The sequence below is a fragment of the Pseudomonas sp. Eqa60 genome, assembly GCF_018326405.1.
In the GTDB taxonomy this organism is placed as follows: Bacteria; Pseudomonadota; Gammaproteobacteria; order Pseudomonadales; family Pseudomonadaceae; genus Aquipseudomonas; species Aquipseudomonas protegens.
In genome coordinates this window covers 811889-855000 of record NZ_AP024342.1, presented here as the reverse complement: position 1 = coordinate 855000, position 43112 = coordinate 811889, and the positions used below count along the sequence as shown (strand labels likewise).

Below are 43112 nucleotides of genomic sequence, written 5' to 3'. Positions count from 1 at the left end.
CCGTTGCCGTACTCGTGATCGTTGATCAGTTGCATGGCCTCCTCCAGGCTGTTGACCCGGACGATGCACAGCACTGGCCCGAAGATCTCTTCCTTATAGATGCGCATCTGCGGGGTAACGCGGTCGAACAGGCAGCCACCGAGGAAGAAGCCGTCTTCATGACCGGCCACGCTCAGGCCACGACCGTCCACCACCAGTTGCGCACCTGCGGCCACGCCGTCTTCTACATAACCACTGACCTTGTCACGCGCCTGGGCGGTAACCAGCGGCCCCATGTCCAGGCCACAGGAAGTACCGGCACCAATCTTCAGCGCCTTGATCTGTGGCACCAGCTTGGCCACCAGGGCATCGGCCACCTGGTCGCCCACGCACACGGCTACCGAGATCGCCATGCAACGCTCACCACATGAACCGTAGGCCGCGCCCATCAACGCGCTGACGGCGTTATCCAGATCGGCATCCGGCATCAACACCGCGTGGTTCTTCGCCCCACCCAGAGCCTGAACGCGCTTGCCGCGCTTGGTGCCTTCGGCATAGATGTACTCGGCAATCGGCGTCGAACCGACAAAACTCAGCGCCTTGACTTCCGATGCCTCGATCAGCGCGTCCACCGCAGTTTTGTCACCGTGCACCACGTTCAGCACGCCCTTGGGCAGGCCGGCCTCATGTAGCAGTTCGGCAATCAGCAGGGTCGAGCTTGGGTCACGCTCAGAAGGCTTGAGGATGAAGCAGTTGCCACAGGCGATCGCCAGCGGATACATCCACAGCGGCACCATGGCCGGGAAGTTGAACGGGGTAATGCCGGCCACTACGCCCAGCGGCTGGAAGTCGGACCAGGCGTCGATGTTCGGGCCCACGTTACGGCTGTACTCGCCCTTGAGGATTTCCGGTGCGGCGCAGGCGTATTCGACGTTCTCGATACCGCGCTTCAATTCGCCAGCAGCATCTTCCAGGGTCTTGCCGTGCTCTTCACTGATCAGCTTGGCAATACGGGCTTCGTTCTGCTCCAGCAATTGCTTGAAGCGGAACATCACCTGGGCGCGCTTGGCCGGTGGCGTATTGCGCCAGGCCGGGAATGCCGACTTGGCCGAGTCGATGGCTTGCTGGATGGTTTCACGGCTGGCCAGCGGCACTTTATGGATCGCCTGACCGGTGGATGGGTTGAACACGTCAGCGCTGCGACCGTTGTCGCTTACCAGCTCACCGTGGATCAGGTGTTGAATCAGACTCATGCGGGGACTCCTGAAAGAGGGAAAGCGCAGGCGCGAAACACTTCGCGCCTGCTTCTATATAAGAGGGATCGAATCAGTCGAGCTTGCTCAGCACTTCGCCAACCGCGTCGAACAGACGATCGAGGTCTTGCGGCTTACTGTTGAAGGTTGGGCCGAACTGCAGGGTGTCGCCGCCGAAGCGCACATAGAAACCGGCTTTCCACAACGCCATGCCAGCCTCGAACGGACGCACGATGGCATCGCCATCACGGGGTGCAATCTGGATCGCGCCAGCCAGGCCGAAGTTACGGATGTCGATCACGTTCTTCGTGCCCTTGATGCCGTGCAGTGCATTCTCGAAATGCGGGGCAACCTCGGCCACGCTCTGGACCAGGTTTTCCTTCTGCAGCAGGTCCAGTGCCGCCAGGCCCGCAGCGCACGCCACCGGGTGAGCCGAGTAGGTGTAGCCGTGGGGGAATTCCACTGCGTACTCGGGTGTCGCCTGGTTCATGAAGGTCTGATAGATCTCGGAGCTGGCAATCACCGCGCCCATGGGGATCGCGCCGTTGGTGACCTGCTTGGCCACGCACATCAGATCCGGCGTCACGCCGAAGCTGTCAGCGCCGAACATGGCACCGGTACGGCCGAAGCCAGTGATCACTTCGTCGAACACCAGCAGGATGTTGTGCTGGTCGCAGATTTCCCGCAGGCGCTTGAGGTAACCCTGTGGCGGCACCAGCACGCCAGCCGAGCCGGCCATCGGCTCGACGAAGACTGCAGCGATATTGGAAGCATCGTGCAACTCGATCAGCTTCAGCAGCTCATCGGCCAGGGCAATACCGCCCTGCTCCGGCATGCCACGGGAAAACGCGTTACTGGCCAGCAACGTATGCGGCAGGTGGTCCACATCCATCATTGCCTGGCCGAACAGCTTACGGTTGCCGTTGACACCGCCCAGGCTGGTGCCGGCGATGTTCACCCCGTGATAGCCACGGGCACGGCCGATCATCTTGGTCTTGGTCGACTGGCCTTTCAGGCGCCAGTAGGCACGCACCATCTTCACTGCGGTATCGGCGCACTCGGAGCCGGAGTCGGTGAAGAACACGTGGTTCAGGTTGCCCGGGGTCAGGTCGGTGATTTTCTCTGCCAGTTGAAACGACAGCGGGTGACCGTATTGGAAGCCAGGGGAGTAATCCAGGGTGCCCAACTGCTTGGCGACCGCTTCCTGGATCTCCTTGCGCGAGTGACCGGCGCCGCAGGTCCACAGACCCGACAGCGAGTCATAGATCTTGCGGCCCTTGTCATCCACCAGCCAGCTGCCTTCGGCGCCGACGATCAGGCGCGGGTCACGCTGGAAGTTACGGTTGGCGGTGTAGGGCATCCAGTGAGCGTCGAGCTTGAGCTGGCTGGCCAGGGACTGAGGGGCGGTTTCCGGCATGTTCATGAGCAAAACCTCGCAAGGCAATGAAGCGGCGTAGGAATAAAAAGCGTTGTTGCAGCTAAGTTGCCACGGCTATAAAGTCGGTGAAATCCAACTTTAATAACCTTCAGTCTGGCATCCACTAAACTATGAGCAGCCGTCGAGCCGACCCGCTGGCGCAAGTCAGCGACTTTGATATCCGCCTGCTGCGGATCTTTCGCAGCGTGGTGGAGTGCGGTGGTTTCTCCGCCGCGGAAACCGTGCTCGGCATCGGCCGCTCGGCCATCAGCCAGCAGATGAGCGACCTGGAACAACGGGTCGGCCTGCGCCTGTGCCAGCGCGGGCGCGCCGGGTTCTCCCTGACCGAGGAGGGCCGCGAGGTCTATCAGTCGACCCTGCAACTGCTCAGTGCCCTGGAAAGCTTCCGTACCGAGGTCAACGGCCTGCACCGCCACCTGCGCGGCGAATTGATCATCGGCCTCACCGACAACCTGGTGACCCTGCCCCACATGCGCATCACCCACGCCCTGGCGCAATTGAAGGAGCGTGGCCCGGACGTGCAGATCCAGATCCGCATGATCGCCCCCAACGAAGTCGAGCAAGGGGTGCTCGACGGCCGCCTGCATGTCGGCGTGGTGCCCCAGGCCAGTGCCCTGCCCGGCCTGGAATACCAGCCGCTGTATGACGAGCGCTCGCTGCTGTACTGCGCAGTGGGCCACCCGCTGTTCTATGTGGATGACCGGCAACTGGACGACCTGCGCCTCAACGACCAGGACGCCATCGCCCCGACCTTTCGCCTGCCGGCCGAGATCCAGGCCCACTACCAGGCGCTGAATTGCACCGCCAGCGCATCCGACCGGGAAGGCATGGCCTTCCTGATTCTCACCGGCCGCTACATCGGCTACCTGCCGGACCACTACGCCAGCCTCTGGGTGCAGCAGGGCCGGTTGCGTGCCCTCAAGCCCAAGTCACGCTTCTACGACCTGAGCCTGGCATCGGTCACGCGCAAGGGTCGGCGCCCTCATTTGGTGCTCGAAAGCTTTCTGGAGAGCCTGGCGGCAACCCGCTAGAGCGTCTCCACTCACCAGCAAGGCCCGGTATTCAAAGGCCCGCACCGCAAAACAGAAAAAATAACCTGAGCACCTGGACAGCTTTTTGCAAAGACCTCGGCACCTTGAACCCTAGCCCGAGCTCCACGCCATGCAGCCAGATGCTTCCCGCCCCAGCGAACTGATCTACGGCCTCGACGACCGCCCGCAACCGCTGCCCGCGCTGCTGGCGGCCCTGCAGCATGTGCTGGCCAGCTTTGTCGGCATCATCACCCCCCCACTGGTGATTGGTTCGGCCCTGGGCCTTTCGGCGTACCTGCCGTACCTGATCAGCATGGCGCTGATGGTCTCCGGGGTCGGCACCTTTATCCAGGCCCGGCGCCCCTGGGGCATCGGGGCCGGCATGATCTGCCTGCAAGGCACCAGCTTCGCCTTCCTCGGCGCCGTACTGTCGGCGGGGTTCCTGGTCAAGCAACGGGGCGGCAGCCCGGAAGACATCCTGGCGATGATCTTCGGCGTGTGTTTCTTCGGCGCGCTGGTGCAGATCGTCCTTAGCCGCTTTATCGGGCGACTGCGCCGGGTGATCACCCCGTTGGTGACCGGCATCGTCATTACCCTGATCGGCATCAGCCTGATCAAGGTCGGCATCACCGACCTGGGCGGCGGCTTCAATGCCGCGGACTTCGGCGCCCCGGGCAATCTCGGCCTGGGCCTGCTGGTGCTGCTGACCATCATTCTGCTCAACCGCAGCAACACCCCGTGGGTGCGCCTCAGCGCCATCATCATCGGCCTGGCCCTGGGCAGCCTGGCGGCCTGGTTCAGCGGCAAGCTGGTGCCCCAGCCGCTGCCGGACCTGCCGTTGATCAGCCTGCCCCAGCCCTTCAGGTACGGCTTCAGTTTCGACTGGAGCGCCTTTATCCCCGTAGCCCTGATCTACCTGATCAGCACCCTGGAAACCGTGGGAGATCTGACCGCCAACTGCATGCTGGCGCGCCAGCCCATCAGCGGCCCTTCCTATATAAGCCGGCTCAAGGGCGGGGTCCTGGGGGACGGCGTCAGTTGCATGATCGCCGCCACCTTCAGCGCCTTCCCCAACACCACCTTCGCCCAGAACAACGGGGTGATTCAGTTGACCGGTGTGGCCAGCCGCTTCGTCGGCCTGTACATCGGCCTGATCCTGTTCTGCCTGGGCCTGTTCCCGCTGATCGGCGCGCTGCTGCAACAGATCCCCAAGCCGGTACTCGGCGGTGCCACCCTGGTGATGTTTGGCAGCGTCGCCGCAGCCGGGGTACGGATCCTCGCCCAGGCCCCGCTGGACCGGCGCAGCATGCTGATCATCGCCACTTCGTTCGGCGTCGGCCTGGGCATCGCCGCGCAACCGAACCTGCTGCACCTGCTGCCCAAGGTGGTGCAGAACCTGTTCGATTCGGCGATCACCAGCGGCGGCCTCACCGCCTTGCTGATGAGCCTGCTGTTGCCGGAAAGCAAGGGCGCGGCGAATGACGCAAATCCGATTCCGGAAAACGACACCCTGAGGGCCCACTGAGGCTTTTGTAGCGCCAAGGCTTGTCTGATCCACGTGGGTGCGCTATCAACGCACAGGTTGCACCCACAGACTTGCTCGGAAACCTCCATGACCTTTGAAGTCCCCGCCCACAGCGCTCCTCACCCCGGCAAACCCGCCAGCCGCATTCGGCAGAAGAATGAAGAGGCCATCCTCCAGGCCGCCGAGGACGAGTTCGCCCGTCACGGTTTCAAAGGCACCAGCATGAACACCATCGCGCAGAAGGCCGGCCTGCCCAAAGCCAACCTGCACTACTACTTCACCAACAAGCTGGGGCTGTACATCGCGGTGCTGAGCAACATCCTCGAACTCTGGGACAGCACCTTCAACACCCTCACCGCCGAAGATGATCCGGCCGAAGCCCTGACCCGCTACATCCGCGCCAAGATGGAATTCTCCCGCCGCCAGCCGCAAGCCTCGCGGATCTTCGCCATGGAGATCATCAGCGGTGGCGAGTGCCTGAGCGAGTATTTCAGCCAGGACTACCGCGCCTGGTTCCAGGGCCGCGCCGCGGTGTTCCAGGCCTGGATCGACGCCGGCAAGATGGACCCGGTAGACCCGGTGCACCTGATCTTCCTGCTGTGGGGCAGCACCCAGCACTATGCCGATTTCGCCACCCAGATCTGCCGCGTCACCGGGCGCACCCGGCTGACCAAGCAGGACATGGAAGACGCCGGCAACAACCTGATCCGCATCATCCTCAAAGGCTGTGGCCTGACACCTGCACTGAAAGACTGACCCCCATGCCCTTTACCCTGGCCGGCCTCTGCGAATACCGCGAGGAAATTCGCAAAAGCCGCTTCATCACCTTTGCCGCGCCCATCTGCAGCGCGGCCGAGGCCCAAGCCTTCATCCAGCAGTACAGCGACCTCAACGCTTCGCATAACTGCTGGGCGTGGAAACTCGCCGACCAGTACCGCAGCAACGACGACGGTGAACCCGGCGGCACCGCCGGGCGACCGATCCTCGCGGCCATCGAGGCCCAGGACTGCGACCAGGTGGCGGTGCTGGTGATCCGCTGGTACGGCGGCATCCAGCTGGGCACCGGCGGCCTGGCCCGGGCCTATGGCGGCGGCGCCAACAAGTGCCTGCAAGGCGCCGAGCGCATCGCCCTGGTCAACCGCGTACCGCTGCGTTGCGCCTGCAGCTTCAGCGAACTGGCGCTGGTCAAGCTGCGGGTTGCCGAACTGGGCGGGCTGCTGGTCCAGGAAGACTTCACCGCCAACGGCGTAGAGCTGCAACTGGCCCTGGGCGAAGAGCAGATCGATACCCTGCAGCAACAGCTGGCGGACCTCAGCCGCGGGCGCATCCTTTTGCAGCGCTGAAGGCACCAACCCGGCCCGGACCACCCTGTGCATAACCCGCAAGGGCCCCGGGCACTTGCCCACATCTACTGTGCACCCGACTGTGGATAAGCTGAGCACATAGCGCTGTAACCCTTCTGCAACGTGGCTTTGCGGGCTTTGTTCATTTTTTGTCCAAAGCGTCCCCAGGAAGCTTTTTTCCACAGCGAAACAGCCACTTAAGCCGGTTTATCGCAGTTCACGGGCAAGCCAGTGGTGCTGATGCCCAAGCGCCGCTCTTGCACACAATTACTGTGGAGCAAGCTGTGGATAACCCGTGCAAGGCTGCTCCAGCCCCTGATTGCGCAGGGTCTGCAGGCAACTGATCATTTTCTGCGCAACGGCCTGGGGACAAAAACAGCGCCTTTTCAAACACCTTGCCCCGAAGTGGTGCCAGGACCCTGGTCCTGTCAGCCAGGCAGGATGCCGCCCGGGAGCGCTTCACCGGCTTTCCTGACCCACTGGCCAGGAAATTGCTTTATCCACAGGCACAACTCCCAGAAGCCGAGCCTGTTATGTCCAATCACCCTGCACCCAGCAGCCAGGCACCACGCCTGCAACTGCGCCGGATCAGCAAACGCTATCCCGGCTGCCTGGCCAACGACGCCATCGACCTGAACATCGCTGCGGGTGAAATCCATGCGTTGCTGGGCGAAAACGGCGCCGGCAAAAGCACCTTGATGAAGATCATCTACGGGGTGGTCCAGGCCGATTCGGGGGAACTGCTCTGGCAAGGACGACGCCAGCTCATCGACAACCCGGCCCAGGCACGCAGCCTGGGGATCGGCATGGTGTTCCAGCATTTCTCGCTGTTCGAAACCCTCAGCGTGGCGCAGAACATTGCCCTGGCCATGGGCGCCGGCACCGGTACGCCGAGCCAGCTGGAAGGCAGAATCCGCGAGGTTTCCCAGCGTTACGGCATGGCCCTCGAACCCCAGCGCCTGGTGCACAGCCTGTCCATCGGCGAACGCCAGCGGGTGGAAATCGTCCGCTGCCTGATGCAGGACATCCGCCTGCTGATCCTCGACGAGCCGACCTCGGTCCTGACCCCGCAGGAGGCCGACGACCTGTTCGTCACCCTGCGCCGGCTGGCCGACGAAGGCTGCAGCATCCTGTTCATCAGCCACAAGCTCGCCGAGGTGCGCGCCCTGTGCCACAGCGCCACGGTGCTGCGCGCGGGCCGGGTGGCCGGGCACTGCAGGCCGGCGCAGTGCTCGGATCGCGAGCTGGCACGGCTGATGGTGGGGGACGCGGCGGCGATGATCACCGACTACCCGAAAGCCCGCGGCACGAACGACTTCCTGCGCCTGGACAACCTCAGCTGGGACAACCCCGATCCTTTCGGCTGCTCACTGAAGAACATCGACCTGCGCCTGCGCAGCGGCGAGATCGTCGGCATCGCCGGAGTCGCCGGCAATGGCCAGGACGAACTGCTGGCCCTGCTCAGCGGTGAACAGCGCCTGCCCCGTGGCGAAGCCGAACGTATCTGTTTCGCCGGCCAGGGGGTGGCTCATCTGTATCCCGACGCCCGACGCCAGCGCGGCCTGGCTTTCGTTCCCGCCGAACGCCTGGGCCACGGTGCGGTGCCGGAACTGAGCCTGGAGGACAACGCCCTGCTCAGCGCCTTTCAACAGGGCCTGGTGCGCCACGGGCTGATCCAGCGACGCAAAGTGCGGGAACTGGCCGAGCGCATCATCCAGCGTTTCGGGGTCAAGAGCGCCGGTTCCCAGAGCCCGGCCCGCAGCCTGTCCGGCGGCAACCTGCAGAAATTCATCCTGGGCCGCGAGATTCTCCAGCAGCCTCGCCTGCTGATCGCCGCGCACCCGACCTGGGGCGTGGATGTAGGGGCCGCCGCCACTATCCACCGCGCACTGATCGCCTTGCGCGATGCCGGCGCGGCGATCCTGGTGATCTCCGAAGACCTGGACGAGCTGTTCCAGATCAGCGACCGCCTCGCGGCCCTGTGCGCTGGACGCCTTTCGCCCCTCAAGGCCTGCGCCGACACCTCGCTGGTGGAGGTTGGCGGCTGGATGGCCGGCCACGCCGATTCCCTGCCCTCACCCGCTGCCCTGGCGATTTAACGGAGCTGTCCATGCTGCTTTCACTCGAACCCCGTGGCCGCCAGTCGCGGCTGATGCTCTGGTGCTCGCCACTGTTGGCGGCGCTGCTGACCCTGGGCTGCGGTTCCCTGCTGTTCATGGCCCTGGGGCATGACCCCTGGCTGACCTTGCACACCCTGCTGATCGCCCCGGTCAGCGACCTGTATGGCGTGTCCGAACTGCTGGTCAAGGCGCTACCTATCCTGCTCTGTGCCCTGGGCCTGGCGGTGGCCTACCAGGCGCGGGTGTGGAACATCGGCGCCGAGGGCCAGTTGCTGCTCGGGGCCCTGGTCGGTAGCGCCCTGGCGGTCAATCTCATCGAGCTGCAAAGCCGCTGGGCGCTGGTGCTGATCCTGCTTGCCGGAACCCTGGCCGGCGCCGCCTGGGCCGGGCTCACCGCCTGGTTGCGCACCCGCTTCAACGCCAACGAAATCCTCACCAGCATCATGCTCAACTACATTGCCCTGAACCTGTTGCTGTACTGCGTGCATGGCCCGTTGAAAGACCCCGCCGGGTTCAACTTTCCCGAATCGGCGATGTTCGGCGACGCCAGCCGCCTGCCGCTGCTGATGGAAGACGGCCGGGTCCACGCCGGGGTGTACTTCGCCCTGCTGGCCCTGGTGGCGGTCTGGGTGCTGCTGCAGAAAAGCTTTGTCGGCTTCCAGATCAGGGTGCTCGGCCTGGACCAGCGTGCCGCCGGCTTCGTCGGCTTTCGCCAGAAGCGCCTGGTCTGGCTGGCGCTGTTGACCAGCGGTGCGCTGGCAGGGCTGGCTGGGGTCTGCGAAGTCGCCGGCCCCATCGGCCAACTGGTGCCCCAGGTGTCTCCCGGCTACGGCTACGCGGCCATTACCGTGGCTTTTCTCGGCCGCCTGAACCCCATCGGCATTGTGTTTTCCAGCCTGCTGATGGCGTTGCTGTACATCGGTGGCGAGAGCGCGCAGATGAGCCTCAACCTGCCCCAGGCCATCACCCAGCTGTTCCAGGGAATGATGCTGTTCTTTCTCCTGGCCAGCGACGTGCTGATTCTCTATCGCCCGCGCCTGAACCTGCGTTGGGTGCGCCGTAACGCCAGCGCCACTGCTACCGCCGGAGCCCTGTGATGGATATCGATCTGCTGAGCAATATTCTCTACGCCATGGTGCGCTGCGGCACCCCTCTGCTGCTGGTGGCCCTGGGGGAACTGATCTGTGAAAAGAGCGGCGTCCTCAACCTGGGGCAGGAAGGCATGATGCTGTTCGGCGCGGTGATAGGTTTTATCGTCGCCCTCAACAGCGGCCATTTGTGGCTCGGGGTGCTGCTGGCGATGGCCGCCGAGATGCTGCTGGCGGCGCTGTTCGCACTGGTGGCCCTGGTGTTCACCGCGAACCAGGTGGCTACCGGGCTGGCGCTGACGATCTTCGGGGTCGGCCTGTCGAGCTTTGTCGGTGCGGCCTGGGTCGGCAAGCCCCTGGTCGGCTTCGAACCGCTGGCGCTGCCGCTGCTGAGCGAAATCCCGCTGATCGGCCGCATGCTGTTCGCCCAGGATTTGCTGGTGTACCTGTCCTTCACCCTGTTCGCCCTGGTGGCCTGGGTGGTTCTCAAAAGCCGGGTCGGCCTGATCATCCAGGCCGTCGGCGAGAACCCCGACGCCGCCAGCGCCATGGGCCTGCCGGTGCTGCGGGTGCGCACGCTCGCGGTGCTATTCGGCGGCGCCATGGCGGGGCTGGCCGGGGCCTACCTGTCCCTGGCCTACACCCCGATGTGGGCCGAGAACATGAGCGCCGGACGCGGCTGGATCGCCCTGGCGCTGGTGGTGTTCGCCAGCTGGCGAGTGTGGCGGCTGCTGCTCGGCGCCTACCTGTTCGGCCTGGCGAGCATCCTGCACCTGGTGGCCCAGGGCCTGGGCCTGGCGATTCCTTCCAACCTGCTGGCGATGCTGCCCTATGCCGCGACCATCCTGGTGCTGGTGCTGCTATCCCGGGATGCCTTGCGCACCCGGCTGTATGCACCGGTGTCCCTCGGCCAGCCGTGGCAGTCGGGACACTAGATGACTGCCGGGGCCTGACCGGCAGTCGCTCGCACCGGCAGCAACTGGGCCACGCACCAGGCCAGCTCGAAGAACAGGATCACCCCGATCAATGCCGTGGCTCCGTGGGCCAGGGCATAGACCTGCCAGGTGGCGAAGAGGATGCGCCCCACCGCGTCATAGCGGCCGAACGCCTGCTGCGGGTCACGAATACGCAGTACTGACCACACGCAGATGATCGAGCCCATCAGGTTGGCCATCAGCATGTGCATGGGTTCGAAAACCGGCAGTGCTCCCGGCAGGTTGAGGGCCTGGACCGTGTCCTGCAGCAGCCCGTGCAGGGCCATGAAACTCCAGGGGGTGGCGAAGGCCAAAGTCACCAGCAAGTCGTACCAGCCGCTGGCCCGGACCAGTTTTCGATACTGTTTGGTGGTCCACATAGATGTCGCTCCATCGATTCAAGGAGCGCGCAGGCTAAAGCCTGGAGTATGCTCCAGGGTCAAGCCCTTTCGAGCCCCATGCTTGCGCATCGGAGAACCGGGCCAGTTGCGCCCCGAGCTGCAACTGCGACTGGGACAAGCCTGTCCATTGAATCCGTGATCCTCACTTATCAAGGAACCTCATCATGTCCACGGCAAAAACCGCACTGATCATCGGCGCCTCCCGGGGCCTGGGCCTCGGCCTGGTCCAGCGCCTGCTGGAAGACGGCTGGCAGGTCACCGCCACCGTGCGCAACCCGCACAAGGCCGAGGCGCTGCAAGCCCTGGGCAAGGTGCAGATCGAGCAACTGGACATGGACGATCAGCAAGCGGTGATTGCCCTGAGCCAGAAGCTCAAGGACCAGGTGTTCGACCTGCTGTTCGTCAACGCCGGGGTCAAGGGCCCGGACAACCAGTTGCCGGGGCAGGCGACCCTGGCCGAAGTCGGCCAGCTGTTCTTCACCAACGCCGTGGCGCCGATCAACCTGGCCCAGCGCTTTGTCGGGCAGATCCGCAAGGACAGCGGCGTGCTGGCGTTCATGAGTTCGGTGCTGGGCAGCGTGACCATGCCCGACGCGCCGGAGCTGGCCCTGTACAAGGCCAGCAAGGCCGCACTGAACTCCATGACCAACAGCTTCGTGACCCAGTTGGGGCAGAAGCTCACCGTGCTTTCGCTGCACCCGGGCTGGGTGAAGACCGACATGGGCGGCGAAGGCGCCGATATCGATGTGCAGACCAGCACCCGCGGGCTGATCGCCCAGGTCAATGCCTACACCGGCAAGGGCGGTCATCACTTCGTCAACTACAAAGGCGAAACCATCCCCTGGTAAGGCCGCGGCTGCCCCGGGCAGCCCTTGCACAGGCCAGCGAAGGCTCTGGAACGGGGGGCAAAATGCAAGTTTTGTCCCCTGGCAAATCTTTCGCTAGACTGCGCACCTCGCCCCTTGCGGCGACCCTGGATCAGCAGACAGGGCATCACTGAGCTGGCTAACCTGAACCCACTTTCAGAGGAGCCGGCAACCATGCCTGCGATCCGTACCTGGTTAAAAAATCCCCTGGCCATCTTCACCGGCAATGCCCTCGACGCCCGTGGCGGCCTGGTGCTGCAAGACGGCCTGATCGTTGAAGTGCTGGGCCTCGGCCAGCAACCTGCAAGCCCCTGCCAGCAGGTCTTCGATGCCCGCGAGCACGTGCTGCTGCCGGGCCTGATCAACACCCACCATCACTTCTATCAAACCCTGACCCGCGCCTGGGCGCCGGTGGTCAACCAGCCGCTGTTCCCCTGGCTCAAGACCCTGTACCCGGTCTGGGCCCGGCTGACCCCGGAAAAACTCGCCCTGGCGACCAAAGTGGCACTGGCCGAACTGCTGCTCTCCGGCTGCACCACCGCCGCCGACCATCACTATCTGTTCCCGGACGGCCTGGAAAACGCCATCGACGTGCAAGTCGAAACCGTGCGTGAACTGGGCATGCGCGCCATGCTCACCCGCGGCTCGATGAGCCTTGGCGAAAAGGACGGCGGCCTGCCACCGCAACAGACTGTGCAGGAAGGCCAGGTGATTCTCGACGACAGTCAGCGCCTGATTCACGAGTACCACGAGCGTGGCGACGGTGCGCAGATCCAGATCGCCCTGGCACCGTGCTCGCCGTTCTCGGTGACCCCGGAAATCATGTCGGCCAGCGCCGAACTGGCCAACGGGCTCGATGTGCGCCTGCACACTCACCTGGCCGAGACCCTCGACGAAGAAGACTTCTGCCTGCAGCGTTTCGGCCTGCGCACGGTGGATTATCTGGACAGCGTCGGCTGGCTCGGTCCGCGTACCTGGCTGGCCCACGGCATCCACTTCAACCCGGATGAGATCGCCCGCCTCGGCCAGGCCGGTACCGGCATCTGCCATTGCCCGAGTTCGAACATGCGCCTGGCGTCCGGCATCTGCCCCAGCATCGAGCTGACCGATGCAGGGGCGCTGTTCGGCTTGGGCGTGGACGGTTCGGCGTCCAATGACGCCTCGAACATGATCCTCGAAGCGCGTCAGGCGCTGTACATCCAGCGCCTGCGTTACGGCGCCGAAAAGATCACCCCGGAGCGTGTACTGGGCTGGGCGACCCAGGGGTCGGCAAGCCTGTTGGGCCGTACCGACATCGGCGAACTGGCGGTAGGCAAGCAGGCAGACCTGGCGTTGTTCAAGCTCGATGAACTGCGTTTCTCGGGTAGCCATGATCCGGTTTCAGCGCTGCTGTTGTGCGCCGCGGATCGAGCGGACCGGGTCATGATTGGCGGCAAGTGGCGGGTGATTGATGGCCAGGTCGAAGGGCTGGATCTGAAAAACCTGATCGCCGATCACAGCCAGGCGGCCCGGCAACTGATCGCCGGCACCTGATCTTTGGCGCCCACGGCGAGGGAGCGTATCCCTCGCCTGTGCGTTGAACGGTATCAGAGGGAGGAAACATGTTAGTTTGCCGCCCTCATCCGAACCGTTATAGGGACATTACGTGAAACAAAAGTACGGACTGGCGCTCTGCGTCGCGCTGCTGATTTCAGGCTGCGAGAAACAGGAGGTTGCTGGCCCGCCCAGTAACGTGCTGTCAGCTGAAAAAGTGGCAGAAATTGCGTCGACCATCAGCCGTAAATACCCGAATCTGTCCCCACAAAACCGCGAGGCCGTACTTAACACAGTGGTCCGCTCGCTGGACAACATGGTGCTGATTGAGGGGGGCGAATTCCAGATGGGTGATTTCGGCTGGCCCCGTGGCTTCGACCCACAGGCCTTGTGCCAATGGCCCTGTGGCGTGGCCCCGGAAAAAATGGAGCGGATCAGCCTCGAGGTCGATGACGACTTCGTTCATCCGGTCAAATTGAGCAGCTATTACCTGTCCTCGTTGCAAACCACCCTGGGCGATTTCGATCTGTTCTTCCTCGCGCAAGGCAAGCCGCCGTTCGACGCGAAACTGCGCGAACTCGCCGAGATGAAGCACCTTTACCAGGCAAACCTGCCCGCCCCGGCGTCTAAAGAATGGCAAGAAGCCAAGGATTATTGCGGCTGGCTGGCAGAACTCAGCGGCTATCCCGTCGATCTACCCACCGAGGCCCAATGGGAATATGCGGCGCGCAACCGCGGCCAACCGGTGATGTTCGCCACCGACAATGGCAATCTGGATTACGGCCGCAACTTCCCGGCCCCTGACGACAACGAAACCTTCGCCGTGGACAGGTTTGTGCCTAACCCGCTGGGCCTCTACAACCTCACCGGCAACGCCAGTGAATGGGTCAACGATTGGTACGATAAACACTACTATCGCGAGTCTCCCGTGGAGAACCCGCAAGGGCCTGAAACAGGCATTTATCGGGCGCAACGGGGCGCCAACAACGTAAATGCCAACGACCCGACCTTTTCGCCCTCGGCCAGCACCGTGCGTCGTTGGAGTTGGGGGGCACTCGCGGCCTGGAATGCCCCCGGGGTCAGCTTTCGCTGCGCTATCCAGTCGGCGCAACCCCTTTAAAGACCGAGCAGCGACAGCATGATGAAGGTCGCAAACAGCACGAAGTGAGTCATGCCTTCTATGGCATTGGTTTCACCATCGTTGAGGTTGATCGCGCTGACGATCAGGGTGATGAACACCATCACCGTCTGCACCGGAGTCATGGCCATCTGGAAGGGCTGGCCGGTGTACAAGGCCATGGCCTCCATCACCGGCACCGTGAGGATCACCGTCGACAGGGAAGCGCCCAGGGCCACGTTGACCACCGACTGCATGCGGTTGGCCAGGGCGGCGCGCAGGGCGGTCAGGATTTCCGGCGCGGCGGAAATCGCCGCCACCAGGATCGCCGTGATCACCGGCGGTGCGCCCGTGCCTTCCAGGCCCAGGTCCAGGGTCTTGGACATCACCTCGGCCAGGGCGCCGATTACCACCACCCCGAACACCAGGATGCCGATGCTCCAGGCCAGGTTGATGGCATGGGGCTGTTCCTGGGCCTCTTTATTGCGGCGTTTTTCCGGGTAGCTGTAGCTGAAGAAATAGCTGTGCGGCCCGACCTGCATGCGCAGGAACAGGGTATAGAGCACCACCATGGCGCCGATGGTGAAGGCCGAGTAGACCTTCCAGTCGGCCTCGGGGATGAACTCCGGCACCACCATCGACACGCCCATGGCGGTGAGGATCATCACGCTGTAGGTACGCGCCGAGTCGTCGTTGTAGGGCTGCTCGCCATGCTTGATGCCGCCCATCAGTGCGGCCAGGCCGAGGATGCCGTTGATGTCCAGCATCACCGCCGAGTAGATGGTGTCGCGCACCAGGGTCGGCGAGGCTTCGTTGCTCATCATGATCGCCAGGATCACCACTTCCACCAGCACCGCGGCCAGGGTCAGGATCATGGTGCCGTAGGGGTCGCCGACCTTTTCCGCCAGCAGTTCAGCGTGGTGGGCGACGCGCATCGAAGCCATGACGATAAAGCCGATCAGCACCAGCCCGGCGCTCAGGGCGATGCCCTGGCCACTGCCCAGCAACAGGTGTTCAAGCGGATAGGCAGCCACGGCGGCCAGCAGCGCAAGCAGTAGAAACTTTTCTTGCTTGAGGGAATTGAGCATTGCAGTCCTTTGACGGGAATAAAAACGAGTACAGGAGATGACTGAAAGACTGCACCAAGTCACTAACGTTTCGTTACATGTTAGTGCACCAGCCCCAGGCGCCGCGCACCGGGTTGGTTCTTGAAAAGCCCTTCGCCGGCAAGCAGCCTCCTGCATTCCAGCCCCGTAGAAGCTGGCTTGCCAGCGAAAAGCGCGCCCCAAAGCCCCCGTAGAAACCGCCTCGCCGGCGCAATGGCCATCTTTGTTGTCCTGTTGGTCAGCTATTTGCATTGCCCTCCAGTGCTTGCCGCCCCAGCCCCCCACAACAAGATGGAGCTCCCATTCATGCATACACGCCCGTTGCACAAGTTGCTCTGCACCCTGGCCGCCGCCATCGGCCTGAGTGCCAGCCTTACCGCCAGCGCCGCCGATCCGCTGAAGGTCGGTTTCGTCTACATCGGCCCCATAGGCGATCACGGCTGGACCTATCAGCATGAACAGGGGCGCAAGGCCCTGGTGGAAAAATTCGGCGACCAGATCAAGACCAACTACGTGGAGAACGTAGCCGAAGGCGCCGACGCCGAGCGGGTGATCCGCAACATGGCCAAGGACAACTACGACCTGATCTTCACCACCTCCTTCGGCTACATGAACCCCACGCTGAAGGTTGCCAGGCAGTTCCCCAAGGTGACCTTCGAACACGCCACCGGCTACAAGCAGGACAAGAACCTCGGCACCTACCTGGCGCGCACCTACGAGGGCCGCTATGTGGGTGGTTTCCTCGCGGCGAAGATGACCAAGAGCAAGAAGATCGGCTACGTCGCCTCCTTCCCCATTCCGGAGGTGATCCGCGACATCAACGCCATCCAGCTGGCCTTGAACAAATACAACCCGGGCACCGAGATCAAGGTGGTGTGGGTCAACTCCTGGTTCGATCCGGGCAAGGAAGCCGACGCCGCCAATGCCCTGATCGACCAGGGCGCCGACGTGATCTTCCAGCACACCGACAGCCCGGCGCCGATCCAGGCCGCGGAACGGCGTGGCGTGTACGCGGTGGGCTATGCCTCGGACATGGCCCACTTCGGCCCCAAGGCGGTGCTGACCTCCATCGTCAACAACTGGGGCCCGCACTACATCCAGGCCACCCAGGGGGTGATGGACCACAGTTGGAAACCCCAGGACTACTGGGGTGGGCTGAAAGAGGGTACGGTTGAACTGCCCCTCAGCGACCTGCTGCCGGCCCCGGTGAAAACCGAGGCCGAACAGATCATCGCCAGCATCAAGAGCGGCGAGTTCCACCCGTTCACCGGCCCGATCAAGGACCAGGCCGGGGTCGAAAAAATCGCCGCGGGGGTCAGCGCCAGCAATGCCGAACTGGCCTCGATGAACTACTACGTCGAAGGCCTGAAGGCGGACATCCCCAAATAATCTGGCCGTCGCTGTCGGAGCATCCGCCAGCGACGACGGACCGCCAACAGGATGGGAGCACTTTCATGAATCAACTGCCGATCATCGATATCAGCCCGCTGTATCAGGATGAGCAGCAAGGCTGGGACAGTGTCGCCAAGCAGATCGACCGCGCCTGTCGAGAATGGGGCTTCTTCTACATCAAGGGTCACCCGATCAGTGCACAACGCATCGAGCAATTGCTGAGCACGGCCAAGCACTTCTTCGCCCTGCCCAGTGTTGAAAAACTCAAGATCGATATCACCCAGAGCCGTCACCATCGCGGCTACGGCGCCATCGCCACCGAGCAGCTGGACCCAAGCAAGCCCAGCGACCTCAAGGAAACTTTCGACATGGGCCTGCACCTGCCGGCCGAGCACCCGGACGTGCTGGCGGAAAAACCCCTGCGCGGGCCCAACCGCCACCCTGACCTGCCCGGCTGGCAAGCCCTGATGGAGCAGCACTACCAGGACATGCAGGCCCTGGCCCAGACCCTGCTGCGGGCCATGACCCTGGCCCTGGGCATCGAACGTGATTTCTTCGACCGCCGCTTCCAGGACCCGGTGAGCGTGCTGCGGATGATCCACTATCCGCCGCGCCACACCGCCAGCAGCGCAGAGCAGCAAGGCGCCGGCGCCCACACCGACTACGGCTGCATCACCCTGCTCTACCAGGACGCCGCTGGCGGCTTGCAGGTGCGCAACGTCAAGGGCCAGTGGATCGACGCCCCGCCCATCGACGGCAGCTTCGTGGTCAACCTCGGCGACATGATGGCGCGCTGGAGCAACGACCGTTACCTGTCGACCCCGCACCGGGTCATCAGCCCGCTGGGGGTGGACCGCTACTCGATGCCGTTCTTCGCCGAGCCGCACCCGGACACCCGCATCGAATGCCTGCCCGGCTGCCAGGACGCGGAGCACCCGGCCAAGTACCCGGTGACCACCTGCGCCCAATTCCTGCTCTCGCGCTTTGCCGATACCTACGCCTACCGCCGGGAGCTGGAGCAGGCCTGACCGCCCCCCCCGGTCAGGTTTTGCCGAACATTTGCGCCGCCAGATGTAGAATGGCGGCTTTTTCGGGCCCGGTGAAAACCTGGCGAAAGCCGCAAGCCACAGCCAGTTCCCCACAGAAGGGCACGGCCCCGGCAGCGCATCACTCTCGCAGCGCCCGCCTGCACCTGATGAGACGACACCATGTATGACTGGCTGAACGCCTTGCCCAAGGCCGAGTTGCACCTGCACCTGGAAGGTTCCCTGGAACCGGAACTGCTGTTCGCCCTGGCCGAACGCAACAAGATCGCCCTGCCCTGGAGCGACGTCGAGACCCTGCGCAAGGCCTACGCCTTCAACAACCTGCAGGAATTCCTCGACCTGTACTACCAGGGCGCCGACGTGCTGCGCACCTCCCAGGACTTCTACGACCTGACCTGGGCCTACCTGCTGCGCTGCAAAGAACAGAACGTGATCCACACCGAACCCTTCTTCGACCCGCAGACCCACACCGACCGTGGCGTGCCGTTCGAAGTGGTGCTCAACGGCATCGCCAGCGCACTCAAAGATGGCGAGCAGCAACTGGGCATCACCAGCGGCCTGATCCTCAGTTTCCTGCGCCACTTGAGCGAAGAAGAGGCGCAGAAAACCCTCGACCAGGCGCTGCCGTTTCGCGATGCATTCGTCGCCGTGGGCCTGGACAGTTCGGAAATGGGCCACCCGCCGAGCAAGTTCCAGCGGGTATTCGACCGCGCGCGCAGCGAAGGCTTCCTGACCGTCGCCCACGCCGGTGAAGAAGGCCCGCCGGAGTACATCTGGGAAGCCCTGGACCTGTTGAAGATCCAGCGCATCGACCACGGTGTACGTGCCTTCGAAGACGAGCGGCTGATGCAGCGGATCATCGACGAGCAGATCCCGCTGACTGTGTGCCCGCTGTCCAACACCAAGCTCTGCGTGTTCGACCACATGTCCCAGCACAACATCCTGCAAATGCTGGAGCGCGGAGTGAAGGTCACGGTCAACTCCGATGACCCGGCCTACTTCGGCGGCTACGTCACCGAGAACTTCCACGCCCTGCACACCGACCTGGGCATGACCCAGGACCAGGCCCGGCGCCTGGCGCAGAACAGCCTGGATGCACGGCTGGTCAAGCCGTAACGGCCTTCGCCGGCCAGCCGGCTCCTACACGAACCTGTAGGAGCCGGCTGGCCGGCGAACAGGTCCCCCCCGTCTCTATCAGCTCCCCGCCTCGCTCAACTCCTCCAGGGTCTTGCCCCGGGTTTCCATCCCGAACAGCCAGACCACCCCCGCGGCAATCACGAAGCACGCCGCCCCCAGGGCGAATACGCCGCCCTGCCCGGTCAACGGAAACACCAGCCCGGTCACCAGCGGCCCCAACAGCGAACCGATGCGCCCCACCGCCGAAGCGAACCCCGAGCCCGTAGCCCGGGCCGACGTCGGGTACAACTCAGGGGTATAGGTGTAGAGCACCGCCCACATGCCGAACAGGAAAAACTGCATCAGCAGCCCGGTGCCGATCAGCAGGCTGACGTTGCCGCCAAAGACCGCACTCTGCCCGTAGAAGAAGGCCATGACCCCGCCGCCGAGCAAGGTCACGATGCACACCGGCTTGCGCCCCCAGCGCTCCACCAGCCAGGCCGCCATGAGGAACCCGGGAATCCCGCCCAGGGAAATCAGCACCGTGTAGTACACCGACTGGGTCACCGCAAAACCGGACTGCTGGAGCAAGGCGCTGAGCCAGGACGTCAGGCCGTAGAAGCCCAGCAGGGCGAAGAACCACAGGCTCCAGATCATCATCGTGCGCTGGCGATAGAGCGGCGACCAGATCTGCTTCAGTGCCGAGAAAAAGTGCCCCGGCGCACTGTCGATACGCGGCAGGTGCAGCGGCTCCGGCAATTGCGCCGTGCCCAGGGAAGCGCGCACCTTGTCTTCGATGCCACACAGCACCCGATCCGCATCGGCGTGGCGCCCGGCCTGTTCCAGCCAGCGCGGTGACTCGGGAATGAAGAAGCGGATCACCAGCACGAACACCGCCGGTACTGCCAGCACCAGGAAGATGTCACGCCAGCCGATCAGCGGCAGGAGGAAATACGAGAGCACCCCGGCGGCGACGAAACCCAGGGGCCAGAAGCCATCCATCAGGGCGATGTAGCGCCCGCGACGCTGGGCCGGAATCATCTCCGAGAGCATCGACTGGGCGATGGGAAACTCCATGCCCATGCCGATCCCCAACAACACCCGGAACAGGGTCAGGCTGTCCACGCTCTGGGCGGTGGAACACAGGTAACTGGCCACGCCCCAGAGCACGATGCTCCACTGGAACACCGGCTTGCGCCCATAGCGGTCGGCAAGCATGCCCGACAGCGAGGCGCCCAGCACCATGCCGAAGAAACTGGAGCTGGCCAGCAGGCCGGCCTGGGCCGAACTCAGGCCAAACTCGGTTTTGATCGAGCCGAGGAGGAAAGTCATCATCGCCAGGTCCATGGAGTCGAAGAAAAACGCCAGGGCGATGATGATGAAGATCACCCGGTGATAGCCGCTGATGGGTAGCCGTTCCAGGCGCTCTGCGGCGCTGTATTCCTGTATGCCCATGCCCGTTCCCCCGGTTGAATGCTTGACCGCCCGAGTGTGCGGGATCGAGGCCGGGGCTGATTGCCGAGGGCGACCTGTTCGCGTCCACCAGCGACGCCGAGGGCACGGTGCCCAGGCTCGCCGGCAAGCCGGCTCCTATCGCGGGCGTTGCGCGCTGATCTGCGCGCAACGCTCCTGGAGCAGGTCACGCAGTAGTTTCACCGGTTTGCTCAGGTGCGCCCGGTGGGTGCACAGCAGGTTCAGCGACGCGCCTTCGCAGCGCAGTTCCGGCAGCAGTATCTGCAGGCGGCCGGCCAGCACATCGGCGGCCACATCCAGCCAGGACTTGTAGGCAATCCCCTCACCGGCCACGGCCCAGCGCCGCACCACATCGGCGTCGTCGCTCAGGCGGTCACCACTGACGGTGAGGCTCACCTCGCGCTTGCCGTCATGAAAGCTCCAGAGGTCATGAGCCCGGCTGTCGAGCATGTACAACAGGCAGTTGTGCTGGGCCAGTTGCTCCAGCTGGCGCGGCTCGCCGTAGCGGGCCAGATAACTGGGGGCGGCGCACAGCACCCGGCGGTTGTCCGGAGCCACTGGCAGCGCCACCAGGCTGGAGTCCTCCGGTTCGCCGTAACGCAGGGCAATGTCCACCGGCTGGCGGAACAGGTCGGCAATCCGGTCCCCCAGCAGCAAGCGCACGCTGAGCTTGGGATGTTCACGCTGGAACTCGTCGAGCCAGGGCAACAGCAGATTGCGGCCAAAATCCGAAGGGGCAGAAAGCTGCAACACGCCACTGACCTGATCCTGACCGCTGGCCAGCAGGCGCCGGCCTTCATCCAGGTTGCTCAAGGCCGCCCGGGCGTATTCGAGAAAGCCCTCGCCCTCCGCGGTGAGCCGCAGGCTGCGGGTGGAACGGGCCAGCAGCCGTGCGCCCAGGTGTTCCTCGATGCGCTTGAGGGCAGCACTGGCCACCGCAGGCGAAAGGTCCATGACCCGGGCCGCCGCCGACAGGCTGCCCAGGTCTGCGGCACGCACGAACAACTGCAGGTCATCGAATCGCAGCATGAGGCTTTCCTGGATTATCAAAAAAATATTGAAAGAGCCTGCTCTTTTAGCCGGTTTTATCCTCGGGAGAAATAGCCAATCATCCCTCCCATCGCCTAGCACCTGAGGAAGCCCACATGTCCCAAGCCTTCACCGCGATTGCCACCCTGATCGCCAAGCCCCAGCAGCAAGACGTTCTCAAGCGCGAGCTCAGCGCCCTGGTCTCGCCCAGCCGTGAGGAAAGCGGTTGCCAGTACTACGAGCTGCACCAGGATGCCGAGCAACCGGGCACCTTCTACGTGCTGGAGCGCTGGGACGATGAAGCAGCCCTTGAGTTTCACAACAACACCGCGCACTTCCGGCATTTCCTCCATCAGACCCGCGAGGCGATCGAGCACTTCGAGCTCAAGCGCCTGCAGTTGATTGTCTGAGCCTTTTTTCCCTACTCATCATCAGGAACTCAACATGAAAGCCATCGCCTATTACGCTTCCCTGCCCATCGACGATCCCAAGTCCCTGCAAGACATCGAGCTGCCCGAGCCCGTGGCCGGCCCTCGCGATCTGCTGGTGGAAGTCAGGGCCATCTCGGTCAACCCGGTGGACACCAAGGTGCGCCAGAACGTCCAGCCCGAAGGTGGCGCGGCCAAGGTGCTGGGTTGGGACGTGGCCGGGGTGGTCAAGGCCGTGGGCAGCGACGTCAGCCTGTTCAAGGTCGGTGACCGGGTGTTCTACGCCGGCTCCATCGCCCGGGCCGGCGGCAACAGTGAGCTGCACACTGTGGATGAACGGATCGTCGGCCACATGCCCAAGAGCCTGGGCTTCGCCGCGGCCGCCGCCCTGCCGCTGACCGCGATCACCGCCTGGGAGCTGCTGTTCGAACGCCTGCAGATCAGCCAGGAGCCGGCTGACAAAGGCCAGAGCCTGCTGATCGTCGGCGCTGCCGGCGGGGTTGGTTCGATCCTCACCCAGCTGGCCCGTCAGCTCACCGGCCTCAAGGTGATCGGCAGTGCCTCTCGCGAACAGACCCAGGCCTGGGTCCGCGAGCTGGGCGCCCATGCGGTGGTGGACCATAGCCAGCCACTGAGCGCCGAACTCCAGCGCATTGGCGCAGGCCAGGTGACCCACGTCGCCAGCCTGACCCAGACCGATGCCCACCTCGACCAACTGGTGGAAGCCCTGGCACCCCAGGGCAAGCTGGCGCTGATCGACGATCCGAAAAGCCTCGACGTGACCAAGCTCAAGCGCAAGAGCCTGTCGTTGCACTGGGAGTTCATGTACACCCGTTCGCTGTTCGAAACCGCCGACATGCAAGAGCAGCACGTGCTGCTCAACCGGGTCGCCGAACTGATTGACGCCGGCACCTTGAAGACCACGGTGGGTGAGCACTTCGGCCAGATCAACGCAGCCAACCTGCGCCGCGCCCACGCCCTGCTGGAGAGCGGCAAGGCTCGCGGCAAGATCGTCCTCGAAGGTTTCTGAGGCGTTAACGAACGGCAGCCGGCACCGGTAAAAGGTGCTGGCTGCCGTCAGTCCGAGAGTTGATTCCGGTCATATTTGTGACCGTATTCGGGTCTACACTGGGGGCCCTTGCAGCGCAGTCTTTTACCGTTAGGAGGTCAGCAATGAAGATCCTGATAAAAGAATTGGCACACCCCCAGGGCTCTCAATGGCAGGTGCGGCTCGACCAGCATGTGGTGACGTTCCGCAGCGAGGCCGAAGCCCGGGCCTTCACCCAGACCCTGCAAAGCCGCCTGCAAGCCCCCCACCCGATTCCCCAGAGCCAGCGCGCCACCGGCTGACTCAGAGCTCGGCAGCCTTCAGCGCCCGGGCATTCTGCAAGCGCCGGGTCATGACCGCCATGCTCACCGCCAGCACACCGCACAGGCTGATGACCATGGCCATCGGCATGGCGCTGCCGTCATGCAGCACACCCACCAGGTACGCCGCCCCTGCCGCCACGCTGAATTGCAGGCAACCGAGCATCGCCGAGGCGCTGCCGGCCCGTGCGCCCTGACCATTCATGGCGCAGGCTGCGGCATTGGGAATGATGCAGCCCAGGCTGGCGATACACACGAACAACGGCAGCAGCAGCGGCCAGAGCGCACTGGTGTGCAAGGCGCTGACGCCGAGCAGGGTCAGGCCCGCTGCCAGGTAGATCCACACGGTGCGCGCCAGCAGGAACGCCGGGCCACGCTTGGCCAGCAGGCGCGCATTGATCTGCGCCACCAGGATGAAGCCCCCGGCATTGATCCCGAAGAACCAGCCGAAGTGCTCCGCTGGCACGCCATAGAGCTTGATGAAGACAAAGGGCGAACCGGCAATGTAGGAAAACATCCCGGCAATGGCGATCCCGCCGGTCAAGGCGTGGCCGAGAAATACCCGGTCCGACAGCAGCAGGCCATATTGGCGCAACGCCCCGGACAGAGGCAGACGCGGGCGGGTGGCCGGCATGCTTTCCGGCAGGCCCAGGGCCACTGCCAGCCCGGACAGTGCACTGAACACCGTGAGCATGATGAAGATCGACTGCCAGCCGTAGAGGTTGACCAGCAGGCCGCCCAGCATTGGCGCCAGGATCGGGGCCAGGCCCATCACCAGCATCAGTTGGGAGAAGACCTTGGCCGAACCCACCGCATCGCACTTGTCGCTGACCACGGCCCGGGAAATCACCATCCCGGCGCATCCGCCCAGGGCCTGGACAAAGCGTGCGCCGATCAGCCATTCCAGGTTCGGCGCATAGGCGCAGGCCAGGGAGGCCAGCGTGAACAGGCCCACCCCCGCCAGCAGCGGCAGGCGCCGGCCAAAACGATCGGCCACCGGGCCATAGGCCAACTGGCCGATGGACAGGCCGAGGAAGTAGGCGGCCAGGGTCAGCTGAACGTGTTTTTCATCGGTGCCGAAAGCCAGGGCCATCGAGGGGAAGGCCGGCAAGTAGAAGTCGATGGCCAGCGGGCCGAAAGCGCTCAGAGCGCCGAGAATCAGGATTGTGCGGAGGTTCATGGCATCCAAACGAGCGTTGGTCAGCGGTCGCACAGTCTAGCCGCGCTTGGACGCCTTGAACATTCCGATAGGTCGCTAACTATATAAAAAGGCTCAGGCAACCTTGACCGCGTAGCCTTCCTCGCTGATCAGGCTGATCACCTCATCGCTGGACAGGCGGCTCTCGACTCCGACTTCCTTGGCCGCCAGATCCACCCGCACGGTGGCCGCCGGGTCCTTGCTTTGCAGCGCCTGGGTGATGGCACGCACACAGTGACCGCAGGACATGCCTTGAACGTTGAATACTTGCATTGCGCTTCTCCTGTATTGGGTTGGAGCAAGTCTTGTCCTTGCCACCGTGGCAAGGTCAAGTTCCGGATTGATCTGCCGGGCTGGAAATCGGCGGCGCGCTCGGCCAAGCTGCACGTCTTACGACATAACAGCGGGAGATTCAGCCATGCGCTGGTCAACTTTCAGCCTCGTCGGCCTCCTGGGCCTGTTCGCGGCAACCCCATCGGCGCTGGCCGCCGGAGAGGACTACGGCGTGCTGATCATTTCCAGGGAGCGGCTGGAAGTCGCCACGTCCTGCGAGATCGGCCTGTACATCCAGGACCAGCTTGCCGGTCGGCTGTTCCAGGAACAGAGCGCCTCGTTCAACCTGCCGCCGGGCAAGGTTTCTCTGCGCCTGAAACTGCTGCCAGGCCAGGCCCCGGGCTGCAATGCCGGGCTGCTTGCCCCGAGTTCCCAGGACATCAGCCTGCGGGCTGGCGATGTGCTGAAGTTCCGCATCGCCATGAACGCCTCGGGCATGTACCTCAAGCCCGCCGCCCTGGAATACTGACACCCCGCCCCCTGCCGAGCTCCCGGGGCCTGCTGTTCGCGCACTGCGAGCAGCCCCTGGGACAAAATGAAGCACCCGTGCAATGCCCCCTTGACCTTGCCTGCGTGGCAAGGTTGATCCTGTAGGCAACATTCACAGGGAGCGTCGCCATGCCTGAATCAACCACTTTCGACCTGCCGATTGCCGGCATGACCTGCGCCAGTTGCGCCGGGCGCGTAGAGCGTGCCCTGGGCAAGGTCGCCGGCATTCGCACGGTCAGCGTCAACCTGGCCACGGAACAGGCTCGGGTCGAAGCACCGCAAGACAGCCTGCCGGCCCTGCTGGAAGCCGTGGAAAACGCCGGCTACAGCGTGCCGGTGCAAGCCGTCGAACTGAGCATCGGCGGCATGACCTGCGCCACCTGCGCCGGGCGAGTCGAACGCGCCTTGAACAAACTCCCCGGCGTCCGCAGCGCCAGCGTCAACCTGGCCACCGAGCGTGCCCATGTCGAACTGCTGGGCCAGGTCGACCCGGCGCTGCTGGTCAATGCCGTGACCCAGGCCGGCTACTCCGCCAGCCTGTGGCAGGCCGAGCAGAAACAGGGCGACGAGCAACAGCAGAACCTGCGACGCGAGCGCTGGAGCCTGGTGCTGGCCATCCTCCTGGCCCTGCCCCTGGTGCTGCCGATGCTGGTGCAGCCGTTCGGCCTGCACTGGATGCTTCCGGCCTGGGCCCAGTTCGCCCTGGCCACCCCGGTGCAGTTCATCTTCGGTGCACGCTTTTATGTCGCGGCCTGGAAGGCCGTGCGCGCCGGCAGCGGCAACATGGACCTGCTGGTGGCCCTGGGCACCAGCGCCGGCTATGGCCTGAGCCTGTACGAATGGGCCACCGCCGCCGCGGGCAGCATGCCGCACCTGTACTTCGAGGCCTCGGCGGTGGTAATCGCCCTGGTGCTGCTGGGCAAATACCTGGAAAGCCGCGCCAAGCGCCAGACCGCCAGTGCCATCCGCGCCCTGGAAGCCCTGCGTCCGGAACGGGCGATCCAGGTCATCGACGGCCGCGAACAGGAAGTCGCGATCAGCGCCTTGCGCCTGGGTGACCTGGTGCTGGTCAAGCCCGGCGAGCGCTTTCCGGTGGACGGCGAAGTCATCGAAGGCCAGAGCCATGCCGATGAAGCGCTGATCAGCGGCGAGAGCCTGCCCGTGCCCAAGCAACCCGGCGACAAGGTCACCGGTGGCGCCATCAACGGCGAAGGCCGGCTGCTGGTGCGCACCCTGGCCCTGGGGGCGGAAACCGTGCTGGCGCGGATCATTCGCCTGGTGGAAGACGCCCAGGCCGGCAAGGCACCGATCCAGAAACTGGTGGATAAAGTCAGCCAGGTGTTCGTGCCCACTGTCCTGGTGCTGGCGCTGATCACGCTGGTGGGCTGGTGGCTGTACGGCGCACCGCTGGAAACCGCGGTGATCAACGCCGTGGCGGTGCTGGTGATCGCCTGCCCTTGCGCCCTGGGGCTGGCCACACCCACGGCGATCATGGCCGGCACCGGCGTGGCGGCCCGCCACGGCATCCTGATCAAGGATGCCGAAGCCCTGGAGCGGGCCCACGAAGTCAGTTCGGTGGTCTTCGACAAGACCGGCACCCTGACCTCCGGCACCCCGCGCATCGCCCATATGCAGGCGGTGGAAGGCGATGAAAACAGCGTGCTGCAACTGGCCGGTGCCCTGCAGCGCGGCAGTGAGCACCCTCTGGCCAAGGCCGTGCTGGACCTGTGCCAGGAACGCCAACTGCCGGTGGCTGACGTCAGCGCCAGCCAGTCCCTCACCGGGCGAGGCATCGCCGGCACCCTGGAGGGCCGCCAACTGGCCCTGGGCAACCGCCGCCTGCTGGAAGAAAGCGGCCTCAACCCCGGCGACCTGGCCCAGGCGGCCAGGGACTGGGAACACGAAGGCCGGACCCTGTCCTGGCTGATCGAGCAGAGCCCGCAATCCCGGGTGCTGGGACTGTTCGCCTTTGGCGACACCCTCAAGCCCGGCGCGTTGCAGGCGGTGCAGCAACTCAATGCACGGCATATCAGCAGCCATTTGCTGACCGGCGACAACCGCGGCAGCGCCAAGGTGGTGGCCGACGCCCTGGGCATCACCGACGTGCACGCCGAAGTGCTGCCGGCGGATAAGGCGGCCACGGTGGCCGAGCTGAAAAAGACCGGCGTGGTGGCCATGGTCGGGGATGGTATCAACGACGCCCCGGCCCTCGCGGCGGCGGACATCGGCATCGCCATGGGCGGCGGCACCGACGTGGCCATGCATGCGGCCGGCATCACCCTGATGCGCGGCGATCCACGGTTGATCCCGGCGGCCCTGGAAATCAGCCGCAAGACCTACGCGAAGATTCGCCAGAACCTGTTCTGGGCCTTCGTCTACAACCTGATCGGCATCCCGCTGGCGGCCTTCGGCCTGCTCAACCCGGTGCTCGCCGGGGCGGCCATGGCGCTGTCCAGCGTCAGCGTGGTCAGCAATGCGCTACTGTTGAAAACCTGGAAACCCAAAGACCTGGAGAACGCCGAATGAACATCGGCCAAGCAGCCCGAAAGAGCGGCCTGAGCGCCAAGATGATCCGTTACTACGAGTCCATCGGCCTGCTCAAGCCCGCCCATCGCAGTGACAGCGGCTATCGCCTGTATGGCGATGACGACCTGCACAGCCTGGCCTTCATCAAGCGCTCCCGGGACCTGGGGTTTTCCCTGGAAGAGGTGGGCAAGCTGCTGACCCTGTGGCAGGACCGGCAGCGGGCCAGCGCCGATGTGAAGGCCCTGGCCCGCCAGCATATCGACGAGTTGAACCAGAAGATCCGCGAGCTGGCAGGGCTACGCGACACCCTGCAGGACCTGGTGGAGCACTGCCAGGGCGACCACCGCCCGGACTGCCCGATCCTCAAGGAACTGGCCTCGGGCAGTTGCTGCGGATCCTGAGCCTGTGACCTGCCGGCCCATGTAGCCGCTGCCGAGCACTGGGCGAGGCTGCGAAAAGGCCCGCAGGACCTTGCTTGGCGATCTCCCGCCAGACCTCGGCGCCCTCAAGATCCCTGCGTCCCTTCGGGCCGTGCGCAGCCTTCGGCAGCGGCTACAAGATGCAAGGTGCAAGGTGCAAGGGGCCAAGGGGCCAAGGGGCCGGGTAGTTTGCGGGAATGAAAAATCCGGCCAAGGCCGGATTTTTTTATGGCATCACTGCATCCAGGGCGGAGGCGGTGGTTCTTCGGATTTGCCCGGCGGCACATCATCCGCCGCGCGTACTGCCTGGCGACGCTCCTCGTCCAGGCGCGCCGCTTCGATCTCGCGGATCACGCTGCCGACATCCGCCAGTTCTTCGGGGTCGTCGAACTCGCCGGTCAGCACGCTGCCCGGATGCAAGGTGCCAGCCTCGTACAGGGCCCACATTTCCTTGGCATACCGAGTGCCCTTGAGTTCCGGGGCAAAACGCCCGAAATAGGACGCCATGTTGCCGACGTCACGCTCCAGCATGCTGAAGGCATGGTTGTTGCCGGCAGCATCCACCGCCTGGGGCAGGTCGATGATCACCGGGCCATCCGGAGTCAGCAGCACGTTGAACTCGGAAAGGTCACCGTGCACCAGGCCGGTACACAACATCAGCACGATCTGGGAAATCAGGAAGGCGTGATATTCACGGGCCTGGTCCGGTTCCAGCACCACATCGTTGAGCCGCGGTGCCGCATCGCCGTACTCGTCGGCCACCAACTCCATCAACAGCACACCTTCGAGGAAGTCGAACGGCTTGGGCACCCGCACCCCGGCATTGGCCAGGCGGAACAACGCCGCCACTTCGGCGTTCTGCCAGGCGTCCTCGGTTTCCTTGCGCCCGAACTTCGAGCCCTTGGCCATGGCCCGCGCCTGACGGCTGTTACGAACCTTGCGCCCCTCCTGATACTCCGCCGCCTGACGGAAACTGCGTTTGTTCGCCTCCTTGTAGACCTTGGCGCAACGTAGCTCGTTGCCGCAGCGCACCACATACACAGCTGCCTCTTTACCACTCATGAGTGGGCGCAGCACCTCGTCTACCAGACCGTCTTCGATCAGCGGTTCAATGCGTTTTGGAGTCTTCATCAGCTTTTATTGTGGGTCCCTTGTTACCAAACACGCGAAAGTCACTCGTTATACGGCAATCCTCCCACGACGGGAAAGGGCTGCCGACCACCGAGCGACAGCAATGCACTCAATGTGCCAGATCAATCCATCGACGCCGCCAAGGATCATAGCCGAGACGGCGTCCGCAACCGTCCATCAGTGGCACTCAGGCCAGCCCCTTCGCGGGCCTGCCCGCGGAAGTTTTTTTCTGCCTGCGGCTCAATATTGCCCGGCGCCAGCCGAAGCCCTCAGAGAGACAGGGAGTTTGTCCGACAATCCAATAAAGACGTCAGCCACCGGCCAAGGTTCGATCGCCGCGGGCTCGACTTCACCCCAGGGATGCAATCAGCGTCATCTTTCAAGCTGCCGATAAATCCGCGAGTCGCCTGCACTTCGTGGTCTTACAAAAAACTGGAGCGCGGATGAACATCAAACAGAAATTGACCTGGGCCTTTGCCGTCATCGCCAGCCTGCCCGTGGTGCTGGTAGCCACGCTGGTGGTGATCAACCTGCGCAGCGAGGCCGAAAACACCTTCGTCGACGGCAGCGGCCGCGAGATCCGCCAAGTGGCCAACGCCATGCAGCTGTTCTTCGAAGGCATCAGCCAGAACATCGATTACCTGGCCGCTCAACCCTTGATCACCCAGGCCGGCGACAACCTCAAGACCTGGATGAGCGCCGATGCCGCGAAGGCCCCGGAAGGCGAGCAGGACAAACGAATCTTCGAGCTGTTCGCCGCCATGGCCGCCAGCCATCCTGCCTATTCCTATGTGTCCTATGGCGTGAGCAACGGCGGATACGTCTCCTGGCCCGCCGACCTGAAGCTGGCCAACTACGACCCCCGCGTACGCCCCTGGTACAAGACCGCCCAGGCCAACCCGGGCAAGACCCTGCGCACCGAGGCCTATTACTGGGCCAGCGACGATGCGGTGCTGGTCAGCACCGTGCGCTCGCTGGCCAACCAGTTGGGCCCCCAGGGCGGCGTGGTCGCAGTCGACGTGTCGCTCAAGCAGCTCACCGAGATCGTCAAACAGATCAAGCTGGGTGAATCGGGCTACCTGATGCTGATGGAAAACAACGGCACGGTGCTGGTGGACCCCAAGCAGCCGGAGCACAACTTCAAGGCCCTGGGCAGCCTCGGCGAGGGTTACGCGCAACTGGCCAAGGCCGGCAAGGGCCTGGTGCAGGTGGAACTGGGCGGCGAGCACTACATGGCCAACGTCTGGCCTTCGGAGCAACTGGGCTGGACCTTCATCGGCCTGATCAAGCAGAACGAAGTCATGGGCGCGGCCACCCAGCTGACCTGGATCATCGCCGGTATTGCCGCGATCCTGGCGGTGCTGTTCGCAGTGCTCGGGGCGAGTTTCGCCAGCCTCATCGTGCGGCCGATCCGCGGCGTGGCCAGTGGCCTGGAAGGCATTGCCCAAGGCGAAGGCGATCTGACCCGCAGTCTGAATATCCGTGGCAGCGACGAAACCGCGCAGTTAGCCAACTGGTTCAACCAGTTCCTGGCGGCAATCCGCAACCTGATCCAGAGCATCGGCCAGGCCGCGCAGAAGATCCTCGCCACTTCCCACAGTTCGACCCAGGTCTCCAGCGACATGGCCGAAGCCGCCGGGCGCCAGCGCGAAGCGGTGGACATGGTGTCCACCGCCTTCCACGAAATGGTCGCCACCGCCAACGAAGTGGCCCGTTCCTGCAGCCAGGCCGCCGAGTCGGCGGACAGTGGCCAGCGCCAGGCCCGGGAAGGCCAGCAGCAGATCGATGACGCGGTGCACAGCGTCGATCGCCTGAGCCAGGAGATCGAACAGTCGGCGCAGTCGATGCAGCAACTGGAACGCGACAGCACCGACATCCAGTCGATCCTCGGCACCATCCGCTCGATCGCCGAACAGACCAACCTGCTGGCGCTGAACGCGGCCATCGAGGCCGCCCGGGCCGGGGAGCAGGGTCGCGGTTTTGCCGTGGTGGCCGACGAGGTGCGGGCCCTGGCCAAGCGTACCGCCGACTCCACTGCCGAGATCGACGGGCTGCTGGGCAACCTGGCCAAACGCACCAGCGCCGTGACCCAGCAGATGCACGCCAGCCTGGAAGTGTCCCAGCAATCGGTGAACCGCATCGGCCTGGCGCGCAACAGCTTCGGGCAGATCCGCGAATCGGTGGACGTGATCCGCGACATGAACACCCAGATCGCCACCGCCGCCGAAGAGCAGCATCAGGTGGCGGAAGACATCAACCGGCACATCAGCCAGATCCATGGCGATGCGCAACTGGTGGCGGAACTGGCGAACTCGGCGCGCCTGGACTCCCAGAGCCTGGCGGGGCTGTCCAATGAGCTGGACGCCCTGGTACGGCGCTTCAAGACCTGAAGACGCTTTCGCCGGCAAGCCGGCTCCTACGGATGGGCGGCATTTCTGTGTAGGAGCCTGCGTGCCGGGGAAGGCCACGAACCTCAGCGCTCGATGATCGCCGTCACGCCCTGGCCGCCCGCGGCACAGATGGAAATCAGCCCGCGCCCCTGCCCCGCCACACTCAGCAGCTTCGCCAGGTTGGCGACGATGCGCCCGCCGGTGGCGGCAAACGGGTGCCCTGCCGCCAGGGAACTGCCTTTGACGTTGAGCCGGGCGCGATCGATGCTGCCCAGAGGTGCCTCCAGGCCCAGCCTGGCCTTGCAGTACTCGGGGTCTTCCCAGGCCTTGAGAGTGCACAGCACCTGGGCGGCGAAGGCTTCGTGGATCTCGTAGTAGTCGAAGTCCTGCAGGCTCAGGCCATTGCGCGCCAGCAAGCGCGGCACGGCGTATACCGGGGCCATCAGCAGGCCCTCGGCGCCGTTGACGAAGTCCACCGCCGCGGCCTCGCCGTCGCGCAGGTAGGCAAGAACCGGCAGGCCCCGCTCCCTGGCCCACGCTTCACTGCCCAACAGCACCAGCGAGGCGCCATCGGTCAGGGGCGTGGAGTTGCCCGCCGTCAGCGTGCCGCTGGCGCTACGGTCGAAGGCCGGCTTGAGGCTGGCGAGCTTTTCCAGGGTCAGGTCCGGGCGCAGGTTGTTGTCCCGGGTCAGGCCGAGGAAGGGAGTGATCAGGTCGTCCTGCCAGCCTTCGGCGTAGGCGGCGGCCATTTTCTGATGGCTTTCCAGGGCCAGTTGATCCTGATCGGCGCGGGCAATGTTCCAGGTCTTGGCCATCTGCTCGCAGTGCTCGCCCATGGACAAGCCGGTGCGCGGCTCGCCATTGCGCGGCAGTTCCGGCTTGAGGTGATGGGGCCGCAGTTGCAGCAGGGTCTTGAGCTTGTCGCCGGTGCTCTTGGCGCGGTTGGCCTGCAACAGGATCTTGCGCAGGCCTTCGTTGACCCCGATCGGCGCATCCGAAGTGGTATCCACCCCGCCGGCGATGCCGCAGTCGATCTGCCCCAGGGCGATCTTGTTGGCCACCAGCAGCGCCGCTTCCAGGCCCGTGCCGCAGGCCTGCTGGATATCGTAGGCCGGGGTGGTGGGCGAAAGCCGCGAGCCGAGGACGCATTCGCGGGTCAGGTTGAAGTCCCGGGAATGCTTGAGCACGGCACCGGCGGCCACCTCGCCAAGGCGCAGGCCGTGCAGGTTGTAGCGCTCGATCAGGCCCTCCAGGGCGGCGGTGAGCATCGCCTGGTTGCTGGCGGTGGCATAGGGGCCGTTGGAACGGGCGAAGGGGATGCGGTTGCCGCCGATAATCGCGACGCGACGCAGCTGTGTCATGGAAAGCTCCCTATTCTGTGAGTGCGACTGCGGTGGGTACCTCCTCCAGCGTAGGAGGGATCTGGCCGATCGAACGACCCAGGGCCATTCATGGTCCACACTTTGAACCCCAACCTTCGGAGTGCGTTCCATGTCTGACCGTTATATCGACTTCGCCAACTCGTCCATCGGCCAGCGCCTGGTCGGGGCTCTTGGCTTGCCGTCGCCGGTACGCCTGGAGCGCTGGCAAGCCGGTCGCCTGCGGCCTATCGAAGGTGCGCTGTTGCTCGGCGGCGGCGCGCTGGCACAGCAGGTGGCCGCCCTGGCGCCGCGCCTGACCGATGGCATCTACAGCTATGGCGCCGACCCGTCCCTGGCCACCCCCTGGATTCCCGGCCACGGGCCCCGGCTCAAGGCCGTGGTGTTCGACGCCAGCGAGCTGCTGCACACAGACCAGCTCAAGCAATTGCGGGAATTCTTCCAGCCACTGCTGAGAAACCTCGAGCCCAGCGCCCACCTGGTCATCCTCGGGCGCGCCCCGGAAACCCTTGACGAGCCCTTCGCCGCCAGCGCCCAGCGCGCCCTGGAAGGCTTCAGCCGCTCCCTGGCCAAGGAACTGCGCAACGGCGCCACCCTGCAATTGCTGTATGTGGCAGCCGGAGCGGAAGAACAGCTGGAAGGCGCCTTGCGCTTCTTTCTCTCGCCCAAGAGCGCCTACGTTTCCGGGCAGGTGATCCGCTTGCAGCCCTGCGCGACCCAGGTCCAGGACTGGAGCCGCCCGCTGGCCGGGCGCAAGGCCCTGGTCACCGGCGCCGCCCGCGGCATTGGTGCGGCCATCGCCGAAACCCTGGCCCGGGACGGTGCCCAGGTCCTGCTGCTGGACGTGCCCCAGGCCAAGGCCGATCTGGAAGCCCTGGCGGCCCGTCTCGGCGGCCGCGCCATCTGCCTGGACATCTGCGCCGAAGACGCTCCGGCACAGTTGATCGAGCAACTGCCGGAGGGCATCGACATCCTGGTGCACAACGCCGGCATCACCCGGGACAAGACCCTGGCCAACATGACCCCGGAATACTGGGACGCGGTGCTGGCGGTGAACCTCAATGCGCCCCAGGTGCTGACCCAGGCCCTGCTGGACAGCGCACGCCTGCACGACCATGGCCGGGTGATCCTGCTGGCCTCCATCAGCGGCATCGCCGGCAACCGCGGGCAAACCAACTACGCCGCCAGCAAGGCCGGGCTGATTGGCCTGGCCCAGGCCTGGGCGCCGCTGCTGCACGCCCGGGATATCAGCATCAATGCCGTGGCGCCGGGCTTCATCGAGACCCAGATGACCGCCAAGGTGCCCTTCGCCCTGCGCGAAGCTGGAAGGCGCATGAGTTCCCTGGGCCAGGGCGGCCTGCCCCAGGACGTTGCCGAAGCGGTGGCCTGGCTCGGCCAGCCGGGCAGCGGCGCCGTCAGCGGGCAGGCCCTGCGGGTCTGCGGACAAAGTCTCTTGGGGGCCTGAAAATGACTGCACACTGGCACGAACTGAACCTGCCCGCGTCCCTGCCGCCGCTGTTTCTCAAAGCGGCAATGCGCCGACGGATCAACGGCACGCAGTTACCCGAATACGGCCTGCGCTGCTGGATCAGCCTGGCCCCCGGGCAACTGGCGGGCTACCGCAAGGTCTGCGGCTTTGCCGATAACGGCCTGCTGCCCGCGACCTACCCCCATGTACTGGCGTTTCCCTTGCAGATGCAGCTGCTCACTGCCCGGGACTTTCCATTTCCGCTACTGGGGCTGATTCACCTGGGCAACAGGATTCGTGTGTTGCGCCCCATGGGCAATGTCAGCAGCGTTCGAATCGGGGTCCAGGTGTGCAACCTGCAACCCCACGCCAAAGGCGCAACATTCGACCTGGTGACCACAGTGGACGATTTGCTGGGCCCCCTCTGGGAAGCGCAAAGCCGCATGCTCTGCCGTGGAGTCAAGTTGGCGGGAGAACCTTCCAGCCAACACTTGCCCAACGCCGACAACCTCGGCGAAGTCGCCTGCTGGCGCGCCGAGCGTGATATCGGCCGGCGCTACGCCAGGGTTTCCGGCGACTACAACCCGATCCACCTGAGCGCCTGGAGCGCCCGGCTGTTCGGCTTTCCCCAGGCCATCGCCCATGGCCTGTGGAACAAGGCGCGCACCCTGGCAGCCCTGAGCGAGCATCTGCCAGCAGCGAACATCGAAGTGACGGTGCAGTTCATGAAGCCCGTGCTGCTGCCCGGCGAAGTACGCCTGCTGGCCAGTGCCGGGGGTTCAAGCGGAGAACTGCAGTTGCTGGGCAGCGGCGAGTTGCAGCATATGCTGGGCAACTGGCAGCCCATCGCCTGAGGGGCCTCAGCCCCGGCGGATCAGCACCACCCCGACGACGATCAGCAGCAATCCGGCAATCTTGCCGAGGCTGACCGGCGCTTCCCGAAACCCTACCCAGCCAAAGTGGTCCAGCGCCAGAGCCATGCTCAACTGGCCGGCCAGCACCAGCGACATGAACAGCAGGGCGCCGACCCGCGGCCCGGCAAAGGCGGCCGTGGTAATGAAGAACGCCCCCAGCAGGCCGCCGCACCAATGCCACCAGGTCAGGCCCTTGAGGGCACCCAGGGTCGGCATTTCGCGCTGCAGCACCACCAGCACCAGCAGCGCCGCGGTGCCGACAAAAAAAGAGATCAGGGCCGCAGCCAGCACCCCGCCGACCTGCTTGGCCAGTTGACCGTTGATTCCGGCTTGCAGGGCGAGAAAGGCCCCGGCAACAAACGGCAGGCACAGCAGCCACCAGACCGGCATCTGCATATTGAGCTCCAGAGAGTTTTGGGCGGCGCAGTATAAACCAGGCCCCCCATCCCCCTGCCAGCCACTAAACCCCAACGGGAAAGTGCAAGTACCGCGAACTCTGCACAAAAACAGCCTATTAATTGTATATATATAACTTTAGTTGAACGAGCACTTCCCAAGGACACTAAAAAACACCAAATCATTGTTTTAAAACAATTCATCACACACTAGGAGCGCCAACCAATACTTTGAGACTAGCTACTTGTAAATCAATAAACCGAGCAAAAATAAGTCATTAATACCAAGTTCATAATTGTTCAATTTATTCCCTGCGCCTTTTATGTAGACAACGGACGAAGGTATCTCCAGCGCAAGAACTGGAGAGCTATCGAAAACAACGAACGTTGTAACAGGTGCAAGGAATACCAGACATGAAAACTCAATTCGGATGGAAAGCGTTAACGGCAATAACCATGATCCTGACCCTCAGCCTGGCAGGCTGCAGCGGCGGTGGTGGCGGTCATAAAAGTGGTGGCAGCAGTTCGCCAGCCAGTGCCAGCGGCGGTACTGACGGCACTGGTGGCACTGGTGGCGGCACCGGCGGAACAGGAGGCACTGGAGGTGGCACTGGTGGTACCGGTGGAGGCACAGGTGGTACCGGCGGCACTGGCGGAGGCACAGGTGGCACAGGTGGCACAGGTGGCACAGGTGGCACAGGTGGAACTGGCGGCACCGGAGGAACTGGCGGTACCACCACTCCCCTGACGACCAGCAGCCTGGTCTCGGATCTGGGTACCACCCTCAGTGGCGTCGGTACCGGTGTCAGCGGCCTGGGCACTTCCCTGGCCACCGTACCCGTGGTTGGAGGCGTGGTACAAAGCGCCGTCAACACCACCGGCAACGTGGTGGACACCGTCGGTGACGGCCTGACCAACGGCCTCGGCACTTTGGGCACCGATCCCAAGGCCCTGAGCAAGACCACCGCCACCGTCGGCAACGTGGTCAGCGATGTGGGTACCGGGGTCACCGACCTCAGCGGCAAACTGGCAACCACCACCCAGAGCGTTCCGGTAGTGGGTGGCCTGGTGACCAGGGTGGCTCCGGTAGTCGGCGGCGTAGGCACCCGGGTGACCATGCTCGGTAATACCCTGAGCACCGTCACCAGCAGCGGACCTCTGGGAACACTGACCGACAATGTCGGCGATAAGGTACTGGTTCCAGTGGTCAGCCTGGCGGAAGACGTGACCGGCAATATCGGCGGCGCCACCGGTCTTGGCTCCCCTGTAAAAGGTCTGCTCAATGGCGTAGCTCAGGCCGTGGACAGCACCGGTAACAAGATCACTGACGCTGGCAACGGCAACCCTGTAACAAATCTGTTGGGCAACACCCTGAGCAACGCAAGTACGGCCGTGGGCACTGCCGGCGGTTATGTGAGCAACTCGGGTAGCGGAACCGGGAATGGCAGTGGCCTCGGCGGCAACAACGGCCTGCTGGAAACTGTCGGCGGTGCAGTGGCCAACTTGAGCAACGGCCTGAATGCCGGCAATACCAACGGTACCGTTAGCGCAGGCGGGGTCACCGGAGCGGCAGCCGGCAACCTGATCGCCTCGGTAGGCGGCGCTCTGGGCGGCAGCGGTACCCCTAACCTGGTAGTCACTGCACCATTGGCCAGCGTCGGAGTGAGCCTGGGTTCGGCATTGAACCCCGTCACCAGTTCGGTTGCCGGCCTGACTCAGCAAGTAGGTGCAGCTACCGGCCTGGGTAGCCCGACCAGCAGTCTTCTGGGCCAGGTGGGCGGCGCAGTCAGCAACGTAGGCGCGGGCGTGGCCAGCAATAGTGGCGCCAATCCGATAGGTACCGCCTTGGGCAGCACCCTTGGAGCCGTGGGCAACACCGTGGCTTCGGTTGGCGGCCTGGTCAACGGCAGCACAGCGCCCAGTGGCGGCTTGCTCGGTGGCCTTGGCGCCAACGCCAGCGCCAGTGGCAGTGCCTCTGCCGGTGCGGGCCTCAATGGCGGCCTGGGTGGCGTGCTCGGCGGCCTGACCGGCGCCCTGGGCGGCAACAAGAAATAATTTGCACCTGGCCGATTCGACGGCCTCACCTGCAGCGCCTACGCTTGGTTGAGGGCGAGAGATTCCCATGAGTCTCTCGCCTTTTTGTTTATCCAGAGACAAGCATCCAGAGCCAGATCGTGGCCAAGACCCGAGCGGCAACTGGAGCCAGGAACTTTCTACACCGCTGCGGCTCGACCATGGAGTGTCCTATGCGCACGTTGGCCAGTTTGTTGTTAGTTGGATGCTGTACCTCCGTTTACGCCGACTCCCTTCCGCGCTTTCTCAACAGCAATGACAGCATCAACAACCTGCCCCAACCCAACCTGCCGGTGGATGCCTACCGCCCGGCAACTCCGCAACCGCAACTACCCGAGCAACCCACTGCGCCGCAAGGCCAGCAGCCGCTGATGATGGGCACCAAGGTCACGGTGCGCCAGGTGCAGATCGAGGGCGGCACGGTCTACCCCCTGGAAGAACTGGCAGCGATCTACCAGCCACTGATCGGCCACGAGGCCAGCTTCGGCCAGTTGATCGAAGCCACGCGCAGCATTACCCGGCGCTATCAGAAGGACGGCTACCTGCTGTCCTACGCCTTCATGCCACAGCAGAACTTCGACCAGGGCGTGCTGCGGGTGGTGCTGGTGGAAGGCTACATTCGGGACTACCAGCTGCAGGGCGATATAGGTCCGGTATCCGCTTACCTGGACAAACTGGTGAGCAAGCTCAAGGCCGAGCGCCCGCTGACCCGCAAGACCTTCGAACGCTACACCACACTGATGAGCAAGGTTCCCGGGGTCACCCTGCAGGCGGTAGTGCCGCCACCGGGCACTACCGACGGCGCAACCCAACTGGTGGCCGTGGCCAGCCGCAAGGCCATCGCCACCACCCTCAACAGCACCGACGACAACCGCAACGGCCTGCAGGCCCTGGTGGGCATCACCAGCAACTCGCAGACCGCCTGGGGCGAACAGCTCAGCCTCAGCGGGCTGTTCCCGCCGGGCCACGACAAGGAACACTACTACCGCCTGGACTACAGCCAGTTGCTGGGTTCGGAAGGCACGCAACTGAGCCTCTACGGCGCTCGCTACCGCGCCGACCCACGGAGCAACGTGCAGCTGGACAACGGGATCGAGCTGGAGCCCCATCGGGAGAACGACCGCTTTTCCATCGGCGTCAGCCACCCTTTCATCGCCTCGCCCAATGAAATGCTCACCGCCGGCACACGCCTGTATGCGGTAAATGACAAGACCCGTTACCGGGTCAGCAACAGCCCGCTGACCCTGGAAGAAAAAACCGACATCCGCGCCCTGGCGCTTGAGGCGGACTGGAGCAAGTCCGATCCGCGCCAACTGCGGATTCTCAGCGCCGGCCTGTATCGGGGCCTGGACAGCATGGGCGCCGAGACCAACAACAGCCTCTACGATCTGGATTTCTTCCGCCTGCGCCTGGCCGGGGTACAGAGCGATCGTTTCCTGGACAATTGGCAAGGCGTGCTTTCCGCCGCCTGGTACTGGAGCAACGACAACCTGCCCGACAGCGAGCGGGCGTCCTTTGGCGGGCAGAACTTCGCTCGCGGCTACCCCGATGACCAGGCGACCGGGGACAAGGGCTGGGGCGTGGCCTACGAAGTGAACTACAGTTTCAACCGCGAGGGGCCCTGGGTGCGTGTGCTGCAGCCCTATGTGGTGCTGGACCGCTCCAAGACCTGGTTCAACCAGCTGCCGGTCAGGGGCAGCAGCCTGTCATCCGCCGCGGTCGGTTTGCGTTTCGGTGATGCCAAGCACTACAACATCGCCCTGGAAGCGGCCAAGCCAATGTCCGATGAAGCCCTCGACACCTACAACCGCAAGCCACGCTATACCTTGAGCTTCAGCTATCAACTTTGAGCATCCGGATGACTGAGACCCGCTTTCGAGCGGGTCTTTTTTTGCCGCCAGGACAGCACCGGCCAAACCCTGGGGTCAGGGGCCAACGATATGCAGCCGGGGTTCGGGAAACAGATTGTTGAGGGTTTCCAGCAGGCGCACGTGGTAGATCGGCTTGCGAAACAGGTCCAGGACCTGCAGCCGCAGCAGGTCGCTGACGTCATCCATGTCGGCATGCCCCGACATGACGATCACCGGCAGGTGCTGGCGCGCGGTGTGCTCGCGCAGGCGCTTGATCAGCGACAGGCCGCTTTCCTCGGGCATGCGCAGGTCAGTGATTACCAGGGCGATATCCGGATGCCGGGTGAGGTGGTCCAGGGCAAGTTTCACCGAGGTGGCAGTGAAGCAGCAGAAACCCTCGCCTTCGAGCAGTTCGGCAAGCTCCAGCAATGCATCCTCTTCGTCATCGACCAGAAGAAGTTGCTGACGTGAGGATGGGGAAGTCATGGACGGTACCCTGGTGTGAACTTCATGCAAGTGGGTGAACGCAGCCAATGCACAGCCGGCCGGGCGGAACCCAACCACCGGCAGGCCTTTGGTTAGGCAAACCGCAGGCCTGCACGAGACCCGGAGGGCTGGAAGGTCGGGCGATCACAGCCCAGCGGCTGCTCAGCTGGGCCCCTCCATGCTCAAGGGGTAGGACGGGTGACGGTGGTGCCTCCGAGGTTAGTCAGGATGTTGTTGAAAATGGCCAGAACACGATCGCCCAGGGGGGTGACGAACGCCACGACCACAACGGCCACCATGGCCACGACAATGGCGTACTCGATGGCGGATGCGCCTTCGGTGCGGTCAAAAAACTGGCGCGCCCTGAGCAACAAGTATTGGAAAATCATCCTAGCTCTCCTTGCGCCGCAAGGCGCCGTTGGAACAGCACCGGGCAAATTCCCCGGTGCCACCTGAGCATTGTCAACAAAGACCGGCCCAGCAACTGTAAGAACTGATTAGTCAGTAAGTATTAATTGGAAGGTAGGTGCCAAAAAACCTGCCCATGTGGACAGACTCATACCTTTGTTAGCTATTTTTGGGTGAGTTAATGGCATTTCGTCCTAGCTCTACTACCTTCACATAGCGAAATAGTTGCATGTTCATAGCTGCCTGATTGCGAAATTAACTCGTTTGGAATCACGGGCTGGTAGTGCAGCAGGAAAGGGAGAGCCTTCATGAACAGTCGCCTCACCATGGGTCTGGCCGGACTTCTTCTGGTAGGTGCGGTGTTTTTCGGTTACTGGGGCCTGGTTCTCAGTCGTAAACCCGAACCAGCACCACCGGTTCAACCCGTGGCGCCGAGTGTCGTCGAACCAACCACCACCAGCGCAGAAGACCAGACCCGCCAACCGGTGGTCGTGCTGGTGCGCGATGTGCCGCCCTTCGTGCCCCTCGCCGCCGACGATCTGGCGCTGGAAAAACTGCGTACCGCGCCGGCCGGCAGCCTCAGCGCCATCAGCCAGGCGGTGGGCCGTACACCCTGGCGGCAGTTGAATGCCGGCACCTGGCTCAATGAGCAGAGCTTCAGTACCGGCGGCGCCCTGGCGCGGATGATTCACAGCGACGAACGAGCCCTGGCGGTCGCGGTCGACGAGGTGATCGGCGCCGCCGGGCAACTGAGCCCGGGGGACTATGTCGATGTCGTGCTGTTCCTGCGCCAGGACACCAGCAACCCGCAGCAGTCGGCACAGATCGCCGTGCCCGCCATGCGCGTGCTGGCTGTCGGCGAACAGCTGGGCCTGGCCAATGACGGGCAGCCCGCCTCCCCCGGGTTGAGCAACGAAGAAAAGCTCAAGCAGGACCAGCGCCGGCTGAATGCGCGCACGGTGGTCCTGGCCGTCCCCGAACAGCTCTTGAGCCGGCTGATGCTCGCCACCCAGGTCGGTGTGCTGCGCCTGGCCGTGCGCAGCAGCGAGGAACAGCGCCTGGCCCATTACTGGGCCGGCAACGAAGAAGCCCGCGAGCACCTCGATGCCGCCAACAGCAACCTGTTCCAGTTCAACCAACTTGCCCTGGGCAGCGCCCCGCGCGCACCGGCCGCCCAAGGTGGCGCCGCACGGTCGGCGGTGGAAGTGATCCGGGGCAACCAAGTCACTCAACAAACTCCCTGATTGAGCAAGGATGCACTACATGCGCAGTCGTTCCATGCCACTGTTCTCCGCACTGCTGACCCTGAGCCTTGGCCCGCTGCTCTGCACCCAGGCCCTGGCTGCGGCGGTGGCAGGCTGTTCGAGCCTGGCACCGTTGCCCGCAGTGCTGGAGATCGGCGAAGGCTTGCAGCAGGAGCTGCAATCTGCGGTGGCCATCACCCGCCTGGCGGTGGGCGACCCGAAGATCGCGGACGTCCAGACCACCGGCAACAAAGCCTTCCTGCTCACCGGCATGGCGCCCGGCGCCACCAGCCTGATGGTCTGGACCGCCTGTGCCAGTACCCCACGCCAGAGCATGGTGTTTGTCCAGGGCCGGGCCACCGCCGACATGAGCACCGGCCGCCTGCCGGCCAGTGACGATCCACTGCTGCCCAGCCAGGTGCAGACCGACATCCGCTTTGTCGAAGTCAGCCGCACCAAGCTCAAGGAGGCCAGCGTTTCGATCTTCGGCCGCGGGCACAACTTCCTGTTCGGCGCGCCCGGCACCGCCCCCGTTACCAGTGGCACCTCCGGCAGCGTGACCCCCACCTTCGGCGGCCGCCGGACCAACATCCCGCTGGACAACGGCACCTTCAACATCGGCTTCGGCAACGGTCGGGTGCTGACCCTGATCAACGCCCTGGAAGGCAGCGGCTTCGCCTACACCCTCGCCCGCCCGTCCCTGGTGGCCCTCAGCGGCCAGAGCGCAAGCTTCCTGGCCGGGGGCGAAATCCCCATCCCGGTGCCCAGCACCGGCAGCAACAG

General features: G+C 64.2%; 39 protein-coding genes (2 of these 39 running past the window's edge). 26 read left to right on the top strand and 13 right to left on the bottom strand.

Annotated elements, in window-relative coordinates; all coding sequences use genetic code 11:
• Both KI242_RS03765 and KI242_RS03760 read right to left on the bottom strand, forming a co-directional pair.
• Positions 1 to 1232, bottom strand: partial view of a CoA-acylating methylmalonate-semialdehyde dehydrogenase gene (locus tag KI242_RS03765; protein WP_212805909.1) — the 5' portion only. Its footprint begins 262 nt before the window's first position; only the first 1232 of its 1494 coding nucleotides appear in the window; it begins with the start codon at positions 1230 to 1232; its stop codon lies beyond the left edge, outside the window.
• A 73-nt stretch (positions 1233 to 1305) separates the two neighbouring features.
• Positions 1306 to 2655, bottom strand: a complete 1350-nt coding sequence (locus tag KI242_RS03760) for an aspartate aminotransferase family protein (RefSeq protein ID WP_015634038.1) — start codon at positions 2653 to 2655, stop codon at positions 1306 to 1308.
• Between the two features lie 125 nt (positions 2656 to 2780).
• Between KI242_RS03760 and KI242_RS03755 the strand changes: the two genes are divergently transcribed.
• The 7 genes from KI242_RS03755 (at position 2781) to KI242_RS03725 (ending at position 10712) form a co-directional block, all read left to right on the top strand.
• Entirely contained in the window at positions 2781 to 3701 is a 921-nt protein-coding gene (locus KI242_RS03755) for a LysR family transcriptional regulator (RefSeq protein WP_123473034.1), read from the top strand.
• A 130-nt stretch (positions 3702 to 3831) separates the two neighbouring features.
• Positions 3832 to 5226, top strand: coding sequence for a nucleobase:cation symporter-2 family protein (locus KI242_RS03750; RefSeq protein ID WP_123431174.1), 1395 nt, complete (start codon positions 3832 to 3834; stop codon positions 5224 to 5226).
• 87 nt (positions 5227 to 5313) lie between these two features.
• Positions 5314 to 5982 carry a TetR/AcrR family transcriptional regulator gene (locus KI242_RS03745; RefSeq protein ID WP_011059099.1) on the top strand — a complete coding sequence of 223 codons (669 nt, stop codon included), beginning with the start codon at positions 5314 to 5316 and terminating at the stop codon, positions 5980 to 5982.
• Between the two features lie 5 nt (positions 5983 to 5987).
• Complete coding sequence (locus KI242_RS03740; protein WP_015634036.1) at positions 5988 to 6569, top strand: YigZ family protein; 582 nt, start codon at positions 5988 to 5990, stop codon at positions 6567 to 6569.
• 533 nt (positions 6570 to 7102) lie between these two features.
• Positions 7103 to 8668, top strand: a complete 1566-nt coding sequence (locus tag KI242_RS03735; protein ID WP_053156217.1) for an ABC transporter ATP-binding protein — start codon at positions 7103 to 7105, stop codon at positions 8666 to 8668.
• An 11-nt stretch (positions 8669 to 8679) separates the two neighbouring features.
• Positions 8680 to 9786 carry an ABC transporter permease gene (locus KI242_RS03730; protein ID WP_041115784.1) on the top strand — a complete coding sequence of 369 codons (1107 nt, stop codon included), beginning with the start codon at positions 8680 to 8682 and terminating at the stop codon, positions 9784 to 9786.
• Positions 9786 to 10712 (top strand): ABC transporter permease, encoded by a 927-nt coding sequence (locus KI242_RS03725; RefSeq protein ID WP_212805908.1) that lies wholly within the window; start codon positions 9786 to 9788, stop codon positions 10710 to 10712. The genes KI242_RS03730 and KI242_RS03725 overlap by 1 nt, the downstream gene beginning before the upstream one ends.
• On the opposite strand, the gene KI242_RS03720 is transcribed toward KI242_RS03725, so the two are convergent.
• Positions 10709 to 11131 carry a hypothetical protein gene (locus KI242_RS03720; protein ID WP_041115780.1) on the bottom strand — a complete coding sequence of 141 codons (423 nt, stop codon included), beginning with the start codon at positions 11129 to 11131 and terminating at the stop codon, positions 10709 to 10711. The two genes, KI242_RS03725 and KI242_RS03720, sit on opposite strands and share 4 nt — an antisense overlap.
• Positions 11132 to 11316: 185 nt before the next feature.
• On the opposite strand from KI242_RS03720, the gene KI242_RS03715 reads away from it, so the two are divergent.
• From KI242_RS03715 to KI242_RS03705, 3 genes are all read left to right on the top strand, one after another.
• The gene (locus tag KI242_RS03715) at positions 11317 to 12000 is read left to right on the top strand and encodes an SDR family oxidoreductase (protein ID WP_011059094.1); all 684 of its coding nucleotides are present in this window, start codon (positions 11317 to 11319) and stop codon (positions 11998 to 12000) included.
• Between the two features lie 192 nt (positions 12001 to 12192).
• Positions 12193 to 13551, top strand: a complete 1359-nt coding sequence (locus KI242_RS03710; RefSeq protein ID WP_194237374.1) for an 8-oxoguanine deaminase — start codon at positions 12193 to 12195, stop codon at positions 13549 to 13551.
• 112 nt (positions 13552 to 13663) lie between these two features.
• Positions 13664 to 14671: an SUMF1/EgtB/PvdO family nonheme iron enzyme gene (locus KI242_RS03705; protein WP_232644101.1), complete on the top strand. Its 1008-nt coding sequence runs from the start codon at positions 13664 to 13666 to the stop codon at positions 14669 to 14671.
• Here the strand turns inward: KI242_RS03705 and KI242_RS03700 are convergent.
• Positions 14668 to 15756 carry a calcium:proton antiporter gene (locus KI242_RS03700; protein WP_019092793.1) on the bottom strand — a complete coding sequence of 363 codons (1089 nt, stop codon included), beginning with the start codon at positions 15754 to 15756 and terminating at the stop codon, positions 14668 to 14670. The genes KI242_RS03705 and KI242_RS03700 overlap by 4 nt on opposite strands.
• A 324-nt stretch (positions 15757 to 16080) precedes the next feature.
• On the opposite strand from KI242_RS03700, the gene KI242_RS03695 reads away from it, so the two are divergent.
• The 3 genes from KI242_RS03695 (at position 16081) to KI242_RS03685 (ending at position 19328) form a co-directional block, all read left to right on the top strand.
• Positions 16081 to 17163, top strand: coding sequence for a BMP family ABC transporter substrate-binding protein (locus KI242_RS03695; RefSeq protein ID WP_011059090.1), 1083 nt, complete (start codon positions 16081 to 16083; stop codon positions 17161 to 17163).
• A gap of 65 nt (positions 17164 to 17228) precedes the next feature.
• Positions 17229 to 18194, top strand: coding sequence for a 2-oxoglutarate and iron-dependent oxygenase domain-containing protein (locus KI242_RS03690; protein ID WP_015634027.1), 966 nt, complete (start codon positions 17229 to 17231; stop codon positions 18192 to 18194).
• Between the two features lie 180 nt (positions 18195 to 18374).
• Complete coding sequence (locus KI242_RS03685; RefSeq protein ID WP_011059088.1) at positions 18375 to 19328, top strand: adenosine deaminase; 954 nt, start codon at positions 18375 to 18377, stop codon at positions 19326 to 19328.
• 78 nt (positions 19329 to 19406) lie between these two features.
• On the opposite strand, the gene KI242_RS03680 is transcribed toward KI242_RS03685, so the two are convergent.
• Together KI242_RS03680 and KI242_RS03675 are read right to left on the bottom strand one after the other, a co-directional pair.
• Positions 19407 to 20783: an MFS transporter gene (locus KI242_RS03680; RefSeq protein ID WP_011059087.1), complete on the bottom strand. Its 1377-nt coding sequence runs from the start codon at positions 20781 to 20783 to the stop codon at positions 19407 to 19409.
• A gap of 135 nt (positions 20784 to 20918) precedes the next feature.
• Positions 20919 to 21830, bottom strand: a complete 912-nt coding sequence (locus tag KI242_RS03675; protein WP_015634026.1) for a LysR family transcriptional regulator — start codon at positions 21828 to 21830, stop codon at positions 20919 to 20921.
• 116 nt (positions 21831 to 21946) lie between these two features.
• Between KI242_RS03675 and KI242_RS03670 the strand changes: the two genes are divergently transcribed.
• From KI242_RS03670 to KI242_RS03660, 3 genes are all read left to right on the top strand, one after another.
• On the top strand, positions 21947 to 22240 hold the full coding sequence (locus KI242_RS03670; RefSeq protein WP_015634025.1) for a putative quinol monooxygenase: 294 nt from the start codon (positions 21947 to 21949) through the stop codon (positions 22238 to 22240).
• A 34-nt stretch (positions 22241 to 22274) separates the two neighbouring features.
• Positions 22275 to 23288 (top strand): zinc-binding alcohol dehydrogenase family protein, encoded by a 1014-nt coding sequence (locus KI242_RS03665; RefSeq protein WP_041115764.1) that lies wholly within the window; start codon positions 22275 to 22277, stop codon positions 23286 to 23288.
• Positions 23289 to 23431: 143 nt separating this feature from the next.
• Positions 23432 to 23608 (top strand): hypothetical protein, encoded by a 177-nt coding sequence (locus KI242_RS03660; protein WP_015634024.1) that lies wholly within the window; start codon positions 23432 to 23434, stop codon positions 23606 to 23608.
• Position 23609: 1 nt separating this feature from the next.
• Here KI242_RS03660 and KI242_RS03655 read toward each other — a convergent pair whose 3' ends face one another.
• Together KI242_RS03655 and KI242_RS03650 are read right to left on the bottom strand one after the other, a co-directional pair.
• Positions 23610 to 24806 (bottom strand): multidrug effflux MFS transporter, encoded by a 1197-nt coding sequence (locus tag KI242_RS03655; protein WP_011059082.1) that lies wholly within the window; start codon positions 24804 to 24806, stop codon positions 23610 to 23612.
• Between the two features lie 93 nt (positions 24807 to 24899).
• On the bottom strand, positions 24900 to 25097 hold the full coding sequence (locus KI242_RS03650; RefSeq protein ID WP_011059081.1) for a cation transporter: 198 nt from the start codon (positions 25095 to 25097) through the stop codon (positions 24900 to 24902).
• Positions 25098 to 25242: 145 nt separating this feature from the next.
• Here KI242_RS03650 and KI242_RS03645 point away from each other — a divergent pair, with 145 nt between their 5' ends.
• The 3 genes from KI242_RS03645 (at position 25243) to cueR (ending at position 28573) form a co-directional block, all read left to right on the top strand.
• Positions 25243 to 25626: a hypothetical protein gene (locus tag KI242_RS03645; RefSeq protein WP_011059080.1), complete on the top strand. Its 384-nt coding sequence runs from the start codon at positions 25243 to 25245 to the stop codon at positions 25624 to 25626.
• Between the two features lie 149 nt (positions 25627 to 25775).
• Positions 25776 to 28172, top strand: coding sequence for a heavy metal translocating P-type ATPase (locus tag KI242_RS03640; protein ID WP_123473035.1), 2397 nt, complete (start codon positions 25776 to 25778; stop codon positions 28170 to 28172).
• Complete coding sequence (gene cueR, locus KI242_RS03635; protein WP_011059078.1) at positions 28169 to 28573, top strand: Cu(I)-responsive transcriptional regulator; 405 nt, start codon at positions 28169 to 28171, stop codon at positions 28571 to 28573. Before KI242_RS03640 ends, cueR begins: the two co-directional genes overlap by 4 nt.
• 252 nt (positions 28574 to 28825) lie before the next feature.
• Here the strand turns inward: cueR and KI242_RS03630 are convergent, their stop codons facing one another.
• Positions 28826 to 29722, bottom strand: a complete 897-nt coding sequence (locus tag KI242_RS03630) for a PA4780 family RIO1-like protein kinase (protein WP_053156183.1) — start codon at positions 29720 to 29722, stop codon at positions 28826 to 28828.
• Positions 29723 to 30165: 443 nt separating this feature from the next.
• On the opposite strand from KI242_RS03630, the gene KI242_RS03625 reads away from it, so the two are divergent.
• On the top strand, positions 30166 to 32112 hold the full coding sequence (locus KI242_RS03625; RefSeq protein WP_011059076.1) for a methyl-accepting chemotaxis protein: 1947 nt from the start codon (positions 30166 to 30168) through the stop codon (positions 32110 to 32112).
• An 83-nt stretch (positions 32113 to 32195) separates the two neighbouring features.
• Here KI242_RS03625 and KI242_RS03620 read toward each other — a convergent pair whose 3' ends face one another.
• On the bottom strand, positions 32196 to 33473 hold the full coding sequence (locus KI242_RS03620) for an acetyl-CoA C-acetyltransferase (protein WP_011059075.1): 1278 nt from the start codon (positions 33471 to 33473) through the stop codon (positions 32196 to 32198).
• A 130-nt stretch (positions 33474 to 33603) separates the two neighbouring features.
• Between KI242_RS03620 and KI242_RS03615 the strand changes: the two genes are divergently transcribed.
• Positions 33604 to 34956: a 3-oxoacyl-ACP reductase gene (locus KI242_RS03615; protein WP_011059074.1), complete on the top strand. Its 1353-nt coding sequence runs from the start codon at positions 33604 to 33606 to the stop codon at positions 34954 to 34956.
• Between the two features lie 2 nt (positions 34957 to 34958).
• On the top strand, positions 34959 to 35813 hold the full coding sequence (locus KI242_RS03610) for a MaoC/PaaZ C-terminal domain-containing protein (protein ID WP_123473036.1): 855 nt from the start codon (positions 34959 to 34961) through the stop codon (positions 35811 to 35813).
• A gap of 6 nt (positions 35814 to 35819) precedes the next feature.
• Here KI242_RS03610 and KI242_RS03605 read toward each other — a convergent pair whose 3' ends face one another.
• Positions 35820 to 36269: a DMT family transporter gene (locus KI242_RS03605; RefSeq protein WP_041115753.1), complete on the bottom strand. Its 450-nt coding sequence runs from the start codon at positions 36267 to 36269 to the stop codon at positions 35820 to 35822.
• Positions 36270 to 36682: 413 nt separating this feature from the next.
• On the opposite strand from KI242_RS03605, the gene KI242_RS03600 reads away from it, so the two are divergent.
• Positions 36683 to 38323, top strand: coding sequence for a collagen-like triple helix repeat-containing protein (locus tag KI242_RS03600; RefSeq protein WP_212805907.1), 1641 nt, complete (start codon positions 36683 to 36685; stop codon positions 38321 to 38323).
• A gap of 191 nt (positions 38324 to 38514) precedes the next feature.
• Entirely contained in the window at positions 38515 to 40191 is a 1677-nt protein-coding gene (locus KI242_RS03595; protein ID WP_011059070.1) for a POTRA domain-containing protein, read from the top strand.
• A 75-nt stretch (positions 40192 to 40266) separates the two neighbouring features.
• On the opposite strand, the gene KI242_RS03590 is transcribed toward KI242_RS03595, so the two are convergent.
• Positions 40267 to 40677: a response regulator gene (locus KI242_RS03590; RefSeq protein ID WP_011059069.1), complete on the bottom strand. Its 411-nt coding sequence runs from the start codon at positions 40675 to 40677 to the stop codon at positions 40267 to 40269.
• 182 nt (positions 40678 to 40859) lie between these two features.
• Complete coding sequence (locus KI242_RS03585; protein ID WP_011059068.1) at positions 40860 to 41066, bottom strand: Flp family type IVb pilin; 207 nt, start codon at positions 41064 to 41066, stop codon at positions 40860 to 40862.
• Between the two features lie 327 nt (positions 41067 to 41393).
• Here KI242_RS03585 and cpaB point away from each other — a divergent pair, with 327 nt between their 5' ends.
• A complete protein-coding gene (gene cpaB, locus KI242_RS03580) occupies positions 41394 to 42329 on the top strand; it encodes a Flp pilus assembly protein CpaB (RefSeq protein WP_210671041.1) in 936 nt (311 codons plus the stop codon).
• 19 nt (positions 42330 to 42348) lie between these two features.
• Positions 42349 to 43112: the 5' portion of a type II and III secretion system protein family protein gene (locus KI242_RS03575; RefSeq protein WP_053148923.1), read on the top strand. The gene runs 490 nt beyond the window's last position; the window shows 764 of its 1254 coding nt (coding positions 1-764); its start codon is at positions 42349 to 42351; its stop codon lies beyond the right edge, outside the window.

Coding starts and splice junctions, on each gene's coding strand:
- KI242_RS03760 (WP_015634038.1), bottom strand. CDS start 2,655: ATGAACATGCCGGAAACCGCCCCTCAGTCCCTGGCCAGCCAGCTCAAG.
- KI242_RS03755 (WP_123473034.1), top strand. CDS start 2,781: ATGAGCAGCCGTCGAGCCGACCCGCTGGCGCAAGTCAGCGACTTTGAT.
- KI242_RS03750 (WP_123431174.1), top strand. CDS start 3,832: ATGCAGCCAGATGCTTCCCGCCCCAGCGAACTGATCTACGGCCTCGAC.
- KI242_RS03745 (WP_011059099.1), top strand. CDS start 5,314: ATGACCTTTGAAGTCCCCGCCCACAGCGCTCCTCACCCCGGCAAACCC.
- KI242_RS03740 (WP_015634036.1), top strand. CDS start 5,988: ATGCCCTTTACCCTGGCCGGCCTCTGCGAATACCGCGAGGAAATTCGC.
- KI242_RS03735 (WP_053156217.1), top strand. CDS start 7,103: ATGTCCAATCACCCTGCACCCAGCAGCCAGGCACCACGCCTGCAACTG.
- KI242_RS03730 (WP_041115784.1), top strand. CDS start 8,680: ATGCTGCTTTCACTCGAACCCCGTGGCCGCCAGTCGCGGCTGATGCTC.
- KI242_RS03725 (WP_212805908.1), top strand. CDS start 9,786: ATGGATATCGATCTGCTGAGCAATATTCTCTACGCCATGGTGCGCTGC.
- KI242_RS03720 (WP_041115780.1), bottom strand. CDS start 11,131: ATGTGGACCACCAAACAGTATCGAAAACTGGTCCGGGCCAGCGGCTGG.
- KI242_RS03715 (WP_011059094.1), top strand. CDS start 11,317: ATGTCCACGGCAAAAACCGCACTGATCATCGGCGCCTCCCGGGGCCTG.
- KI242_RS03710 (WP_194237374.1), top strand. CDS start 12,193: ATGCCTGCGATCCGTACCTGGTTAAAAAATCCCCTGGCCATCTTCACC.
- KI242_RS03700 (WP_019092793.1), bottom strand. CDS start 15,756: ATGCTCAATTCCCTCAAGCAAGAAAAGTTTCTACTGCTTGCGCTGCTG.
- KI242_RS03695 (WP_011059090.1), top strand. CDS start 16,081: ATGCATACACGCCCGTTGCACAAGTTGCTCTGCACCCTGGCCGCCGCC.
- KI242_RS03690 (WP_015634027.1), top strand. CDS start 17,229: ATGAATCAACTGCCGATCATCGATATCAGCCCGCTGTATCAGGATGAG.
- KI242_RS03685 (WP_011059088.1), top strand. CDS start 18,375: ATGTATGACTGGCTGAACGCCTTGCCCAAGGCCGAGTTGCACCTGCAC.
- KI242_RS03680 (WP_011059087.1), bottom strand. CDS start 20,783: ATGGGCATACAGGAATACAGCGCCGCAGAGCGCCTGGAACGGCTACCC.
- KI242_RS03675 (WP_015634026.1), bottom strand. CDS start 21,830: ATGCTGCGATTCGATGACCTGCAGTTGTTCGTGCGTGCCGCAGACCTG.
- KI242_RS03670 (WP_015634025.1), top strand. CDS start 21,947: ATGTCCCAAGCCTTCACCGCGATTGCCACCCTGATCGCCAAGCCCCAG.
- KI242_RS03665 (WP_041115764.1), top strand. CDS start 22,275: ATGAAAGCCATCGCCTATTACGCTTCCCTGCCCATCGACGATCCCAAG.
- KI242_RS03660 (WP_015634024.1), top strand. CDS start 23,432: ATGAAGATCCTGATAAAAGAATTGGCACACCCCCAGGGCTCTCAATGG.
- KI242_RS03655 (WP_011059082.1), bottom strand. CDS start 24,806: ATGAACCTCCGCACAATCCTGATTCTCGGCGCTCTGAGCGCTTTCGGC.
- KI242_RS03650 (WP_011059081.1), bottom strand. CDS start 25,097: ATGCAAGTATTCAACGTTCAAGGCATGTCCTGCGGTCACTGTGTGCGT.
- KI242_RS03645 (WP_011059080.1), top strand. CDS start 25,243: ATGCGCTGGTCAACTTTCAGCCTCGTCGGCCTCCTGGGCCTGTTCGCG.
- KI242_RS03640 (WP_123473035.1), top strand. CDS start 25,776: ATGCCTGAATCAACCACTTTCGACCTGCCGATTGCCGGCATGACCTGC.
- cueR (WP_011059078.1), top strand. CDS start 28,169: ATGAACATCGGCCAAGCAGCCCGAAAGAGCGGCCTGAGCGCCAAGATG.
- KI242_RS03630 (WP_053156183.1), bottom strand. CDS start 29,722: ATGAAGACTCCAAAACGCATTGAACCGCTGATCGAAGACGGTCTGGTA.
- KI242_RS03625 (WP_011059076.1), top strand. CDS start 30,166: ATGAACATCAAACAGAAATTGACCTGGGCCTTTGCCGTCATCGCCAGC.
- KI242_RS03620 (WP_011059075.1), bottom strand. CDS start 33,473: ATGACACAGCTGCGTCGCGTCGCGATTATCGGCGGCAACCGCATCCCC.
- KI242_RS03615 (WP_011059074.1), top strand. CDS start 33,604: ATGTCTGACCGTTATATCGACTTCGCCAACTCGTCCATCGGCCAGCGC.
- KI242_RS03610 (WP_123473036.1), top strand. CDS start 34,959: ATGACTGCACACTGGCACGAACTGAACCTGCCCGCGTCCCTGCCGCCG.
- KI242_RS03605 (WP_041115753.1), bottom strand. CDS start 36,269: ATGCAGATGCCGGTCTGGTGGCTGCTGTGCCTGCCGTTTGTTGCCGGG.
- KI242_RS03600 (WP_212805907.1), top strand. CDS start 36,683: ATGAAAACTCAATTCGGATGGAAAGCGTTAACGGCAATAACCATGATC.
- KI242_RS03595 (WP_011059070.1), top strand. CDS start 38,515: ATGCGCACGTTGGCCAGTTTGTTGTTAGTTGGATGCTGTACCTCCGTT.
- KI242_RS03590 (WP_011059069.1), bottom strand. CDS start 40,677: ATGACTTCCCCATCCTCACGTCAGCAACTTCTTCTGGTCGATGACGAA.
- KI242_RS03585 (WP_011059068.1), bottom strand. CDS start 41,066: ATGATTTTCCAATACTTGTTGCTCAGGGCGCGCCAGTTTTTTGACCGC.
- cpaB (WP_210671041.1), top strand. CDS start 41,394: ATGAACAGTCGCCTCACCATGGGTCTGGCCGGACTTCTTCTGGTAGGT.